Consider the following 57,671-nt stretch of genomic DNA (forward strand, 5'->3'; position numbering starts at 1 on the left):
CAGTCATGAGGGGTTAATCTGGTAAGTATGGGTGTTGTTGTCAGTTCGAGCGTAGTCGAGAACCGAGCGTAGTCGAGAACCGGATAGACTTCGTACTACTTTGTCTACTGGTGTCCCGGCTGGTACTTTTCGCTGTCATATCAAGCATAGTCGAGATGAGCATATCGCCCGGTTCTCGACTACGCTCGAACTGACAGAGGACACCATACTGGCCAAATTAAATCTCAATCTGATCCCCAAATTAATATCCCGTAGTCTGCGGGAAATTCTCCGGGCCCATCGCATCGATCTGGTCCTGCGGAATAGGCCAGTTCACATGGAAGGGCTTCACGTTGAACCGCACCAGCACGTCGTTATCCGAACCGTTAAAATCGATGTAGTAATCCGGATTCGGGCCAAAGGCCTTGTCCCGGCCGTCGCCCACCCCGTAGCTTCCGGCATTGTACGGTACGGCACTGCCCGGGTACTTGGTGAAGTCGCCGGCGTACCGGGTCATCTGGGTGTACCATATGCCGTTTCTTTTCAGGAAATCCCAGCGCCGGCCTTCAAAGGCCAGCTCGCGGGCATGCTCGTCTCTCACCATTTCAAAGGTTACCGGGGTAGTCACCGCAGGGTTGCCGGCCCGCTGCCAGGTTTTGTTATAAAAGTACTGGGCCTTGGCCTGGTTTCCTGTTTTTACGGCGGCTTCGGCAGCCAGCAGGTAGGATTCGGCCAGACGGAATACCATCACGTCTTTGTAGCTCACCGGGCCGTCGGCATCGATCAGCTTGTCCCATTTGTCATACATCTTGATGGAAGAAGGCAGCAGGTTCCGCCGGTCTATCTTGGTATTGGTGGCGGCGAATATATCTCTGCCGTAGATTACCGAGCCTATGGCCACTTTCACCGGCGCATCAGTGGTGTTAGACGTGGTGCGGTATTCGCGCCCGGTCTGGGCATCTACTTTGGTTTGCGCCATCGGTATGGTGATCAGCTTGTTCGGATTCTGGTAGGTGTAATCTACTTTGTAATAAGCGGTGAGGCGCTTGTCGTTTTTGGGATACAGCGACATCAGGTAACTGTTCGGATACGCCAGGCCCCATTGCCTTCCCAGGTTTTCTTCGTTATATTTGACCAGCACACCGTTCACCATTTTATGCGTATAGTCGGTTTCGGCCATGATGTTGATGTACTGCGAACCCAGGCGGTGCCCCTCGCCGCCGCCCCGTTCCAGCGAGAAGTTAAGCGAGAACAGGGTTTCGCTGAGGTTATAAAAGTCTTTCCGGTCAAAGATGGCTTTGGGGTCGCCAACCAGGCTGTGTGCCTTGTTATTTTCAATGGCCTCCACTTGCCGGATCACCTCTTCCCAGTTGCGTGTCCAGGCAGAAACCAACGCTTTCATGTGGCGGGCGGCATCCTGGGTGAGGCGGCCATCCTGCCGGTCTGCTACTGGCAGACCTTCTATGGCTTTGTCGATATCGGAGATCATGAGCTGGAAAACGGCAGCGCTGTCTGCCGGAGTGTACTTAATGCCGTCCATATTTTCTTTGGTTACCGGCTCTGTGCTTAGGTAAAGGCGGGAGAAGCGCGACCACAGGCCATAGTAGCTGTAGGCTCTCCAGAAGTAGGCCTCTGCTACGGCGCGGGTGGTTTGTTCCCCGAAATTGCTGCCGAAATGGATGATCTCATTGGCCCGTCCGATGATGTAATACCGGTGCGTCCAGAACGGGCTGTAGATCAGGCTCCGGATGTTGGATGTAGGGCCGGGCGACGTAAACCGACACAGGTTAGCGTCATCACCGGTGGTAAAAACGCTGAGATCGGTGTTTCTTTCGCCCCAGATGTGGGTGCCCAGGAAACCGTTGGCATTGCCTTTACGGCTCAGCCCTCTTTCGTAGGAGTACATCGACTCGGCCATTTTTTCTATCCCTTCCGGGGTTTCAAAAAGGGTGGCCGTAGTAAAGGTGGTTTCGGAAACCTCGGTTAGGTAGTCTTTGCATGATGATGTGATCAGTGCAAGCCCCAGGATATAGATAAGATATTGTTTCATTTGTTTCTGTAGTTTGGGTTGTTAAAAGCTCACATTCAGACCCAGTACGAAGGTACGGGGTTCGGGATAGCTGCCCGGCTCTTTTTCAGGACTGTACGATTTGTAATCGGTGATCGTGAAAATGTTGGTGGCCGTGGCATAGATCCGCGCCCTTGTAGCCTTTATCCCTGATAATACCTTGTTCGAAAAGGAATAGCCCAGGGTAGCCGTCCGTAAACGGAAGTAGGAGGCATCCTGCAGCGCTAACAGTCCCATATAAGGCACGGAGGCCGTGAACTGGGGCCGCGGAGCCGTGTTAGACGGGTTTTGCTCTGTCCAGTAATCTACCTTGATACCGTTCTTTTTACCATTCAGACTACCGCCTTCGTTGAAGCCGTAGAGATACGGATTGCTCTTGGTCACGCCCTGTACGGTATAGAACTCGGCCTGCGCATCAAAATTTTTATACCTTACCGAAGTATTGAAAGTGGCGTACCAGTCAGGCATGAGGTTATACACCTTGCGGTCGTCTACCGTGATCTGGCCGTCGCCGTTGTAATCCAGGATCTTGATGTCGCCCGGTTTTGGCTGGGCATCGCCCGGCAGGTACTGGTGCGGTTCGGCGGTTTCACCTTTCTGCCAGATACCGGCAAACACATAGTTGTAGGTTACGTTGATCGGCTGGCCGATGAACCAGTTGTTCGTCAGATCGTTGATCGGGGTACCGTTTTCATCGGTACGGCCGTCGATCCGTACAATCTCGCTTTTCTGCGTAGAGAAGGTAGCGCCCAGGTTCCAGTCCACGTTTTTGTTCCGGACCACGTCGCCGTTCAGGGTCAGCTCAAAGCCGGAGCTTTTGGTTTCTCCCAGGTTATCCCACATGGTGTTATAGCCGGTAATGGAGGGCACGGTACGCTGGATGAGCAGGTCTTTGGTCCGGGTATTGTAGTATTCCAGGGTACCGCGTATCCGGCTCCGGAGCACGGCAAAATCAAGTCCGTAATTCAGCGAGCCGGTGGTTTCCCACTTCAGATCCTGGTTGATCAGCTGGCTGGAGGGCAGGTAGCCGATGCTCAGCTGGTCGCCGAACAGATATTCATACGATGAAGAGAGTCCGAGGGTCCGGTAGGCCGGAATGGCCCAGTTACCTACCACCCCGTAGCTTACCCGGGCTTTGAGCTCGTTCAGCCAGTGCACATCTTTCAGGAAGCTTTCTTCGTTGATCCGCCAGGCCAGGGCCATGGAGGGGAAGTTTGCCCACTTGTTGTCGCTGCCGAATACCGATGCCCCGTCGCGGCGCACTGAAGCGGTCAGGAGGTAACGGTCCAGCAGGCTGTACTGTACCCGGCCTGCCCATGACATAGAGCGCGTTCTGTTGATGGAACGGATGGCCCCGGATATCTCTGCATCACCGGCCACATTCCAGTCGAAAATGTCGGTGGTGGAGTTGATAAAGTTCATGCCCGTGGTTTTCTGCAGGTCTTCCTCAAAAGCGTGAATGAGGGTGGCCGTCAGCCGGTGATGGGTACTGACAAAAGGTACGGTATAATTCACCACATTTTCTATCAGGAACGAGTTCCGGTTAAAAGAGGTTACCTGGCCGGTACCGGTAGAAGAGGGGTACAGCTTGGTACGGTAATTACCGGTTTCGCGGCTGTTGGTTCTCAGGTTGGCATTGATGCGGTACGAAAAGTTTTTGAACGGCTTGAAGGTGATGTTAGACGCCAGGGTGAGGTAGTCGTCCAGCTGCGAGCTCTTGTACTCGCGCACGCGCCAGAGCGGGTTGATGTCGCCCGAGGTAGTAGATTCTCTCAGCAGGTTTCCGTCTGCGTCATAGGCCTGGGCCAGCTGCGGCATGGTCAGGATCCCGTTAAAGTTGGCATCCACGCTGTTGATCTCGGCTTTGCTAAACGACATATTGACGCCCAGATCCACCCATTTGGCCGGTGAATAGTCTACATTAGACCGGAAATTTCCCCGGCGGAATCCCGAGCCCTGAACGATACCGTTCTGGTCGAAATAGCCCGCTGCCAGGGCATATTTTACATTTTTAGCCCCGCCGCGAAGGCTCACATCGTATTTCTGCTGAGGGGCATTGGTCAGCATCAGGTCTTCCCAGTTGACGTATTTTCCATTCTGGTAGGCGTCATACATGATGGCGTCATCGATAACAGCCTGGTAGTTGATGTTATCCGGTGTACCCACTCCGCTGGTGCCTTCGGTGTATTTGGCCCAGAACCGGAGCTTCGCAAATTCTTCGGGAGAATACAGGTCGAAATTCCGTTTGTAATCCTGGAAGCCGGTATAGGCCGAAACATCCACGGTGGCCTTTCCTTCTTTTCCTCTTTTGGTAGTGACCAATATTACGCCGTTAGAGGCCCGTGAACCGTAAATGGCCTGGGAGGATGCATCTTTCAGCACTTCTATGGAAGCCACATCGTTCGGGTTCAGGTCATTGATATGCGGTACGATCATGCCGTCAACGATAAAAAGCGGCGTCTGGCCGCCGCTGAGCGAACGCACGCCCCGCACCAGGATGCGTGAGGCCCCGCCCGGAGCCGAGTTATCCAGCGTAACGTTCAGACCGGCCGCCTGCCCGCGGAGCATCTCGGTGACATTGGCCGCGGGGAATTTCTCCAGGTTTTCCGATTTGATGGAAGCTACCGAACCGGTGAGATCGCTTTTCCGGGTGACGCCGTAGCCGATCACCACTATTTCATCCAGCACCTCGGTGTTTTCGTTCATGATAATGGTAAGAGCCGTCCGGCCGTTCAAAGCTTCGGTTACTGCCTCGTAGCCTACATACGTAAACCGCAGGGATGCATTGGGCGACGAAACCTGCAGGGTAAACCGGCCGTTGACATCGGTCAGGGTAGCTTTCCCGCCAGCCACTTCGGTGACGGAAACGCCGATGAGAGGTTCTCCTCCTTCCGACTGAACGGTCCCTGAAACCGCCGGGTTCTGAGCGGAAAGGGTAAAGGGGAAGAACAGAAGCAGTACATACAGTATGTACAGGTGTTTTGTAAGGTTGTTCATGTTTGATAGATTAAGGTTGACCTTTTACAAAATTGAGAAATGTAAAAAGGAAAGGATAGGCCGATAAATCATATTTACAAAAGAATAGTCTTTGAATAAATATATTTATTGATTGGATAATAATAGGATAGATTTGGACGATATTCCCATGTCCGGCCCCTGGTTTGATTAATTTTGAATTATTTAAGTACTTTCCGGTACTATTCTGTTATTTTTCCTTCGTATGAAAGTTCGTGTTACCTTATTTCTTTTAGGCCTGCTTCTTTTTAACCGGGCAGCGGGACAGAGCCTTTTCTTTGAGCACCTCGGTGTCAGAGACGGACTTTCACAGTTTACCGTTCATGACTTCTACCAGGACGAGTTCGGGCAGATGTGGATTGCCACAAGTGACGGCCTGAACCGTTACGACGGCAGCAAGACGGAGGCCTTCAAACCTGTGGTGGGAGATACCACCGGCCTCTTCGGAAACAATATTCAAAGAGTGATCGGCAACGGGAAGGGTAAGCTCTACCTCCAGTGCCAGTCGGGCCTGCTGGAGTACGACCTGCGTACCCAGAAGTTCAAAACGCTGATGCGTTACGGGATAAATAATATTGCCTATGCGAACGGCAAAGTGTGGATAGCCAGCGGCAGCACCCTGAAATATTACGATGAAGCCACCGGTACCGTGAAAAACTACAAAAGCTTCCCGGCCTCGGTGCAGATCAGAACCCTCCTGGAAACTACAGACGGCACACTGCACGTGGGCACCAACACCGGGCTGCTGGCCCTGGACCGGAACGGACGGGAGTTTAAGCTCATGGATGAGGTATTTGTGGTCTGCCTCTACGAAGACCGGAATAAAAGTGTGTGGATGGGTACCCTGGAAGACGGGCTTTTCCGGATCAACTCCCGGAACGAGATCGTCAGCTACCGGCACGACACCCGTAACCCGGCTTCGGTGTCGGATAATTTCATCCGGGCCATCTGCCAGGATGATCTGGGCGGCTACTGGATCGGAACTTTCAAAGGACTGGATTACTTTAACCCGGAGACTAAAACCTTCCGGAATTTCCGGCATTCGATCGTGGAAAGTAATTCTTTAAGCGACCTTTCGGTATGGTGTATCCGGAAAGACAGCCAGGGCTCGCTCTGGATCGGTACGTTTTTCGGCGGCGTCAATATTTTTAACCCGGAGTTTTCGTTTAACCGCTTTTACCGGCCTACGGGTACCGATGCGGGGCCGAACAGCGCCATTATCGGGAAGGTGGCGGAAGACAGTAAGGGAAACCTCTGGATCTGCTCAGATTATGGCGGACTGAATTATTATGATGTTTCCAAAAACACGTTCCGTCATTTCAGGAGCGAGCCCGGAAACCCGAATACTCCTTCTTCCAACACGCTGAAAGACCTGCTGCTGGATGAAGCCCGCCAGACGCTGTGGATCGGCTCTCACTTGGGCGGTCTGGACAGGCTGGATCTGCGTACCCACCGGATCCAGAGGGTAGCGCTGAACTCCGGGAACCGGAATATTGATAAATATGTACGAACAATCAGCCGCTACGGTAACCTGCTGCTTCTGGGTACGCACGACGGCATCCAGCTGTATAACCCGGAAACCGGTGAGCTGAAGCCCCTGCTGGAGCCCGGCCATGAGCTGGGGAAGGGCCAGGTGTGGGATATGATGATTGACAGCCAGGAGGTGCTCTGGTTTTCGGTGCGCAGCGCAATAGGCCGGTATGACCTGAAGAGCCGGAAGCTCCTGCCCGTACCCGGAAACCTGGTGCTGAATTCTGCCGTGTTTTTTGAAGACCATGAAAACCAGGTGTGGATCGGCAGCGCAGGCAAGGGCCTTTTTCGCTGGAACCGGAAAAGCAGCACACCGGAGCATTTTCATACGGGAAACTCAGACCTTGCCGATAACTATATCCTGGATATAGCAGAATCTGCCACGGGGTATATCCTGATCAGCACCAACAGTGGCCTGTCGCGGTTTGAATCTTCCAAAAGAGCCTTTTACAATTACCGGAACCACCAGTTTTTCCCTTTTGAAGCCTTAAATGAAAAAAGCCTGTATGTCAATAAGAACGGGGAGATTATCCTGAGCAGCCTCTCGGGCATGATGATCATTTCTGAAAAAGACCTGCTGTACCACCCCAAGCCTTACCAGATTCTTCTGACCTCGCTGAGCGTAAATAATAAGCCGGTCAGGCCCGGTGACAACGACGGCATCCTGAAAAGCTCCATCACCACCACGGATACGCTGGTGCTGAGCGAAAGCCATTCGGTGATTTCTTTTGATTTTGCCATTACCAATTATATCAAGGCGCTGAAATCGGAGATCCAGTATAAGCTGGAGGGCTTTGATGATAACTGGATAGAAGCGCAGGCGTTTAACAATATCACCTACACTAACCTGGGGCCGGGCACGTATCACCTGAAAATACGCAGCATTTATTCAGCCACGGGTGCCGAAATGGCTGCAGCTGGCCTTACGCTGATCGTAAAACCCCGGTTTTACAAGGCCTGGTATGCCTGGCTGTTTTATGCGCTGGTGCTGGCGGGTGTATTGTACCTGTTTTATTCGCAGGTGAGGCTGAAAGACTCGCTGCGGAATGCCGACATCCAGTCGCGGCACGCCGAAGAAGTCAACCAGTCGAAGCTGCGTTTCTTCATGAACGTTTCGCACGAGATCCGCACGCCGGTGACCCTCATCATGGCCCAGCTGGATATGCTGCTCAACTCGGCCGGCAGTATTCCGCCCACGGTGCAGGGCAAACTGCAGAACGTTCGCAGAAACGCCGCCAACCTCAAAAAGCTGATCAACGAGCTGTTGGATTTCAAGAAGCAGGAGGAAGGGCTGGTGCGCTTAAAGGTGACCCGCCAGGATATTGTGAAATACCTGCACCACATTTTTGTTTCTTTCCAGGATTACGGCAATTCATTGAATATTAATACCTCTTTTTTAAGTACGGAAGAGAAGATAGAGGCCTGGTTTGACACCGCCCAGATGGATAAGGTCTTTTATAACCTGTTGTCGAATGCCTTTAAGTTTACGCCTCCATCGGGCTCCATCTCACTGATTATCAAAAGGAGTGTCGATGCCGTGGAAATTACGGTGGAAGATACGGGTGTGGGGATCAAAGAAGAGAGCATCACGCGCATTTTTAACCGGTTTTACCAGGTGCGCGATACGGATTCCTCCATTCAGCCGCTGGATCCCGGAACGGGGATCGGGCTGGCGCTGGTAAAAGACATTGTGGAGCAGCATCACGGCACCATCAGTGTGCTGAGCAACTTCGGAAAAGGCACGGCTTTCAAAATTACCCTGCCCCTGGGGAAAGCGCATTTTAACCCGGAAGACTTCCCGGAAAATGCCCTGCAGGAAATCCGGACCGAAAGTGACGCCGAAGTAGCCGGGCATGAGGAGAAAAAGAATACCATCCTGATTGTGGAAGACAATGCCGAGCTGAAGAATGTGCTGGTAGAGCTTTTCCTGCCCATGTATAATGTGGTGACAGTTTCTGACGGGGCAGAGGTGATGCAGAAGGTGAAAACCGTTATGCCTGACCTGGTGCTGCTGGATATCATGCTCCCGAACGTTTCAGGAATAGAGATCTGCAAGAAGATCAAATCCGACCTGGCCACGCGGAACATTCCCGTGGTGCTGTTGACAGCGGCTGCAGCACCCGAAAAGAAGCTGGAAGGCCTGCAGATCGGTGCGGATGATTATATTACGAAGCCGTTTGAGTCGCGCGAGCTGATCATCCGCTGCAACAGCCTGATTAATAACCGGATCCTGCTCAAAGATGTGCTGGCCCCGGTATCCGACAAGGTGTATTCCAGCAATAAGCAGCACCAGCAGATCATTCACGACGCTACCCAGGTGGTTTTAAAGCACCTCGATAACCCCGAATTCAGCATAGATCAGTTTGCGGCGGAGCTGAATATCAGCCGGAGCTCCCTTTTTACCAAGATCAAAGAGATCACCGGCCAGACACCCAATGACTTTGTGACGGAGATCCGCCTTCGCCGCAGCCTGGTTTTATTGAAAGAGGATAAAGACGAAGCAGTGGGGAATATTGCGTTTTCAGTAGGCTTCAATGACCCCTCGTATTTTATCAAGCAGTTTAAGAAGTTTTACGGGGTTACGCCGGGGCAGTACAGGGTGAGGGGATAGGAAATTTATATGTAATGGGGGAACTAATTATAGGAGAAGTGGTGTTTTGCAGGAAAGTACACAATTTTACCCGAAGGTAATCGCCTGAAGATCATGAATATTAAAAGAATAAATAAGGAAACTGTTATCAACTCGTTGGCTAAGCTTGTAGCCAATAAGAGGTTGGTGCGCTCTTATTTGAAGGGAGAGATTTCTGCTCAAACTTTAACTGAGAATGGTATCCGACTTGCAAAACCGTTATAATTACGTTTTTGACAGCACATACGGGCTAGTTGTTTCAATTTAACCCAACTATCAACACTTTCACATGACGCTGTACCACACTCAGGAAAAACGAAAAAATATTTTGGCGTTTCCACTGCTTTGTATAAGGGATGACGCCTGGTTGGGAGAGGCCTTTTATTTTTGGAAAGAAGAATCCGATGCTCATGACTGGGGCCATAATTCAAAAAGGGCAACCGGCTATTTTGAAGTTTACGCTTGTGACATCCATTCAAATAGTTTTTTAGATACTGTATTTAATGAGACTCATTACAATTTCTGGATTAAACAGCTCGAGAAGATTGCTAAGAAAATACTGGTAAAAACGCACGAAAAGCCTACATTAAAAGAATTGAATGATTATATAAAAGACAGGCATGTCTGGCCACAAATTGATTATATACAATTTCAAGACTTACCTGCAAACCAGGAAAAATCATTTGTTAAGCCTATTACATACAGGCATGGTAAAAAGAGAAAAGTAAGAACTGTGGCATTCAGAAAACGAATCCAGATAGCTGTATATAATCACGAAATTATTTCTAATTTTGTACTCAAAGCATCTGAAAGAGTGATATAAATCGGTTAAGCTTATGTTAGATTTAGAATTATTAGAGAGACAGTTGGATGAAGCCCTATTCAGGGAAACCACAGAATCTATGACTTCATGGCTTCTTAACAGAAGACTTAAGAAGTACGTCTCCGGTTTGCAGGAAGGTATTTTTAAAAATATTCCTTCAAATAAAACAGCAATTACACAATCAAAAGAACACATCGTCAGGAATAGTAATACTCAAAACTTCACGCAGGATTATTATTCTGATGATGACTATATGCTTGCTGCATAAACCCATATAAAATGAGTACCGAAACACAAGTCAAACTGAGATTTTTGAGTGTTGATTTTCCGGTTGTAAATTTTCATTCCGAAAAGAAAATAGTTGATAATCAGGATATTAATATAAAGATAGAGCCGAAGGTTTTTTTCTCGAAAGGCTCCAAGGATCACTTTAAGATAATTCAGGAAGTGAATGTTTCGGCCCATGAGGCATTCAACCTGTTTATTGTAGCAATAGGTAACTTCGAATTAAATGATGTTATTGATGAAAAAATGCGTGATAATTTCATTAACATGAATGCACCTGCCATTATGTTTCCGTATATACGGGCATTCATTTCTACGCTGACATCTAATTTGGGTAATGTGACAGGTACTCTTAATATACCCCCGCAATTCTTTAAAGGAAATTTAGAACAAATATCAGAAGAAGATTTAGAGATAAAGTAACCTTGCATGATTTCTTCATGAGCTTGAAGAAATAAACGGTCTGGAAATCTGTTATTGCTTTAATTCTGTTACTTGCTTTCTTCATAATCCTCACCCCATAATCACCTGGATCCCCATCTCCTCCAGTGCCGTAACGCTCTCCCGTGGAGCCAGTGAATCCGTAATTACGTAACGTACCGTTTCCAGGTCGCAGATCTTGGCAATGCCCCTGCGGCCGAATTTGGTGTGGTCGGCCAGGATGGCTATCGACTGGGCGGTGCTGATCATTTTCTGGTTCAGACCGGCTTCCGTGAGGTTACTGATGGTGAAGCCGTAATCCAGATCGATGCCGTCTACTCCGAGGAACAAAATACCGCACGACACACTTTCCAGCATATATTCCGCAAAATTACCCGCTACCGATGAGGAGTTCTGGCGGATCAGTCCGCCCAGCTGAAGCACCTCGATATTGGGTTTGTCGGATAGTTCGATCCCTACTTTTAATGCAGGGGTAATTACTGTTACAGGATGGGCCGGGTTCAGCTGCCGCGCAAATTCAAAAATGGTGGTGCCGGAACCCAGCATCAGGCAGTCGTTCCCACCGATGATCGAGAGGGCCGCCCGTCCGATCCGCTGCTTTTCATGGCTGTTGATATGCTGCTTCTCGTGGATGGGCCTTTCTATGGCATAGGGGTTATTCAGGGCGGCGCCGCCGTGGGTTCTGAAAAGCAGGTTTTTCTCTTCCAGTATTTTCAGGTCTTTCCGTAGCGTTACGCCTGAAACCTCCAGGTGGTCGCAAAGATCCTGTATGTTGATATTTCCTTTACTCTGTAGTTCTGCCAGTATATACTGATGCCTTTCGGTGATCGTCATGCTGTCTAATTGAAATAAAATGAAAGCAATTATAAGTTAAAAAATCGACTTTTTCGTCGCTTTACAAGATTAAATCATTAATTATTTCATTTGAATATTATTAAATGATTAAAAAAGATTAAAAAATGTTTCATTTTGTTTTGTTTTCTTTTGTTTTGTGCTTTCATTTGTAGTGGAAATAAAATAGATCATCTTTTGTGTTGGAATATTTCTATTTTCTGAGCAGTTCGCCCGGCCTTTGAAACGGCAGCTCTACAGAGAAAGAACAGGACATCCGGAGGTGACGTTCACACAAATGGAGAATGTTATCAATTAACCTTAATTTTTTTATTTTATGATGAACTCTTTATTAAAACGAAAAAGCTTTCACCCGCCGAAAGTAATTCTGGTTTTGATATGCATCTTATCCTGTTTTTCAGGCGCATTCGCACAGAACCGGATCTCCGGCGTGGTTACGGATGAAAAAAATGAGCCCGTGATCGGGGCAAACGTGGTGGTGAAGGGGACCAACACCGCTGCCATGACCGATGTCAACGGTAAGTTCCAGCTGGCCGCGAAAGAAGGAGATGTGCTGCTGGTTTCCTTTATCGGCTATATCAGCCGGGAAGTAGCCATCACCAACCAGAGTAACCTCACCATTATTCTCGAAGAAGATACCCAGTCGCTGGAAGAAGTGGTGGTAGTAGGGTACGGTACTCAAAAGAAAGTAAACCTGACAGGGGCCGTGTCGGCTATAGGGGGTGAGCAACTGGAAAGACGGCCCATTATTTCCACTTCCAATGCTCTGCAAGGAGTAGCGCCCGGGGTTACGGTAACCTCGCAAACGGGTTCTCCCGGTGCAGACGGCGGCCAGATCCGGATACGGGGGATCAACTCGTTCGGCGGGTCCGACAGTAACCCTCTGGTACTGATTGACGGCGTGCCCGGACTGATCAACCAGATCGATATTAACCTCATTGAATCCATCTCTGTGCTGAAAGATGCCGCATCTGCCGCTATTTACGGTTCACGGGCGGCTAACGGGGTGATCCTGATCACGACCAAAAGAGCCGCTGCCGGTAAGATGGAAGTGAATTACCGCGATTACGTGGGCTGGCAGTCAGCCACCAATATACCGAAAGTGACCGACGGGCTGACCTACATGCGGGTTTTTAACGAAGCCAACATGAATGATAACGGCTATGCGCTTTACAGCGACCAGGCCATTGAAGATTTCAGGCAGAAATTTGCGGCAGATCCGGATAATTTCGACTGGCAGAAGGCCATTCTGAACGGTTCCGGCTTTACCCAGAATCATTTTGTGTCGCTGTCGGCCCATACCGATAAAATCCGGATCATGCCTTCTTTCAGCTACATTAACCAGGACGGTATCATCAAAAATACCGGGTACGAACGCTATATCCTGCGGAACAATATGGATATCAAGGTGAACGACAAGCTGTCGCTGAAAATGGATATGTCGTATACCAAAGGGGATCGCCTGCAGATCGCCAGTGAAGGAACTATCTGGAACTACCTGGGCCGGATGCCTACCAATATTCCCATCCGCAGAAACGGCCTGTGGTCAGAAGGATGGGTGAACATTAACCCGGTAGCCATGATCAATGAGGGCGGTAACCGGAAAGCCAACACCATGGAGCTGCAGGCCAACTTCAGCGCTACCTGGAAGCCTTTGAGCTGGCTTAACCTTACCGGGGTAGTGGCGCCGCGGTACCGGACCACCAATACGCATAATTTTGTTAAGAGCATCATGACCTATAACGATGACGGCAGCCAGTCCGGTGCGGCTAATACATTTACCGAATTAACGGAAACGGCCTACCGGTATAACTTCGGCAACTACCAGTTCCTGGCTTCTGCCTTTAAGAACTGGGGCAAGCATAACTTCAGTATCCTGGGGGGCGCCTCGCGTGAGACCTACGATGAAAAATACCTGATGGGCTACCGGAGAGATTTTACGTACGATACCTATGAGGTGCTGACGGCCGGAGCCGATAACGAGACCCGTAATAACGACGGAACCCAGGCACAATGGCTCCTGGTGTCTACCTTCGGCAGGCTGAATTATGATTTTGACAACCGCTATCTTTTCGAGGCCAATATCCGTTACGACGGAACCTCCCGCTTCATTAAAGCCAATCGCTGGGCGTCTTTCCCTTCGTTTTCAGCCGGCTGGCGGATCTCCGAAGAATCGTTCATGCAGGACCTCCGTCCTATTTTTAACCAGTTGAAACTCCGGGCTTCGTGGGGTAAGCTGGGTAACCAGAACATCGGCAGCTCGTATTATCCTTTTGCTGAAACCCTGGCCATCGGTAGTATCTCTATGGCTGAAAAAATATACCAGCTGGTGACCCTGAATACGATGTCTAACCCGGATCTGAAGTGGGAAGAAACCACCATGAAGGGCATCGGGCTGGACGCTACCCTGTTCAATAAGTTCTCTATTACCGCCGACTGGTACGATAAAATGACTGACGGCATCCTGCTTACGCTGTACACGTCGCAGCTGACCGGCTTAAATGCGCCTTACCAGAACGCCGCAAAAGTAAGTAACAAAGGATGGGAACTGGGACTGAATTATGATGACAGCTGGGGCGACTTCAAGCTGGGCGTGGGCTTCAATATCTCGGATGTTAAAAACAAAATTGTGGATATGAAAGGCCAGACTTCAGGAACGCTGCTAAGACAGGAAGAAGGCTACGCCGTGAACTCTATTTTTGGCCTTGTGGCCGACGGATTGTACCAGAACCAGGCGGAAATCGATGCCGGCCCTACGCAGTTCGGTACCCTGAAACCGGGCGATATCCGGTATAAGGACATCGCCGGGGCTTTTGATGCGGCGGGTAACCCGATTCCTGACGGTAAAATCACCGATGACGACAAGGTGGTGATCGGAAGTACCATTCCGCGGTATACCTATGGGACAAACCTGGACCTGGGCTGGAAAGGGCTGAGCCTGAATCTCTTCCTGCAAGGCGTAGGAAAGGCGAACGGCTACCTGAACTCGCATTACGTTATTCCTACCATCAATTCCAGCTCTATCAAACCCTGGCAGCTGGATTACTGGACACCGGAAAACCCCGATGCTTCACTGCCCCGTCTGTCCACCACCTCGGCAAACAACCAGCAGAATTCTACTTTCTGGATGAAAGATGCCTCCTACTTGCGGCTTAAGAATATACAATTAGGCTATTCTTTACCGAAAAATGTGATCAGCAAATTGAAATTAAATAAGGCGCTCATTTATGTGAACGGGCAGAATATCCTCACCTTTACCAAGTTCTGGCAGGGATATGATCCGGAGGTGGCCTATAATGCCGATGCTGCTGACGGGGTGTCACTGGGGGGCGGAAATTTCTATCCGCAGGTAAAAGTTTATTCAATAGGACTTGATATTAAATTCTAAACAGAACATGAAAAAGATAATCATACTTACGCTGGCTTTATTTGCTTTCACGTCCTGTGAACTGGATCGGTTTCCGCTAAACGGGCCTACTACGGGTACTTTCCCTGCCACGCAGCAGGAGGCGGAAATGGGCCTGCTGGGAGCCTACAAGGGACTTACCCTGCTGGATGCGGCCTCTACGCCTATCTGGCACGTGATGGATAACATTACGGATATCGGTTATGCGCGTCCGGGTGAAAACTATACTTCGCCGATCACCAGCTCGCTGACCACCACCAATGCACTGGCTATCAAGCCCTGGCAGGTTCATTACAAGACCATTGCCCGGTGTCACTCGGTACTGGATAACCTGGAGAGCATTAAATCTACCATGCAGGAGGCCGCTTATAACCAGCTGAACGCCGAGCTGCGGGTGATCCGGGCGTATGCCTATTCTCAGCTGATCGAGCTGTACGGCGATGTGCCCCTGGTAACCCATGGGCTTAAGCTCGGAGAAACTGACGTGCCCCGCACGCCTAAAAGTGAAATTCAGAAATGGATCATTGATGAAATGACCGCCGTGGCTGATAAGCTGCCGGCATCGCAGTCGGCTTACGGGAACGTACGGGCCGGAAGCGTGGTGGCCTATATGCTCAAAGCGCGTGTGGCTCTGTACAGCAAGCAGTATACCGTGGCGGCAGAAGCCGCGGCAAAAGCCATCCAGCTGTCGAAAGGGGTCTATGAACTGACCCCGTTCAATGCGACTAAGAGCTTTGCCAACAAAACCTATGATGTGGGTGAGCCGGCAAGCTCCAATATCTTCGGATACGAAGGCTATAAATCCAGCAAGGAATGGATATGGGTGGCCGAATACAATAAATCCATCAGCGGGAATACCCATAACCAGGGCTACTTTATGGGGTCCCGGTTGGGCAAAGGAGTATGCTACTGGGGACCCACCCAGAACCTGATCGATTCGTTCCAGGCCATTGACGGGCTGCCCATAGACCAGTCGCCCTTGTACGATGCCGAGAATCCTTTTGTGAACCGCGACCCCCGGCTGGACCTCTACTGCGTACGCCCGCATTCCCGGCTGCTGGGCATCCAGTTTGAGCCACATTCCAGCTTTACACGGGTGAATAACTACTGGCCGGTAATTAACGGGCAAAGCAGCAGCCCTTCCCAGGTAGCCAATACCGACGCTACCAATGCCTACCGTTCTTTCAGCGGGTATTTGTGGAGAAAGCATTCGGATATAGCTGATTATGCCCTGAACTCTGTTTCCGGGGTATCGGATATGAACTGCGGGATATTCCGTTTTGCCGAGCTATTATTGATCTATGCGGAAGCCAAGATAGAAGCCAATGCTATTGACGCCTCCGTATACGATGCCATTAACCAGATCCGGAAACGGGCCGGGATGCCCGACCTGAAAAGCGGCCTCAACCAGGCGGAGATGAGAACGGCGCTGCGCTACGAAAGAAAAGTAGAGCTAGCTGACGACGGCCTGCGGTGGTACGATATCCGGAGATGGGGCATTGCCCAGGATGTTATGAACGGGGTATTGTACCTGAACCGGGCGGCCACTCCCTGGAAGAAAGCGGTGCTGGTAAAAATTGACGAAAATTATACGCCGGTCTACAATTCAACCGAGGCGTTAAAATATTTCAATACCCAGCAGGTGGTTTACAAAACCAACAAAGACGAATACTGGCCGATTCCGCTGGCAGAAATAAATGCCAATAAGAATCTGACACAGAATCCGGGATATTGATCGTTTTCTAAGCGGGTTTGTCCGATGTACGGACAAACCCGTTATTTAACCTGATTGACTATGAAAAAGATTGCCGTTTTCGTTTTGTTTCTCCTCCTGGCCGGCAGAGGATACGCCCAGGAGACCTATGTAAAACCCCGGCTGGAGAACAAAGACTCCTGGTCGATGATCATGATTCCTGATCCGCAGAACTATGTAAAATGGACCCGTAATCAACCGGTTTTTGACCTGATGATGGCCTGGATAGAGGAAAATCTCGACAGTCTGAACGTCAGGATGGTGGTTTGTACGGGTGACCTGGTGGAGCTGGATGATATTGTGGTGCCCGGTATTGACGGAAATACATCGGCGCCGCGCCAGTGGGAGTATATCTCTAATTCCTTCAAGAGGCTGGACGGGAAGGTACCTTACCTGGCGGCATCTGGTAATCACGACTATTCCATCAATAAAGACGGTTTAAGAACCACCCGTTATCCCGAATATTTTCCGGCCGATAAAAACTTCCTGAATACCAAACACCTGGTGCAGAATACCCGGAACGTGCAGGATATTCATACGTTGGAAAACTCGGCTCTTGAGCTGAAGTCGCTGAACGGCAAAGACTACCTGTTCATGACCGTGGAATATGCACCCCGCGATACCGTAATCAGCTGGGCAAAGCGGGTGGCCGGTATGGAACAGTACAAAAATCACCGGATCGTGCTGGTGACCCATGCCTACCTGAATACGAAAAATGAGCGTACCACGGGTGAAAATAAATGGTTTATGTACCAACCCTATTACGTGGATAAAGTGGTGGAGAAATCGGACCGGATCACGCTGCCGGAGTCGAATAACGGGCAGCAGATCTGGGAGAAACTGGTTTATCCGTCTGTGAATTTCTCCATGGTTCTGTGCGGCCATATTTCAGGGGAAGGATACAGAACCGATAAGAACAAAGCCGGGAAGAATGTTCACCAGATGCTTTTTGATGCCCAAAGCTATGGCGGCGGACACCGGGACGGAAACGGCGGTGACGGCTGGCTGAGAATCATGGAATTTTTGCCGGATAACAAGACAGTGAAAGTAAAGACTTTCTCTCCGCTTTTTGCCATCTCGCCGGTTACGCAGCAGCATGCGTGGAAGAGAGATGCCAAAAATGAATTTGTGATGACGCTGGATTAATAGATTTCCAACTACGGAGGGCCGGTTTTTACACTCGGAACTAAGTACGCGGAACTCAGAACTTTTGACCTATGAAGATAAATAACGCATACACAGGCATCCGCCCTGATACCCGCCGGTGGCTCATCATCGCCGTGGTTTTCGTGGCCATCGTATTTAATTACATGGACCGTCAGCTGGTGTCTATTCTGAAACCCATGTTGAAAACCGAGTTTTCACTGAACGACGAAGGGTATGCGGTGATTGTCAACATTTTTACCATTTGTTATGCAGCCATGTATCCGGTAACGGGATGGATGGTTGATAAATTCGGTGAGAAGATGGTGATGTTTTACGGCATCATTGTATGGTCGCTGGCCTGTCTGGGCGGCGGCCTTTCTTCCACCGTAAAGCAGTTTGGCTTTTTCAGGGGCATGCTGGGCATGGCCGAGCCTACTAATTTCCCGGCCCAGATCAAAGTGGTGACCGTCTGGTTTCCGGGTAAGCTTCGGGCCACGGCCAACAGTTTCTGCGTGGCCGGCAGCAGTATCGGTGCTATCATTGCTCCGCCACTGATTGCCTGGCTGGCCATTACCTACAGCTGGAAAATGGCCTTTGTGGCCATGGGTATAACCGGGCTTTTCATTGCCCTGCTCTGGAAGCTGGTTTACCGGGAACCGCCGGCCGGCATAACCGGTGCGGAGGAAAGCCAGGAAGACAGCACGGTGAAATTCCGCTGGGCAGAACTATGGAAGACCCGCAGCCTCTGGGGCGTTATCCTGATCCGTTTTGTGAGCGATCCCGTCTGGTATTTCTGCCTGTTCTGGCTGCCCGGCTACCTGCAGGAAGAATCGGGCCTTACCCTGGCGCAGGTGGGCATGTTCGGCTGGATTCCCTTCCTGGCCGCGGATTTAGGCGCTATAGGTACCTCAGCCTGGTCAGACCGGCTGGTGAGAAAAGGCATGGAACCGCTGCGCGCCCGGAAGATCATGCTGACCACGGTGGCGGTGCTTGCTCCTCTTTGCGCGGTAACGCCGTATTTGTCGGGGCCATGGGTGACCATCCTGCTCTTCAGCCTGGTGGCGGTGGCCTGCCTGAGCTGGCTGTTCTCGCTGAGCGTGGTGATCGCTGAGGCGTTTCCGGTGGCGAATGTGGCCAGTGTGCTGGGCATTGCCGGGGGCTTTGGCGCGGTAGGTGCGGTGTTGTTCAACTACTTTGTGGGACAAATGATGGGTACCATGGGTGCCGAAAAGATATTCCTGGCCATGGCAGTGATGCATCCGCTGGCGGTGCTGCTGCTGTGGGTGATGGTGCGGAAGGAAAGACCCGGCATAGCAAGAAAAACAGAATAAAAGATAAAAATTTAGATAAAACATAACCAATGTCAAACCTACAAAAGACAATCACAGAGCCCGCACGGGAGATACAGGTAAGAAAAGAAGTAGATGTGCTGGTAGTGGGCGGTGGCCCGTCCGGCATCACCGCGGCCCTGGCAGCGGTAGAAGACGGCCTGAACGTTTTGCTGCTGGAAAGCCGGAGCTTCCTCGGCGGTAACATGACCATCGGCCTGCCTATCCTGGGTTTCCTGGGCCAGAAAGGCAACCAGATCATCAAAGGCATTCCCCAGAAATTTATTGACCGCCTGAAAGCAGTGGATGCTTCCAGCGAGCACCGGCCGTGCCCGCTGCACATGAGCCTGACCCTCGTAGAGCCGGAAGCCGTGAAGACCGTAGCCCTGGAGATGCTGCAGGAAGCCGGTGTGGAGGTCATGTTCTATACCTTCTGCTCGGATGCGATCATGGAAGGCGATGATCTGAAAGGCATCATCATTGAAAGCAAGGCGGGTCGAGAGGCCATCCTGGCGAAAACCATTATCGACTGTACCGGGGATGCCGACGTGGCCTACCGTTCAGGCGTGCCCTGTGAATACGGCAACGAAACCGGCGGCGTACAACCGCCCACCCTAATGTTCTGCCTGGGCGGGGTAGATACGGAAAAGCTAAGGCTGAGCATTGCCGAAGAGCCCCGTACCTACCTGACCGACTTTATCCCGGCGGAATATTTCGGGCAAAACAACCAGTTCATCGTGGTGGGCCTCCGCAGCCTGATCCAGAAAGCCGCCGAAGAAGGCCTTCACCTGCCCGTAGAGCGCACCATCATCATCACCGGACTCCGGAAGGGTGAAGCCTGGATCAACATGACCCGCATTAACGGCGTAAACGGTACCGATCCGGAGAGCCTCAGCCACGGTGAAACCGAGGGCCGCCGCCAGATTCACAATATCCAGAAATACCTGATTGAGTACGTTCCGGGCTTTGAAAATGCCTACTTCCTGAAAACGGCGCCCTTTGTGGGTATCCGGGAAACCCGCCGGATCAACGGGCAGTACACCATGACCCAGGAAGATATCCTGAGCTGCCGGCATTTTGAAGACGCCATTGCGGTGGCCAGCTACCCGCTGGATATCCACCATCCGCAGGGTGGCGGCTGTACGCTGGTATGGTGCGGAGACTGCTACGATATTCCCTTCCGCTCATTGATTCCTCAAAAGGTGAAAAACCTGATTGTGGCCGGCCGGAGCATATCTACCACGCATGAGGCCATGTCGGCTATCCGGGTGATGGCGCCGTGTATGGCCATGGGCGAGGCAGCCGGAAGGGCCGCAAAACTGGCCATACGGACAGGCGTGCCGGTAGGAGAGGTTTCGGTAGAGCAATTGCAGGCAGAACTGGTAGAATCCGGGGCTTTCCTGCGTGATTTTGAAGAAGTAAACGAATAAACGATGGAACGGAGAAATTTTTTGAAATTTTCACTTTCGGCCTTTCCCCTTGTAGCAATGGCCGGTACAGAAACTTTTGCAGCGACCGCTGTCACGCACCGCGTGCTCTGCTGTAACATTCGTGTAGCACTGGACGAAGACGAGGAGAAAGGAGTGGGCTGGTCGTCGCGACGCGATATCTGCCTGAAGATCATCCGTAATCGCAAGCCGGACATCATCTGTCTCCAGGAAGTTTTAAAGAGCCAGTCAGACGATTTTAAGAAATACTTTAAAGACTTTCAGCTGATCGGGTTTGATGGCCCGGAAATGGACGCTCATCCCACCGGCTATCACGGCATTGCGAAGAATCCTATTCTCTTTTCAAAGAAAAAATACGAACTGCTGACCGCCGGTACCTACTGGCTGTCGGAAACGCCCCTGGTGGCAGGAAGCAAATCGTGGGATACCGCCCGGGCACGCCATGCCAACTGGGTGCGGCTGAAAGAAATAGCCACCGGGAAAGAATTCCGGGTGATCAATCTCCACCTCGACCACGTATCGGCAGAGGCCAAGCTACAGCAATTGAAGATGGTGATAGAAGAAAGCAAGCAATACCTGCCTGAATTTAACCAGATCCTGACCGGCGACTTTAACTCGCGTTTTGAGAGTCCTGTTTTTACAAAAGCACGGGAAGAAGGCTGGAAAGATGCGCTGGAAACCCTGTATGGTCAGAAAGAGATCGGCTTTACCGGGCACGCCTTCAAAGGAATGAAATACGAAAAGGCAGCGTCAGGCGGACGGATCGATTTTATCTGGTACCGGGGGAAAGTTAAACCGGTGGCAGCAGAAATCATCCGGGACGATATCGGTGGCGTGTACCCGAGTGACCACTTCTTTGTACAGTCTGACCTGGAAATTTCCTGATCGATGATTCTTATACCCTAACTATTGAATGATGAGCTTGCTGCGGATAGGTTTGGTACTTTTAATGCTGTGGAATAACGATAGTCGCTTTAGGGTGGCTACCTATAATATCCGGTATGCTACCCAGGCTGACGAACAGTCGGGAAACGGGTGGGACCTGCGAAAAGACGCTTTGGTGAAAGTGATTACTACACACGGTTTTGATATCGTAGGAACGCAGGAAGGAGGCGAAAGACAACTGGCCGATATGAAGCAACGCCTGGCAGGGTTTGACTACCTGGCCCATTCGTATGGAGTGGTTTCTGCCAATCAGCATAACTGTGCAATATTTTATCGTACGGCGCTCTTTGAAGTGCTGGACAGTGGTGTTTTCTGGCTCAGCCAGACACCCGATGTGCAAAGTGTGGGCTGGGATGCTTCTGACCATCGCATTGGGCAATGGATCAGGTTCAGGGTTAAAGAAACAGGCAGGGAGTTTTATTTTTTCAATACGCATTTTTACTGGCGGCTTAAAGAAGCCCGGGCCGAATCAGGCCCGCTTCTGGCCCGAAAGATCAGGGAGATAGCCGGCGACACCCCCGTGATCTGTACGGGAGATTTTAATTCGGCTCCAGGCTCTCCCCAGGTCACTGCGGTGAAGGAGGTGCTTAACGATGCCCGTGACATTACCCAAAAGCCGGTAGAAGGGGTAGAAGAGACCGCATTTTCAGGAGGGGTGTTCCAGGGTGCTCCCAAATACAGGATCGACTTTATATTTCTGAGCCGCCATTTTAAGGTGGGAGATTACAAAGTATTATCGGATATGTATAACGGTGACCGCTATCCGTCAGACCATTTACCCGTTACCTCCACGATAGTCTTTTAAGCCGGAGTTTTTATGAAGATAAACTGTACTAAAGAATGAATAATCTTGCCAATAAAATAGGCCTTCCGGCCAACCTGCTGTGGGGTTACCTGGGCATCCTCATCTTTATGATGGGCGATGGCATGGAACAGGGCTGGCTCAGTCCTTACCTGATAGACCGCGGCCTGACCATCCAGCAAACGGCTACTCTTTTTACGCTGTATGGGGTGACCATTGCCATTTCTTCCTGGTTTTCAGGCGTGCTGACCGAGACGCTGAACCCACGGCGCACCATGCTGCTGGGGCTGGTGATATACCTGATCGGTACGGTGCTGTTTATTTCCCGCGGACTGGGTTCACTGGATATTACAACGCTCTATATCACATATGCGCTGCGGGGCTTTGGTTACCCGCTGTTTGCCTACTCTTTCCTGGTTTGGATCTCCTATGTAGTTCCCCAGGAATCGCTTGGGCGGGCAGTAGGCTGGTTCTGGTTTGTGTTCACCGGCGGACTGAATGTATTCGGTGCCTTTTATTCCAGCTGGGCCATTGAAAAGCTGGGCCATATCAGCGCTTTGTGGAGCGCGGTACTGTGGGTGCTCATCGGGGCTTTGCTGGCTTTGGTATTTAATAAAGCCCGTTTTCCGGCCAATACAGCTTCGGCCAACAGCAAGTGGCAGGAGCTGCTCAAAGGACTGACCATTATGAAAGAAGAGCCCAAGGTGGCTTTGGGGGGAATCGTGCGGGTGATCAATACCACCGCCCAGTTTGCTTTCCCGGTATTTCTTCCGGTATACATGGAGTCGCACGGGTTTAATACCACCCAGTGGCTGTACATCTGGGGAACGATTTTTACCAGCAATATCGCCTTTAACCTCATTTTCGGGTTTGTGGGCGACAGGATGGGCTGGCAGAAGACCATTATTTGGTTCGGCGGGGTAGGGTGCGGGCTTACCACGCTGCTGTTGTATTATTCGCCGCAGATAGGCGGAGGCAGCTACGCACTGGTATTGGCTGCCGGTATTTTGTGGGGCGCCTGCCTGGCGGGTTATGTGCCGCTGTCGGCCCTGGTGCCCTCACTGGTGCAGAAAGATAAGGGCGCGGCCATGTCGGTGTTAAACCTGGGCGCGGGACTGGCCGTTTTTGCCGGCCCAGCCATTGTAAGAATATTTATAGGAAGTACCGGAGCCGAAGGGGTCGTGTGGATACTGGCAGGACTTTATTTCCTGAGCGCCGTGCTAACCCGTTTTATTACGATTCCGGGAGCCAAAGAATTGAAAATTGACAATGGATAATTGACAACTATCCACCCGGAACTAAGTACCCGGAACTAATTTTTAAGCTGAAAGCTAAATAAACATTATTTACCAATAGATTATGAAAGTACTAGTAACTTCGCCATATAACGAAGGAGGATTAAGAGAATTAAACCGGATTTTGGGAGAAACGGTGTACCGGCCGTGGAAAGTGAATGGCAGGGCCTTTAACGAAGAGGAGCTGCTGGCGCTTCTGCACGAGTCGGGCGCGGAAGCCCTCATTACAGAGCATGACCACGTAACAGAAAAGGTGATTAATGCTTTCCCGCACCTGAAATTTATAGGCGTTTGCCGGGGTACGCCTTCCAATGTATCGCTGGAAACCGCCAGCCTGCACCATATCCCCGTGTTTTATACCCCGGCGCGGAACGCCCAGGCAGTGGCCGAGCTGTTCATTGCCAATGTGATCACTTTTCTGAGGGATACGGTCTTTGCTACCGAATGGCTGAAATCAGGCAAATGGGACGAAGGCGCGCATACATCCTACCTCATCTTTAAAGGAAATGAGCTGGCAGGGAAAAAGGTGGGCTTTGTGGGCTTTGGGGCCATCGGGCAACTGATTGCAGCCCGGATAGAAGACTTCCCCTGCGAGATCGCCTATTACGACCCTTACGTGGATCCAGCCGTTTTCCCGGGCTATAAAAACAGCAGCCTGGAGGAAGTGTTTGCGGAAAACGACATTGTGTCGGTACATTTACCCGTAACAGACGAAACCAAAGGGCTGATCAATGCACACCTGTTTCGTTTAATGAAGCCCGGGGCTATCTTTGTCAATACGGCCCGGGCCGTGGTGGTGGACCGGAATGCGCTGTACGAGGTGCTGGAACAGAAAAAGATCCGCGGCGCTATCCTGGATGTGTTTGACCAAGAGCCGCCCGATGAGCTGGATTACAAGATCATCCGTTCCGGAAATGTGCTGGCCACGCCGCATATCGCCGGCGCTACGCACGAGGTAGAAGACCATCACGTACGGATCATGAATGAAGCGCTGTCGGAATGGTTTGAGAAGGGAGAGGTGAATCCGAAACGCATTGCGAACCGTCAGATATTAGAGAGAATTTGAAAGAGCTAAGAGCAGTGAGCTATGAGCTATGAGAGATTGACTGGCTGCTAGCAGCATACGACCTGGTGGAATATCAGGAGAAGATCATCCTCCCGGCTCACAGCTCATAGCTCAAAGCTAAAAAATACAAACATGAAACAAGCTTATTTAGTACTCGATATAGGAACCGGAAATGTACGCTCGGCCGTGGTGACGCCGTCGGGCGAAATCCTGAGCGTGGAGCGGGCGGATATCATTTATCACCGTGATACGCTTTTCCCCGATTCCATCTTTTTTAAGCCGGATGAACTGCTGGATACACTGAAGGCATTGACCCGAAAGGCGCTTTCCCAAGCCGGCGAGGTAAAGCTGCTGGCGGTGACGTCTACCAGCCAGCGGGAGGGCATTGTGCTGATCAGCAAAACCGGCAAGGCCCTGATCGGTATGCCGAACATTGATCACCGCGGACGCGAATGGGAAGATGCCTTCGGCGATAAAGGCCGGGTATATGCCCTGAGCGGCCGATATCCTACCTCTCTTTTTTCGGTATTTAAGCTGATCGGGATACGCGAAAAACGGTCGGAGCTGTGGCAGGAAGCGGAAACGTTTCTGAGCATCAGCGACTGGGCGCTTTGGGCGCTTTCCGGGGTGGCGGTGTACGAGCACTCGCAGGCCTCCGAAACCCTGCTGTACGATGTGGCGGCAGGAAGCTGGAGCCCGGAGCTGTGCAGCCGGTACGGTATTGCGGAAGAGCTTCTGTCGCCGCTGCGCTCGTCAGGCGAAGTGGTAGGAGAGGTGAAGGCCGACGTAGCCGCCGACTGGGGACTGGGTGAACACGTGAAGGCTGTAGTAGGTGGCGGCGATACCCAGATGGCCATTAAAAGCACCCGGCCGCATACCGGCGACGTGATCCTGGTATCGGGAACCACCACACCGGTGGTGAAACTGGAAGGGGGCTTTCTGACCGATGACGAGCAACGTACCTGGACCAGCCGCGACATTGAGGTGGGGCGCTTCGTTTTCGAAGCCAACGCCGGAGTGACTGGTCTGAATTACCAGCGGTTGAAGGAAGTTTTTTATCCGAATGAGTCGTATGACGTCATCGAAAAAGAGCTGAGTGAGAATTTATATGATAACTGCGTGGGCAGTCTGGGATCGCTGATCGCATCGGAGAAATCGCCTGTAACTACCGGCGGATTTGTTTTCCATGTACCGGTCACCCACGAGCTGAAACGCAGCAGCTTTGTCTGGGCCAGCCTGGTGGATATTGCCTTTTCCATTGTAGAAAATTACAAAGTACTGGCTGAATGCGCCGGGCACCGCGAAACCTATCTATGGGCCTGCGGCGGCGGACTTCAGAGCGCTACCCTTCGGCAACTGATCGCCGATATGACCGGAAAGGAAGTGCGGGTACGCTCCGGTTTTGAGCAGGCTACGGTAATCGGCTCGGCGTTGCACTGTAATGATGCGCTGGGGCTACCGTCAGCGGCGATACCTACGGATTACCTGAGTGCAAAACCGCAGACGGATAAGGAGGAATATTATAAGGGGCTGTATAGTAACTGGGCAGGTGTGCGTACACTTTTCAGGAAACAGGGGGAGGTGAAGTTGTGAAATATCAACTTTGTTGTCAAGTTTCGGGTTTCCGTTATTAATGCGCCTCTCGACTACGCTCGAGGTGACAAGTGGCAGCCGCTCCTGTCAGTTCGAGCGTAGTCGAGAACCAAGCCTGCGCGGCCCAGCTTGTGGAAAACCAGGTAACTCGAAAACCAGCCAAAAAATTACGTAGAGACACCAATGTCCCTACACCCAGAACTAATAAAAATGAACAAGACATATTTTATAGGGGTAGACATAGGCACCCAGGGCGCCCGGGTAGCGCTTCTTGACGAAGCTGGTAAGCTTATCTCTGCCCACGATCAGGCCTTTGCCCTCACCGAAAACTCCCGGGAAGAGCAATCGCCGCAAGAATGGTGGGAGATAACCTCCCTCTTGATGGAAGCCGTTTTAAACGAAGCCCGCCCATCCATTGACCTATCACTCGTAAAAGCCATAGCCGTAACCTCCACCTCCGGCACCATCATCCCAATAGACAAAGACGGCCACCCGCTCCATGCTGCCCTCATGTACAGCGATCAGCGGTCGGGAGAAGAAGCTGCCCGGTGCAAAGCCGCCGCAGAAGAAAACCGGATTCCCGGCTACCGGGCATTCAATACCTCCAGCGGACTGCCCAAAATGCTTTGGTTCCTGGATCATTTCCCGGAGCAGGCGGAGAAGCTGTCCAAATTTATCCATGCGTCCGATTTTATCACCGGCCGTTTGTGCGGTGAGTATGCCGTAACCGACTATACTAATGCCCTCAAATCTGGCTTCGACCTGCATCATCTGACCTGGCCGGAATATCTTTCCGGGCTGGGCATTCGCAAGGAATGGCTGCAGGAGGTAAAGCCTTCCGGCACACCGATAGCGCCGCTCCGAAAAGACCTCGCTGAAAAATGGGGATTGCCGGCCAATGTCACCGTCACCACCGGCATGACCGACGGCTGTGTTTCCCAGGTGGCCTCCGGCGCGGTGCAGCCCGGGCAGTGGAATACCACCATCGGCACCACGCTGGTGATCAAAGGGGTGACCCGGAACGAAATTCGCGACGAAACCGGCGCTATTTATAACCACCGCCACCCGGAAGGCTACTGGATGCCCGGCGGAGCCAGCAATACCGGTGCCGACTGGGTAACAAAACTCTTCGGAAACCGTGATCTGGCCGCACTGAATGCTAAAGCTGCGGAGCTCATTCCTACCGGGCTCACGGCCTGGCCGCTGCTCCAAAAAGGCGAGCGCTTCCCTTTCTTCGCCCCGCAAGCTGCAGGTTTCTGGAATGAGGATTGGAAAGAGGAAGAACTATTTGCCGCCTGCATGGAAGGCGTGGCCTATGTGGAACGATATGCCTATGAGCGCATCCGCGAGCTTTCGGGCGAAAGGGTAGACCGTGTATTTTCTGCCGGGGGCGGTAGCAACAGCGACGTCTGGCTGAGCATCCGAAGCACGGTATTGCAGGTGCCGGTACAAAAAATGAAAAATACTTCCGGTGCAGCAGGGGCTGCGGTTCTGGCGGCATCGGGTACCTATTATGCCTCGCTTTCGGAAGCTGCAGAGGCCATGATCAGGCCCGAAAAAGTGGTGGAACCTGTGCCGTCTATGATCAGTAACTACGAGTGGGGCTACTGTAATTTTATTGTTGAACTCAAAAAAAGAAACATCCTTTAACCCTCAGCCCGGCTGGCAATTAAGAACTAAAAGCTGATTGCTGACGGCGAAGCGTCGCCCGGCTGATAACTAATAGCTAAAAATATGCTGACCATCTACCTCTTAAGACACGGAGAAACCGATTTTAATGCGCAAAATAACCGCTACTGCGGCCGTACCGATATCCCCGTGAATGCCAAAGGGCGGGCTCAGGCCGAGGCCGTACGCCGGCAGCTGGAGGGCGTAACTTTTATGGGCGTTTACTCTTCACCGCTGCTGCGGGCCTATGAGACCGCGCAGATTGTATCGGGCAGGAAGGTCACCAAAGATGACCGCCTCATTGAAGTTGATTTCGGACTGTGGGAGGGCAAAACCCGTGAGCAGTTTACGAAAGAACACCCCGACTCGTGGGAAAAGTGGAGTGCGGACCCCTCGACTAATAGAGCCGGGGTAAACGGAGAAACCGGGCAGGAAGTAGTGACCCGGGTAGACGCCTTTTTTGAAGAGTTGCTGGGTACGCACCGGGAGGGTACTTTCCTGGTGGTAGCCCATAACGGGGTAAACCGCCTGTTTATGGCGCACAAGCTGGGCATGCCTCTGGCCAACTACCGGCGCATCGTGCAGCAGAACTCCTCCGTTACACGGTTTACGTTAAGTCATGATGAAGGATTCACGCTGGAATTGCTGAATTCTAAATTGTAGTTCATTTTTGTACCAGCCCTTCCGGAATACCCCTCGAAACTAAGTACTCGGAACTCGAAACTTTTTTTATACTATGAACAAGATTTTTTTATCACTCCTGACCCTCCTTTGCGTAACCTTTTCCTCCGAAGCGCAAAAGCACCGCTTGAAATTCAAAAACTTCAAAGCCATCAGCGCCTGGTTCGGCCACCCCGATGACGGCCGGAAGATCATCAGCGGGCACCGCGGCACGCACATCGCCGGCTACCCGGAAAACGCTATCGAAGGCTTCGAATATGTCCTGAATCATACCCCGGCCTTTTTCGAGATCGACCCCCGCCTGACCAAAGACAGCGTGATCGTTCTCCTGCATGACGCCACACTGGACCGCACCACTGACGGCACCGGCAAGCTGGCCGACTACACCTGGGAAGAAATAAAAAAACTCCGCCTGAAAGACGCCGAAGGAAACCTCACTCCCTACAGGATTCCCACCCTGCAAGAGGCCATGGACTGGGCCAAAGGCAAAACCGTCCTGAATCTCGACAAGAAAGATGTACCCATGCAGATGATCACCGAAATCATCCGTAAAAACAAGGCCGACACCTACATGATGGTAACGGTACACACCGCCGAACAGGCCCTGTTTTATTACCGCGATAACCCCAAACGCATGATGAGCGCCTTCGTAAAAACCGAAGAAGCCCTGAAAGAATACGAAGCCGCCGGCATCCCCTGGAAAAACATGATCGCCTACATCGGCTCCGAAAACAAGCCCGAAAACAAAAAGATGTATGACCTCCTCCATGCCCGCGGCGTAAGATGTATGATCTCCGCCGCCCCGGTCTACGACAAGCTGAAAGACCCTCAGGCACGCGCTGAAGCTTATCGCAGTATATTCTCTGCGGGCGCTGATATACTGGAATCGGATTTGCCGGTGGAAGTGGCTGAAGCGATGCGGAGGTAGGAGTACTTTGAATATTTAAGATAGCTTTCTACTCACGTGGTTCTCGACTACGCTCGAACTGACAGAAACGACTGCTACTTGTCAGTTCGAGCACAAACGAGAACGATAGTGCGAAGTTTGCGAGCGAAGCTCTAGAGAACCGAGCCTGTACAACCTACCTCAAACGAGTATCATAGTACAAAATTTTCTAATCAAGCTGTTAAGAACCAGAACTATCAGTTTAAAACCCTTCCCCAAAAATACCTCACACCCCCGCCCTTGATAAACGCTTGCGTTCTGCCACCCTGTCTTCCTTCGACCATTTCTTAAGTAATTCTCCTTTAAGAAGGGTCATATAATCTTTCTCCGGTCCGCTGTCAGGTATCAGGGTAATGGTCAGCTTATTCTTTCGGGTAGCTATTTCTACATGATGGCCGATTTTGAACCCGCAGGCTTCCAGCCATTTACCGGTTAGCCGGATTTCAGGGTCTTTCCCTCGGATGGTATACTTGTCATAAATCTTGATGGTGCGAACTCGTTTCATAATTACTTCCGTTTTGTCTCTGCAAAGTTTGACTGACGCCGGCAGGTATCCCACTCCGTGAATTTGTATTTTACCGTAGCTGGTGAGCGATTTATATGTTTTTTACATATCTTTATACCGTTCTTTTTCTGAAAGAAACACTACTTTTGTTTCTACGCAATTTTACTGACCTGTAATCACCCCATTATGGCGAAGTACTTGCCCATAGTAATGATAACCAAAAACTATTTTAAACGATGACACATGCCGCTAAAAACCCAAAAATTCACGAAGGCCGCAACGTAAAACGCTTCCGCGAAATGCTCGGCATCAAGCAAGACGCCCTGGCCTTCGAACTGGGCGAAGACTGGAACCAGCAAAAGATTTCTTTGTTAGAGCAAAAGGAGACTATTGATACTGCTCTGTTACAGCAAATTTCCGAGGCCTTGAAAATACCTGTGGAGGCCATTAAGAATTTTGATGAGGAAGCGGCTATAAATGTAATTTCGAACACCTTTAATAATCACGATCATTCTAGCCCGCAGTTTGCCAGCATCATTAATAACTCTCCTAGTTTTAATCCTCTTGATAAAATGGTTGAGTTGTATGAGCGTATGCTGCAACAGCAAAAGGAAATGATTGAGAAGTTGGAAAGGTTGATTGAGGGAAAGTGATTTAAGATATAATGCTTAATTGTACTGATTATGTTGACCACTACTGAATGGCAAAAAATTAAAACGGAATTAAAGAAAAATATTGAACCTCTTTTCCTTAGTGAGAATTTAAACATCAATGGCTCTTTTGAAAGAGTATTAGATATTTTTCAACTCATTATTGAAAAAGAAATTGGGAATAAGGATATTGATGATCGGGAACAAATTGGCAATGTGTTAAAAATTCGATACATTCTAAAAGATGGCAATCATTACCCCAATGTATTATCAACCTTGGCTATTAAGTTTGAAACTTATTTAAAAAGGATATATAAACTTGCGAACGAGACGATATGGACTGGAGAAAATGATAAAATGAAAGGTCTAATTGTGACTTTTGTTAAAAAACATAAATACACATATAATGACCCTGATTTTTTAGCTGCAAACGATGGAGAAGTGTTTGACGCACCTCATAAAAAATTTTTCAAAACTGATTCAAACACTAAGCCTATATATACTCCTAGAGATATCGCTGGGAAATTCCCATTTAGTGAAAGGTTTAAATGGACTTATGATATCGCTAATTCACAAAGACATACGGACCCAACTATTTCAGAAGATGAACTACCAAAGTTAATCACAAATGTTATTGCCTGCTATATATATGTAGCTTCCAAATACAGTGAAAAGTTAAAAAAAGAACTTATTCACAATCAAGATATATCAGCAATATCAGAATGGAATATTTTCAAACAACATTGTGGAAATTTTTCAAAAAATCAGGCGTATTTTTTGATTGTTGATAATCTTTCATTACCTACTGATCAATTAGGCCATTTTGCAAATATTAAATGGGACTTTGTTTTTGATTTTGATACGGCTTCAGATGTTAAAGGATTATACCATACCTTAAGCTCTCTTAATAAGTTTCCGCAAGTTATTAACCAAATCGTTCATACGTCGGATGACAGGGGAAAGATAACTGCAATTTTTCCAGATAATACTACATTCTGGTTCTATGCTCAAGGTATACAAACAAGGCAAAAAAGCCTTGTGGCGACAAATAGATTTGCTGACTGGCGAGGAATGTATGGTCGTTACGTACAAGATTTAATGAGGGAATATTATGCAAAAAAATATTCGTTCAATTTAAAGACAATTAAAATTGTAGTCCTTTCGAAAAATGTAGAAAAAGTTAGAGAGCTTCTTTATGCTATAAAGGATATGGATACTAATCTTCCTCCAGTGGAGATAATTTTTGCAAATGATGATAATTCAAAGTTCCTTGATCTAATAAGTGAAATTCCTGACGGTAAAAACTGCTCATTATCTCTCAGTAATCTCGTCGAAGGGCTTAGAGAAATGGAAGATGTAATGCACTCTGTACGATCTTCTGATTCTATATTGTTACCTTGTCATTCGTCGAAAGGGAAAAATATAAAGCTGCCTATTGAAACTGTAAACTCTGTAAAACAATATTTTCATATTATTCACTTAAATATTCTAAGTGAGCAGGAAGATGTGAATAGTGATAAAACTTTTTACCAAGGCAGAGTCATTAACTGGAAAGAATTAGACAATCACCAAGATGTAGATAGAGCCATAACTAAGGATATTATAAAGAAAATCCGCACCTCATTTGAAAATCGGGAAGAAGCAACCTTAATTTACCTTACTCACTATGCCGGTTCAGGAGGAAGTACTATCGCAAAAAGACTTGCGTATGAAATTTACCAAGACTTCCCTGTATTGTTCTTAAATGAAACAATTAGCAGTTACAATGAGACTCAGTTATCGGAAAAATTGTTGCAGATATACAAACATACGGAAATTCCCAGCCTTGTTATAATAGATAATTCAAATGTAACAAGACAGCAGATAGAGATTTTGGAGAAAGTTGCGGCGAATAAGCTTGCTAAGACAATTTTTCTACTAACAGAAAGTACCTTTGTTACCCCTCTAAGTAATACAAACAGATTTTATGTACCTGCAGCATTGGATAACAATGAAGCAAATCGCTTTGTTGAGAAGTTTTCTAGAGAGTACAGTGGTAAGGCTGCTGATTTTCAGAATATCTTAAAAGAAGATAGTAATTTATGGAATCCTTTTTATTTTGGTTTAATCGCAAACGAGGAAGAATACGTTACTATTGATCAATATGTAGCTAAAAGGCTAGAAGGACTAAAAGAAAATGAGAAAGATTTATTGAAATTGTTGGCTTTTTGTCAATTCTATGCAAATGGAAAATTACGGGAAGTTCCTCATTTTGTGATTAGTAATTTTCTTGATATCAATGAAGATTATATTAGATTAAAAAAACACACCCAAAATCAAAAAATTTACGATCTAATTGTTGAAACAGACGACTTAAGTTGGAGAACATCGCACCACTTAATTGCTAATAGTATTCTTAGGCAGCTATTAGGTACAAATGATTCAGGGAAAGTATTAGATCCATTTTCTCTGAAAGATTTTGCCATTAAGTTGATTGGTTCATTACGTAACATTTCTGAAAATAGAAATGAGCAAGTGTTAGAGCTCCTTCATAACATTTTTATACTGCGAGATATCGAAAGTATAAATAATGATAGTGAAGAAGCAGAGATTGATTTTTCAAATAAACTTTATGACAAAAAATTGTTCTCAAAGTTTATTAATGATTTAGATAATAATAACCGCCTTGAAGTGTTTGAAGTATTGACTATAGAGTTTCCTGATGAAAATCCTCACTTTTGGGGACATTTTTCACGCCTCCATAGTATAAATTTAGACTTACCGAAGGCCTTAGAAACAATTGAAAAAGCTGTCGAAATTGATGAAGAGGAGTACATTTTCTATCACATAAAAGGTATGTGTTATAGAATGGAGTTATACCGACTATTAGATAGATGTAAAAATAACAAAGGTGAGTATTCAACATATTCTTTGCAAATTGCTTCATATTTTGAAAACGCAAGTGAGGCATTTCAAACAACAAGAGAACTCGCTCCAAAGAAAGAACACGGGTATATTTCTTTTATCCAGATGGCAATACAAATGATTGAATGTGAATATTCAATCTCGAATCTTAAAACCCCAGAAAAAGACTATACTAAATTTATTACAGCAAACAATAAATGCAGGAATATTTTAACTCAAGCCAATGAGGTAATAAGTGATTATAGGGATTATAATCAGGAATTTGAAAATCCCAAAATAAAAGAAAAAGAAAATCAATTGTTACGATTTTTCGGTTCTCAAGATGATATTATCAATGCTTGGAAATCATTATTGGATAAACAAGGTTCCGATAAAAATCTTGCCCGAAGACAAATAGCATATGCTTATATGGCAAAAAATGAATTTGATTGGGAAAAAGCAAAAGGAAAAGATCTCAAGAAAATTTTAGAATTATATGAAGAAAATCTAAGAAATAAAGTAGAAACAAGAGATTTAAGGTTATGGTTTGAGGCAGCCAGACGATTGGGGGTTAATACTACTGAATTGATTCCGAAAGCCCAAGAGTGGGAATTTAAGAAAGAATCCCTTGAAACATCTTATATTTTAATGTGTCTGTTTGGAGTAGAAGCAACAAATGATATCAAGAGTAATTTAAGTAATTATGAAAAATATCAAAGGATTATCAGAGAAAGAAGCTCCAATATAATTTTTAGTAAAGTATTTTGTTTCGAGTGGATTGGAGAAAATTCAGGAAATTCAATATTATTAAATCACAGACAAATAGGTGAATGGTCAAGAGAAAAATCTTTTTTTTCTGAACAACCTATAAACTTAAGGAGATTAAAAGGAACTGTAGTCAGATATATAAGCAGAACTCAAGGCTATTTGGAAATTGAAAACTGTGGTATTCAGGTTATGTATCAGCCAGCATCTTGTAATCACTATAGTGATGATGAGCAAAAAGGTACTAAAGTTAGTTTTTATGTGGGGTTTAATTACGATGGTGCAAGAGCTTTTGAAGTAAAAAATGAATGATTTTGAAGAAAAGCAGAAATGAATAAGAAAATTGAAAACAACCCCTCATTCCGGCAGCTTAACAAAAACATAAAAGGTGCAAAAGCAATAAAACAAATAGCATCTTTTCTTTCTCCAATCAGCAAAACAGCTAAGGATATATCACAATCATTAGATGGGCTTACAGATTTAGAAAACAAATTTTTAAAGTTTTCAAAAAGTTCTGATGAATTCAATGCTTTTTTTAGTGAATCAGGTTGGATTGCTCATGAGTCGATGAGTTTCAATTTAATGCAGGATTGCATAATATTGGCTAAAAATAAGGATGTGAAAGCTGCTGAGGATAAACTTGCAGATTATTATATATCTGAAAATTTGAAATCGTATATCAGGCCACTAAAAAATACAGCAGCATTTCTCAAACGATATAAACTGATTCAACTTGCTTATGAAGATACTATTGATCAACGATTTCATTCCGTTGTACCAGTTCTATTAATGATAATAGACGGTAGTGTTAATGATATTGATAAAAATAAAGGTTTTTTTACTGAAACTACTGAGCTGACTGCATGGGACTCGATTGCAGCTCATAGTTCAGGACTATCCAAGCTAAGGGACATCCTGAATATGGGAAGAAATCGCACCAATACAGAAGAAATTTTTCTTCCATATAGAAATGGTATTTTGCACGGCAGAGATATTGAATATGCTAATAAATACGTAGTAGCAAAATGTTGGTTGACCTTAATTGCAATCAGTGATTGGGCAAATGCATTAAAGAAAAATAAGGAAAATCCCCCGGAAGAAGTAAAAGAGTCGTCATTGAAAGAATCCTGGAAGGAGCTAAAAAAGACAGTAGCAGATTACGGAGAGCATCAACAAAGGATGAAAGAGATTGATGATTACATTGATGCCTGGAAGCCGAGAGTATTAGAAATTGGGAAAGATATTCCTTTAAATGGAAATATAGATGCATATCAGGAGTTTAGCCCGGAGCGGGACGCTGTTAAGTTTCTTGTCAATTGGAAAAATAAAAATTACGGAGCAATTGCCAAACAGATCAAACATTTCTCCAAGGATGTAAATTTAGGCAAAGAAGCAGGTAGGGTGAGAGCTATTTTCGAGAATAAGTTTTTGAGAGAGTATAGAATTATTTCTGTTATTGATTGTAATCCGGCTATCTCGGAAGTTTTAGTTAATGTTATAGTTGAGTTTGAGGGAAGAAACTATGAGGTAGAGATAAGGCTTAGGATGATTTGTCAAAATGAAAAAGTAGACGGTGTAATCTTAGGGCAAAAAAACGGAGAGTGGAAGTTTATAAGTTCTTTTTTCTTTCATAAGATTGAACTTTTAATGTGAATCATATAGATTTCAGGTAAGTATTATCTCTATGAAATATAATCTCTATGCCATTCATAAACCCATTGAGCGAACAGTTGTATATCCAGAAAAGGAAAGATACTGTGAGTCATTTTCCTTTTTTAGAAGATAAACCATATGTACTATCTTGTGAAAGATATTTTGACAGTATCCCACAAAAATTTTATGATAAAGAAGCATTTTCAGACTTCCTGAATTTTCTTAACAAAGTGAAGGCTAAACACCCTTTGATTTTAGCAAATATCCTGACAGAAAAAGAGGATAGACTTAGTTTGGCGATTGCGAATCTGGAAATGATAAATGAGCGGCCCATTCATGATCTCAAACTTCCCAAAGATTATTATTTGTCTTTATTTCTAAATGAACATATTCTCTTTGATTTATTAAAGCTATGGGAAGGTCCTTTTTTTGAGTTGTTATATTTGGTCGCAGTCGTCTCAAGAGAGGAGAGAGGGAAGCCACACAATCTGGAATTATATGATGTAATCGAAGAATTGAGATTTCTACCAACATCATTTGGCGATTTTTTAAAATATAAGGATTTGTTTGAAAATACTATTAGAAATGGAATAGGTCATGGGAAAATTGACTTTATGGAGAGAAGAACAAAGTTTACAGATAAGAAAAATAATTCTGTAGATAAAAGTAATGATGTGATTGTTTCTCTTTTTGATGATTTATTAGACACTTTAAATGGTTTCTGTTTTGCACTCAAAGTATTCTATTTTGTTAATAAAGAGTTTTTGAACTCAAAGAAAGTAAATATCCCAATTTCCATTATGCTACAAGAATTAACAAGTGGGGCGTCAACTTTCAAGTGGGAAATTAAAAGTTGTCTGGAAAGTACAGTTCAGGGTAGAAACCAACTTAATATTTTTATCGACACTAAGCTTAGAGATATAACCATCCTAAGATCAAATATTTTTCATTCAGGTATCTTAGCAAGTGAGCTAACAAATAAATATGATGTCATTTGTTTACAAATAAGGAATGGTTTAGGCGGATTAGCAATGTTTGATGCAAATAAAGTAAGACAGATCAACTTAAGTCATACTAATCCTAAATTAGAGGATTATGTTCGGGAGGCTTACTATAAGAAATCGGAATTACTTTTCTTTGCAAAATCCAATTCTTTAAATATACTTAGAAAGATTATTACGATGCTATATATAGGTCAAATTCTATTGCCTATATATTTTAGGCCATTTTATAGAAAATATAGAAGAAAATTTGAGGTGATTTCAACATACATTCATTCTAAAAAATGGTACAATGTAGTTGAGGCGTCCATAGTTTTAGACCTCACAAAAGTTGGAGATGCTAGAATGTTTGTAAAGAAAAACTACAATTACATAATAAAGAAAGTAATAAATGAATCGAAATCAGACAAGAGTTTATTTTCGAGTATAAAGTTACTTCCCGCCAGATTTGTAACGGTACAGATCTATATTAACAATGTAAGAGTTAGAGAGAGTAGAATTTCTAAAACGAAAGGGAAGAAAATTTGCTCCTTAAGATTGAATAATACAAGTAGCATTAAAATTGCAAACCCTTTTCCGGAACATACTGATACAATAGGTAATTATACAATTTTATGGAGTAGCTATTTGGATGAAGTAGCTTTTAAAGAAGGTTAATTTGTTGATTTTTAATATAATAAACCTATAATTCTATAATAAACTAATCAGGTTTATTGTTATTTTTAAGTTTACTAACGTAAGCCAATTGGAGGTGTTTTACAAAATAAATGAGTCATGAACGTAAGACCCATAAACGAGAATGACGCCCCCGTCATTGCCGACTTACTGAAACAGTTAGGCTATGACGGTGCAGCAGATTTTCTGCGCGATAAAATCCATTCACTTATTACCGACCCTGACGAGTATTGCCTGGTGGCCGAAAAAACAGATGGGCAGGTTATCGGCTTTATATCTATTCATATTATTCCGCAGATAGCGCTAAAGGGAGATTTTGCCCGTATCAGCTACTTTTCTATCGATGAACATTTCCGGAGCCGTGGGGTGGGCAAGCTTCTGGAGGAACATTGTGAAAGAATTGCCAGGGAACGGAACTGCGACAGGATAGAGCTGCATTGCCATAGCCGGCGGGTAGAGGCGCACCGGTTTTATTACCGACAGGGATATGTGGAGTCTCCGAAATATTTTGTGAAGAAATTGTCTTGATTTTTTTTATTTTAAAGTTTAATTTTTGAATATATCTTTTCAAATTTTTAATTTTAAAGTTTTATGCGTACCTTTGTTTCAGATTCACACAAAAACTGTTTAATGAACGCATTAATAGTAACACAATTTCTGGAAGACTTTAAAGTGAAGATGAGAATCCGGGATATCATCTTTATGGATGACAGGGCGAAAAATACGAAGGCCCTTTTATTGTTAGAGATAAGTCCTGGTGAAAGAAAGAAGATAATTGAAGGCCTTTTACTTGAAGATTATTCTGAGGGGCCATTAGCGGATAAACAGTTTTTGGGGAATGACCTATGGGTATTTGGGAAAGTAGTGAAGCTGCACGAGGTATATATAAAGATCTCTCTCGGGTTTCCGAACAAAAGAACCATTTGTGTTTCCTTTCATGTGGCCGAGTATCCTATGAATTATCCGTTTAAAAGTAAATCCTGAAAGTAATGAGAACGATAGAAAGTCCGTTTAGTGATAATGTCCTGCAAGTGAAGATGCGGAAAGAAACGATGCCTTTCCGTAAGGAGGAGTATGAGGTGATATATCATTATTATGAAGACTGCGGGCAGCAGTTTACTACCGATGAGCTGGATGAGATTAATCTCCGCCAGGTGCATAATCAGTATCGTGAAAAGTATAATCTGCCTTTCCCTGAAGAGATTAAGGAGGTGAGGGAGAAATACGGGCTTTCGGCCTCCAAGATGGCTGAGGTATTGGGGTTTGGTGTCCATATTTACCGTCAGTATGAGGCTGGAGAGGTGCCGAGCCTGTCTAATGCCCGGCTGATTCAGTTAGCAGATGACCCGGAGGAATTCAGAAAGCTGGTTTTGCTCGGAGGGGCGCTGGAAGGCAGAGAGAAGGAGAGGGTTCTTAAGACGGTGGAGCGGTTGATCGAAATGAAGAATAAGCAGACCCATGATGAGCTCATTGCCCGATATGTTTTGGGGGTGGAAGACAAACCTACACGCTATAACGGTTATAAACGGGCTGTCATTGGGAAGACTTTTCGGGTGATTCAGTATCTCATTGTGCAGTTGAATCCTACCAAAACGGCATTGAATAAGCTGCTTTTCTATGTTGATTTTATGCATTTCCGTAAGTATAGTGTGTCATTTCTGGGGCTGGAATATCGTGCCATAGAATATGGTACGGTGCCCAGCCGGTATGAGAGCCTGTTAGAGTACGGCGCTGAAGCCGGGTACATTGTTCGTTACAGAGAGCTTATGGATAACGGAAGGTACAAAGAAACTTACAGCATGGGTGACCGGTCTGTGGATGCCGGTTTTACAAGCGAAGAGGCGGATACCTTAAAGCAGGTGACGGATAGGTTCAAGAATTGCAACGTGGCTGATCTGGTAGCCGTAAACCATAAGGAGGAAGCGTGGATAGATAATACGCAGGAAAAGCGGAAGGTAGACTATGCGTACGCCTATAAACTGAAAGCGGTTTAAATATAATATCTGCTGTCCTCTTAAAACCTCAAGCAGCGCTATCTGCTTAATACTAGGCTCGGTTCGGGATGTAAAATCAAACGATTATCGCAAACATCGCTGTTCTATGCGTTTTGCTCACAAAAAGGAGTGCCGCACTCCGAAACCATTGGGATTTCTTATCTGTAGATAATTAATTCATTGCTTTACAGTCTTTTATTGGATGGAGGAGGTGGGAGTGAGTATATTTACTACAATCCATAATCAAATACGCATAATTTTCACTCAACTAAAACATGATAAAGGCGAAGAAAATAACCGTACAACAGATAGACATCGGGCTTTACGAAGACAACCGGCAGGATTATATCTCTCTCACTGATATTGCACGGTATAAGAATCCCAATGAGCCTAAAGATGTGGTTAAAAACTGGATGCGATCTCGTACTACCATTGAATTTTTAGGTCTTTGGGAGCAGTTGAATAACCCCGGTTTTAAAGGGGTCGATTTCGACCCCTTTTTATTTGAGGCGGGAAGTAATTCTTTTACTCTTTCTCCCTCCAGGTGGATCGAAGCTACCCATGCTACGGGGATTGTTTCAAAGTCGGGTAAAAACGGCGGGACTTTTGCGCATAAAGACATTGCTTTTGAATTTGCCTCCTGGATTTCAGCAGGATTTAAATTGTACCTTATCAAGGAGTTTCAAAGACTGAAAGAGGAGGAGAGCCGTCGCCATCAATCCGCATGGAATCTGCAGCGTACCCTGGCCAAAATTAATTACCAGATTCATGCGGATGCTATCAGAGATAATTTAATTCCAAAAGAGGTGACACAGCAGCAGGCCGGCCGGGTGTATGCCAGCGAGGCCGATCTCTTGAATGTGGCATTATTTGGAATGACGGCTAAAGCATGGCGGGATAATCGTACGGATAAACCGGATAATCTTAGGGATAACGCAACCCTCGAACAATTAGTGGTCTTGAGTAACATGGAGAGCATAAATGCTTTACTGATTCAGCAAGGATTATCACAAAGTGAGCGCCTGATCCAGCTTAACCGGGTAGCTATTTCACAAATGAAGTCATTGATTGAAAGTAGAGCGGCAAAGAAGCTGAGGTCGTAATTTTCAGAGTTTCACAGCTATTTTATCCATCTGTAGATAGTCAATGCCAATATAAGCACTGATATAACGGTATAGATGGTTTTTGTATGTTTGGCCAGCCAGTTGGGTAGGTAGATATCAAAATTATCTTTTGTGGAAGAGGTGTGCCGCCGGGCTAATAGCGTAAGCGGACATGTCCATCTGAAAAAGGCGAGGATCAGTCCTTCCAGCAAAACCAGCCCCCAGCACACCCAATACAGCGTGTTCATCTTGTCGGTAATCACCGCATAAAGCATGTAAAAAATGACGATATTATAAAACACCCAAATGAGTGTATGAATGACTTTGATGCTGGTGAGTTGGGATGATGAGGACAAAATCTTGCTATTAACTTGAGGAACAAACTTACTAAAGAATCTCAAGTAAACAGGAATAGGATATGGCTCAATTTTTCAATGTTCTACCCGGTTGCCCGCCCTCTCAAAACCTCCCCCAACGCCACCCTTTTAATACTCGCCTCCACCCAGGCCGTAAAATCAAAAGACTTCAATAACTGATTCTCAAAAACATCACTGCGGAGCTCTTCCAAAACAGGCTGGTATTTCTTCCATAGCTTCTCCCTTTCCCGCGGCAGACGAATTTTCTTTTCTTTCCCGAGGAATGACAACATCAGGTGCTCTACGCGGTAGGCTTTTTCTACTTTGGAGATCTCGCGTTTGATGGAGCGGCTTTCGAAGTGGACGATGTCGGTGTTGTCAAGCTCGTAGTGGATGATCAGGTTGACCAGCCGGATGGTGCGGTAGGAGGGGAGGATGTAGATGTTGTTTCCCCGCACGATCTCGCTCAGCAGCGTTTTCTGGGCCAGCTTAAAGTTCCGGAAGCCGATGTGGATCAGCGAAAGGTAAAGCGATATTTCGGCGCGCATCACCAGGCTGAGGTTTTCTTTCCGGGCCAGTACGGTGTCTTTGTATTTTTCGGTGAGGGCTTTGGAGGCTTCGAAGTCGCCGCGGTCCAGCAGCGGGAAGAGCTCGTAGAGAAAGGTCAGGGCGTTGATCTGGTTCTGAAGTCCTTCGGTGTTGACCCGGATGTTTCTCAACTGGCCGATGAAATAGGGCATTTCGTTATAGCTTTTCATGCTTCGCAGGTTATCCAGGATGCCTTCCAGTACGGATACGTAGTAAAACGGCTGGCTCGACCAGAACAGCGGGTGGCTCTCAAAGAGGCGGTTCAGCTCACGGAAGGAGTGGAGGGCCGACTTGTAGTCGCCCGTACCGATAAGGTAGTTCGACTGGAAGAGCAGGTGGTTTTTCCGGATCTCGAAGCTGTCTTTGTGCGAGGAGTTGATGCTCATTTCGCTGATCACGAGGTCGTTCAGCATATCTTTCTGCTTCTGCGACCGGATGTTTCCCTTGTAGATGATCCGGTGGCGGAGCAGCTCGTAGAGGGAGGAATGCTCGTTGATCTTGCGGATGTCTTTCAGGGTTTCGTTGATCTGGAAGTGCTTGTTGAGCAGGTCGCGTTCCGACAGGTCGGGCAGGTTCAGGAAAAGCAGGTATTCCAGCTCCAGCCGGGAGGCGAACAGCAGGGCAATGGGGTTTTCGTGGTGCCGGGCTTTCTTCTTGACCTGTTCCAGCAGGCTAATGGCTTCTTCAAAGAGCGATTTCTCGAAGAGGATCCGCGATTTCAGGATCTGGTTAAAGAGGGCGTAATGACTGTCCTGGTTTTCTCGGAGGGCCAGGAGGCTGTCGAGCAGGGTCTTGTACAGATACGTCACTGTAGCGCTGAAGCTGCCCCCTTTTTTCTTTTTGAATTCGGTTTTGATTTCATCGGATGATGCCGTGCCCGATGCTTCTATGATGTCGTAAAGCAGGGTGTAGTCGGCTTTCTTTCGGCCGGTTCTGAACTTTTTCTTTTCGGAAGCCGAGAGGGAATGGATGAGCAGGATGAGAGCGTCAGCTTGTAACATAAGGTCGGGTAAGTAGGTCCGGAATAAGTCTACCGGATATTTTTTAATGCAATTTCCTTTTTACAAACTTACTAAAATAGTTTAAAAATATTCTTTTTACATAATATTTTATTTGTAATATATTGATAATAAGTTATATAATATATATGTGTATAATTTGTATTTATTTAAAATTGATTTTTTTTGTGTTTTTGATAACTCCTTACTGTTTAAGTTTACTGAAAATTTTAATAGATAATATCAAAATAGTAATACAGTGGTGCTGGAAAACAAAAAGAAAATAGTGGTAGTGGGGAGTTCAAATACGGATATGGTGATCAAGGCCGGGCGGCTTCCTGTGCCGGGCGAAACGGTGATCGGCGGGCAGTTTATGATGAACCCCGGAGGGAAGGGAGCTAACCAGGCTGTGGCCATTGCCCGTATGGGTGGCCAGGTGACCTTTGTGACCAAAACCGGCAATGACCTTTTCGGCCGCCAATCCATGGAACTCTATAATTCCGAGAATATTAATACAGAGTATGTCTTTTCTGATCCGGATCATCCCTCGGGTGTGGCGTTGATTTCAGTAGATGCCTACGGCGAGAATTGTATCCTGGTGGCGCCCGGTGCCAATAGCGCTCTGACCGTACAGGATATTGAAAAAGCCAGGCCCGAGCTGGAGAGCGCGGGCATCGTGCTGATGCAGCTGGAGATCCCGATGGAAACGGTGGAGTATGCGGCGGAGATAGCCGCGGAGAAAGGGGTGAAAGTGGCGCTGAACCCGGCACCGGCACAAACTCTTTCTAACGAGCTGCTGAACCGGCTTTATATCATCACCCCTAATAAGAATGAGGCGGAGATCCTTTCCGGGGTGAAGGTAACCGACTGGGAGTCGGCCCGGCGGGCGGCAGACCGCATCAGTGAGAAAGGGGTGGAAATTGTGGTGATTACCCTCGGCGGACTGGGAGCGCTGGTGAAGGAAGGGAGCCATTATCACCGTGTGGAAGCAGAGAAAGTGGATGCTGTGGATACCACTGCGGCTGGAGATACATTTTGTGGGACGCTTTGTGTGGGACTTTCGGAGGGGAGAAGCATTGTAGAGGCTGTGCAGCTAGCCTGTAAAGCGGCCGCTATTACGGTGACGCGGATGGGTGCGCAGGCAGCACTACCCTATAGACATGAATTGCATTGATTGCGAACATGAAACGAGATCAAGTAGAACTATCAACCTGATTTATATGAAAAAGCTATTAATTTTTACTTTCCTGGCGGCATTACCCTTTGCAGGATGCACCAAGCAGGAGTCTGCCTCGGACACGCCCCTGAACCTCATCTTTGAAACCGATATAGGCAATGACGTGGATGATGCCCTGGCCCTCGACATGATCTATAAATACCTGGATGCCGGGAAGATAAATCTGCTGGCTGTTTCCTCCAATAAGGAGAGCCGGTATTCTACGGAATACATTGACCTGATGAACCGCTGGTACGGTTATCCGGAAATTCCGATAGCCAAGGTGACAAACGGCATAGACAGTGAGAACGATGCCCGCAAATACGCGGAATTTGTGTGTCTGCAGAAAGACAGCACGGGCCAGCCGCTTTTTCCCCGGCCCGCGTTCGACTACGAAGCCGTGCCCGAAGCGGTAGCCCTGTACAGGAAACTGCTGGCCGAACAGCCGGATCATTCGGTGACCATCGTATCGGTCGGTTTTTCTACCAATATTTTCCGCCTGCTGCAGTCGGGTGCAGATGAATACTCCCCGCTTTCCGGCAGAGAGCTGATTGCTAAAAAAGTGAAGCTGCTGTCTATGATGGCCGGGAGCTTTGGCGAAAACAGGCTGGCGGAATACAACGTGGTGAAAGACATACCGGCTGCGCAGATCATTGCTGATAGCTGGCCCGGTCCCGTGGTTTTCACACCGTTTGAGGCGGGGATAGCCGTGAAATACCTGGCTACCAGTATTGAAAATGATTTCAAATGGGCAGCCCGTCACCCGGTGGTGGAAGCCTACAAGCATTACCTGGATATGCCCTACGACCGGCCCACCTGGGACCTCATCGCCCTGCTGTACGTGGTGGAGAACTCGCCGGAATACTTTACCGAAAGTGCTGCCGGGAAGATCTCGGTAGACGACAAAGGCTATACCTCATTTTCTGCGGAGTCTGACGGCCCTCACCGCTATCTGACGCTCGACAGCACGCAGGCGGAACGGACCCGGCAGCACTTTGTGGAGCTGATCACTGCGCAACCCAAAAACCGAAATTAACCTTAAATACTTACAGATATGTTTATCGTAGATAACTATGCATTGGCCGTCATTTTCTGCGTGATCACCATGATCTGCTGGGGATCGTGGGGAAATACCCAGAAGCTGGCGGGGAAATCGTGGCGGTTTGAGCTTTTCTACTGGGACTACGTGACCGGCATCCTGCTGTTCTCCCTCATTTCGGCTTTTACGCTGGGGAGCTTCGGTGAGGCGGGCCGCAGCTTTCTCCCGGATCTGCAGCAGGCGGAGTGGGCCAATATCCGGAGCGCGTTTATTGGCGGAGTGGTGTTTAATGCGGCCAACATCCTGCTGTCGGCCGCTATATCCATCGCCGGGCTGTCGGTGGCTTTCCCGGTGGGGATAGGCCTGGCCCTGGTGCTGGGGGTGGTGGTGAATTATATGGGTTCGTCCAAGGGTGATCCCGTGCTTCTTTTTACGGGCGTGGCCCTGGTAACGGTGGCCATTGTCTTTAATGCCATTGCGTATGGTAAGCAGGCAAGGCAGGCACAGAAGGTGTCGTCAAAAGGCCTTATCCTGTCGCTGGTAGCCGGCCTGCTAATGTCGTTTTTCTACCGTTTTGTGGCGGCCTCCATGGACCTGGAAGATTTTGTGAACCCGGCTGCAGGCAAGATGACCCCCTATACGGCCATGTTCATCTTTGCGCTGGGCATCTTTGTGAGCAACTTCCTGTTCAATACCCTGGTGATGCGCCGGCCGTTTGAGGGGGCGCCTGTAAGCTACGGCGAATATTTCAAAGGGAGCTTCGGCATCCACCTGGTGGGTATCCTGGGCGGACTGATCTGGGGCCTGGGCAATGCCTTTAACCTGATTGCGGCCGGGAAAGCCGGTGCGGCGGTGTCGTACGGCCTGGGCCAGGGCGCCACGCTGGTGTCGGCACTTTGGGGCGTGTTTATATGGAAAGAGTTCAGAAATGCGCCGAAAGACGCTAATAAGTACCTGTATCTTATGTTTCTCCTGTTTTTGGCGGGCCTGGCCCTGATCATTGTGGCGGGATTGAATTAAACGGAATTAACCTTAAATAATTTATAGTATGAAGAAGACTTTGTTTTTCTTACAAGGAAAAGCATGGCAGAGACTCTTTTGCTCTTTGCTGTGTGTTTTAAGCTGCAGCATCCTGTCTTACGGTCAGCAAAAGGTCAACGGCCGGGTGACCGATGAGGCCGGTGAGCCGGTGATCGGGGCCAGTGTCAAAGAGCGGGGTACTACCCATGCCGTGGCCACCGATACCGACGGTAGATTTTCACTTTCAGTACAGGCAGGAGCCGTTCTGGAGGTCACATTTGTAGGCTATTTAACGGAAGTAGTGGCAGTAGATAACCGTACCGAGCTTGCTATCATGCTCCGGCAAGACAGCCAGGCGCTGGAAGAGCTGGTGGTGATCGGGTACGGTACGGTAAAGAAAAAAGACCTGACCGGTGCGGTGTCGGTGATCAATACCGATGCCCTGAGAGATCGGAACTCGCAGGATATTGTGGGCTCATTGCAGGGGCTTGCTTCCGGCGTGCGGGTAACTTCGAGCGGTTTGCCGGGTCAGCAGGCCATTGTCCGGATCCGCGGGCTGGGCAGTTTAACCAATAATAATCCGCTGTTTATTGTAGACGGTATGATCGGGGGCGAGGCGCATCTGAACCCGGCCGACGTGGAGTCTATCCAGGTACTGAAAGATGCATCTGCCGCTGCTATTTACGGTTCAAGGGCGGCAAACGGGGTGATTATCATTACGACCAAACGGGGAGCCGAAGGCCCGATGAAAATACAGCTGGATGCCAATCTGACTACCACTAACCTGCCCCGATACGACCTGATGGATGCCACCACCTGGAAAAAATACGACGACATGGCCTACGATGAAGCCATCCGCGCAGGCGTGGCCGGTGTGGTGAGAAGGCAGAATCACTTTGACGGAAATACCGACTGGCAGGACGAAATGCTGGGCACCGGCGTGCTTCAGAACTATAACCTGTCTCTTTCGGGAGGGTCAAAATCAGGCCGGTATTTTGTGGCCTTTAACCGGATGGTGGATGAAGGAGCGCTGTACTCTACCGGCTATGACCGTTACGGATTCCGGGTGAACACGAGTGGGCAAAAAGGTATCTTTTCCTTCGGAGAAAACATAGCCTTCACGAAAACCACCCGGCAGAACCTGAACGGTAACCCCTGGGCCAACTTCATCGGGATTTCGCCTACCATTCCGGTAAAAGACCCCAATAATCCCGGCGGATATGGATACGGTAACCCGGACCGGGCCAATAACTACGGTCTGAACATGGTGGCTATGCAGGATCTGAGGCCCCAGGATAATCCTGAAAATATCCTGAAAGCCAATGTTTTCGGTCAGGTTTCCCTCTTTAAAGATCTTCATGCCAAGCTGAACCTGGCCTACACGTTGTATTCGGGAATCACCAATACGCTGAGAAAGTCAGGAAACTGGACCATGGGCCAGGGCAATGATGCTTCCAGCCTGGGCTTTGAAAATTACCGGAGTGACGATATCCTGGTAGAGCAGACGTTTAACTACAAGAAGCTGATCGGAAAGCATGATATTGATGCCGTGGCCGGTGCTACGTATAACAGCTTCCTGGGCAAGTCGAACTGGATCACCAAGCTGAATCCGCTGATGGTGGGCGATGAATACATAACCTCATTGGATGCCGCTACAGGAATTACCACTGCAGGAGGCAGCTACCAGGAAGCCCGCATCATGTCTTACCTGGGCAGGGTAAATTATGCCTATGACGATAAATACCTGCTGCAGCTCACCCTGCGGCGCGACGGCACCTCCCGCCTGCCCGAAACCACGCGCTGGGGTAATTTTGCCTCCTATTCGGCGGCATGGCGTATCAGCAGTGAGTCGTTTTTTGATGTGCCGTTCATTGATGACCTGAAGCTGAGAGCCAGCCACGGTACGCTGGGGAACAGCAGCATCGGCTACTGGGATTACCAGGCGGTGATCAATACGGCTCCACGGGCGGTTTTCGGTTCTCCTGAGCACGTGATCATGGGAATGACCCAGTCGCGCCTGACCAACACCGACCTCGTGTGGGAAAGAAAAACCACCACCAATATCGGCTTTGATGCCGCCATGCTGAAAAACAGGCTTACCCTGACGGCAGAGTATTTCAAATCCAGCAGTAAAGACCTGCTGGTGTACCTGCCTATCCTGATGTCTTCAGGCAATGAAGGCGGTAACCCGGCGGTGAATGCCGGTAGCCTGACCAATAACGGTGTGGAAATAGACCTGGGCTGGAAAGATAACCTGACCAAAGACTTTTCGTATTCGGCTTCCGTGAATGTCTCACGTATAAGAAACAAAATAGTGGATCTGGGATACGGCAGAACGGAATACTACGAGACGCTTTCCAAGGCAGAGATCGGCCAGCCGCTCGGCGCTTTCTACCTCTACAAAATGCTGGGGATATTCCAGTCGGCCGAAGATGTATTGAACCACAAGAATGCTGAAGGGAAGGTGATCCAGCCGAATGCACTACCGGGTGATATCAAGTACGATGATTACAACGGCGACGGTATTATTTCTTCAGAAGACCGCCAGCTGGTGGGCAGTCCCTGGCCGAAGTTTGAGCTGGGCCTGAACCTGGGTGCCGCCTATAAATCGTTTGACCTGAGCATTAACGGGTACGGCCGGTTTGGCCAGGATGTATGGAATGGCGCGGCGGCTGCGGCAGCCGACTTTGCCAATAACCAGAATAACTTTAACGGTATTGTACCGTGGACGTCCGAAAACCCGGTAAACGACCGCCCGAGAATTGTTTTCGGAGATACCCGCAACAGCCGGGGCGACCAGGATCGCTGGCTGGAAAAAGGTTCTTTTTTCCGGTTGAGCCAGATTGCGCTGGGGTACACGGTTCCGTCGGCCTGGTCGGGCGCTATAGGCCTGGAAAGGGCACGTGCGGGAGTGACGCTTCAGAATATGGTCACTTTTACGAAATATTCCGGGCTGGATCCGGAGTTCAGAGACGGCGGGATATTTACCATCGGAGCCGACAATATGTCGTTCCCGAACCCGCGTTCCGTGATGTTTTCTTTATCCTTAACCTTTTAATCGTCATGAAGAAATATATTATTAGCTTAACCTGCCTGCTTTCCCTTGGGGTAACTTCATGTGACGACAGCAAGCTGGATCTGATCAATGAAAACACGATCTCCACCGGTAATTTCTGGAAAACCGAGCAGGACGCCGAGCGGGGAGTGGTGGCGGTGTATGGTATGTTTTACCGCCAGGGAACCTGGACCCGCAACATCTACACCCAGATGCAGGGCATGGCCGATGACGGCGTGAGCCTGGCCGGGTGGACCGAACTGAACGAGTATGCCAAATTCATCTTTACCAACTATAATTTCGGTGAGGTGAATACCAAACTGTGGCGGGAACATTATGTGGCGATCTTCCGGGCTAACCAGGTGCTGGACAAGATCAACGATATCTCCTTTGCCAACGAGCAGCACAAGCAGGACCTGATAGGCCAGGTGAAATTCCTGCGTTCGTTCTATTATTTCTATATCACCACCTTGTGGGATAACATACCGTTCCCGCTGAAAACCTCTTCGGCCTCGGATATGCCCGAGCAAAAGACACCGCAGGAAGTGTTTGCCCAATTGGAAACCGACCTCAAAGATGCCATCGAAAAACTACCGGCTACCCGGTCGGCGTCTGATGTGGGAAGGCCTACCAAAGGCGCGGCGTACGGACTGCTGGCCAAAGTGTACATGCAGGGCCACAAATACAGCGATGCCGTCAAATGCTTTGAGTGGCTGGTAGACGGCGAAGGTAAGAATTACTACGACCTGGTGCCGAATTACGGGGATAACTTCAGCAATAAGACGGAAAACAACAGGGAGTCGCTATACGAAATCCAGTTTTCGCTGATCAACCGGGTGGGCTTTGACCAGACCGATAACTACCTGGATCCGAATGCCCAGCTCGGCACCCAGATAGAAATGAACCAGGCGCCTGTGGGAATAGGGTGGAACAACGTGGAAGCCAGAAGGTGGCTGGTGGATTACTACAAGCGGGAAAAAACGGTAGACGGCAAGAACGACATCCGCCTGTTTCACAGCGTATGGTATAACAATGCCGGTAAAGACTTTCCGGAAAGAGCAGATACCCTGGTGTATGGAAATAAATGGCGGAACGATTGGGGAAACAGGGTATTTATCAAAAAGTATAGCACCGATGCCAGTCCGCTATATTACTGGAACGACAATAATTTCAGGTCGTTACGCTACGCCGACATGCTGCTGCTGTATGCCGAAGCACTAAACGAAGTGAACGGCCCCAATGCCAAGGCGATAGAATGTGTGAACCGGGTGAGGCAACGGGTGAAGCTTCCCACCCTTCAAAACAGCACCTACTATAACGGGGCCACCATCACCGGTAGCAAGGAGGCATTCCGTGAGCACCTGAAAATAGAAAGAGGACTGGAGCTTAGCCTGGAGTGTGTGCGGTGGATCGACCTGAAAAGGTGGGGGCTGGATAATCAGTCTGCCATTGATCAGCTGAAAACCCGGGATGCGGACTTCAATAACTTCATTGTAGGGAAATCATCGCGGATGCCGATTCCCCAGAGTGAAGTGGATAATAATCCTAATCTGAGTCAGAATCCTAATTATTAAAGGGATCAGGACAGGTTCAAGGGTGATAGCAGGTGGTTAGAATAACGTAGCTACTGTCACCCTGAGCTTAGCCTGTACTGAGCCTGACGAAGTATCGAAGGGCAAGGGGTGTGTATGCTTATCAACTTCACTTGCATGTTGATTTTGCTCGGTTCTCGACTACGCTCGGTTCTCGACTACGCTCGAACTGACAGTAGCCGTTGCCACTTGTCACATCGAGCGCAGTCGAGATGCGAATACGCTCGAAAACAGGTAAAAACTTTGCCCCCCTCATCCATCAAAAATGAAAACTTATGAAAAAACAGATTCTGCAAATTATATTCCTCTTAGGCGCTACTCTTTCCGGGAGTTATGCCCAGAAAGAGATCACGCCCGAAGTGAACTATGAATTCAGCGGCGGCGCCGGGCACTATAACTACGCCCCCAGCGTTATCCAAGACGAGTACGGGATCCGTTACGCCTTTGTCTGCCAGAACCTGGAGCCTTTCAAAATAGTAGATTACGTGTACCTGTACAAGGGCATTCCCACAAAGAACGGCTACACCTGGCAGCCCGGCACCCGGATACTGGATCCTTCTGACCTGGGTTGGGACATCAATCATATTTGCGATCCGGACGTACGCAGGTTCCGGACTACCTATAACGGCGAAACCTACGAGTACATTATGACCTACCTGGGTACCGACCAGTGGGATAATTTTCATAACCAGATTGGTCTGGCCATTTCCAAAAACATCGAAGGGCCTTACATCAAATTTGATAAAAATCCGATTATCGGGTCGTCGAGCCGGACTACCTGGGGAGTGGGGCAGAGCACGTCTATCGTACTCAATGACTCCACCCTGCGGATATTCTATTCCAATTCAAACGGCGGATTCACCTATCGCGATGCGGTTATGAATAACCTCAACAACATCCGGATGGGACCTGAAAAGTACATTAAGAATATGCCGGGGAACAATTACCCCGCATTCTCCGGGAAGAACGTGTACATGGTATCGGAAAGAAGGGTAGACATGGATAAGCTGATCCCCACCTGGGTAGGAAATGTGGCGCAATTGTCGTACATTCCATTGGGCCAGGATCTGAGTACGGACGGAAGTAAATGGACAAAAATAGGGGCGGTTACCCCTCGCGAATCCGGATTTCCCCGAAATCACAATCCTGGCATTCTGACCGATGAAAAAGGCTATATGCTCAATGACGATGAGCTGATCATGTATTTTACACCGGCCGTGACCGGCGCGAACTGGCTCTGGTCGTACGATATGTATTCGGCCCGGTTTGACCTGAAAAAGTATTTTACGAATGGTAAATAAATTGATCTGGAAAATAGCGGTGTTGGTGTGCGGGGTTTCCCTGTCGCTTTGTGCACAAAAGGCAGGGAAGCCCATCGTGGTCATTACCGATTGCTACCACCCCTACCAGGATCCGGGCGATAACCTGGACCTCATTCAGGCCTTTGCCCTGGAAGATGTACGTACGCTGGGCATTATCCTCGATATCACCGACTCTTTCCGGAAAGACACGGCCGATCATCCTACACTCTGGAAAGATCCCCGAGGGCCACGGGAGGCGGGAGTGATTCCCGTGATGCAGTTGCAATATATTTTTAACCGGGAGATCCCGTTTGCCGTAGGCCCCATGGGGCTGATGAAGAGCGAGACCGACCGGATGGAAGACCTGCCGGCTTTTCAGAATGCCGGCGTGACCCTGCTGATGGATATTCTCTCCCGTTCAGAGGAGCCGGTGGAGGTGCTATCCTTCGGCAGTGCACGAGTGCTGGCCGTGGCCTTTAACCGCAACCCGGAGCTGCTCCGGAAGAAGATCTCCCGCATCCATCTCAGCGCCGGAACAGCCAGTAAAGGGCACACGCTGGGAAAAGATGCCGGTGCCAACAGCATCCCCGGAGGAGAATGGAACGTGGCACTGGATGTCTTTGCATTCACCCGCCTGTTGAAATCGGGCCTGAACATTGCCCTTTACCCCTGTGCGGGCAAAGACGGTGGTTTTGTGAAAGATGTGAATAATACGTACTATACCCTGAAGGATATGGGTTTTCTCGGCCGGATGCATCCGCAGTTGCAGGCCTATATTAGCTATGCCTTTGAACCCGAGCTGAAGTATGATTTCCTGCGCGATATGGATCGCGGAGCCGTATACACGCAGGGGAAGAAGCCGCAGTTTGAACAATTTCACGTCTGGGAATCTTCGATATGGTTAATTGTACGAAACGTGGAAATGGTGAAGGAGGGCTCTGATCGCTACCGGCTGGAGCATAAAGACCGGCTGAAAGCTACGGATAGGGTAGTGGAAAACCGGCTGAGACCTTGCTTGCTGACTGAAATACGGGACGACGGGCGTTTTCAGTTTGAATATACCGAAAGCTCCCCTGTTTCGATATTTTACCGTGCGGATCTGGAAGAGAGTGAACGGGCCTTAAATTACCTGGTGCCAAGGATATTTGAGTCTTTTAAGCCGTGACTCTTATTTTTTAAAGGATTATAAGCTATGAACAGAGAAGATTAATTGACATGACCTTCGATACTTCGTCAGGCTCAGCTCAGGGTAACGGTGGCCATACTCGGAACTAAGTACTCGAAACTAATTTACACCTATGAAAAAGATAATTGTCATATTAGCAGCGGCCTTCCTGGCCTGTGAAGAAAAGAAACCTGGTGTGGAGATACCCGAGCCGGAACCGGAGGGGCGGTATGAGCTGGTTAATATGGAGCGGGTTTTCGGGTTCTACGGGCAGAGCCGGTATTCCTATTGTCCGAGTGTGGTTAAGGAGCCGAACGGCGCCACCCACCTGTTTTTTTGCGGGAATCCCGAACAACAGATCATGGTAGATAACATTTATCATATCAGGATCAATCCCGACGGCAGCCAGACAGAAGCCAAAAGCGTGCTGCAGCCCGGAATTTCCGGCAGCTGGGACGATCACCACATTTGTGACCCGTCGGTCATTGAAGGCAAATTTCGTATGAACGGGAAAGAATACCGCTATGCCATGTTCTACCTGACTAATGCGTATAACGTTTATTATAACGAGGTAGGAGTAGCCTTCAGCAATGAGCTGGAGGCCGATAGCTGGGAAAAGTATCCGCAGCAACTGGTGAAGAAAACCTGGGGCCATGATGGCGATGAGCCGCTTCCCGGCGGCGGGAAATCCTGGGGAACCGGCCAGCCTTCGGCCGTTTCGCTCGATAAAAACGGGAAAGTGCTGCTGACCTATACCATAGGAGACATCAGCGGAACGCGCATAGAATGGGTAGAGCTTGACCTCTCGGATATGGATAAATATATGGCCCGGCCCTCTGCACGAATGGTAGACGAAGGCCTGATAAACATAGGCTATACGGGTAAGGATTACACCTGCAATTCCGACTTCGCCATCGATCAGCAGAATGACGTGATCGTAATGGTCAGGCCGGTGCAGCCGCATCCTGCCACTTACCCGGCTTATCTCAATGAAAGCCTGGAAGTGAATTACATGCCTTTAAGCGGCTTCCTGAACCGCACCGGCAAATGGGAGTCGATAATCCGGATAGCGCCCTACATGACCGGGTTTCCGCGTAATCACAATGCCGGGCTGGAGCGGAACAGCTATGGAGAAATAGCCGACTGGAAGAAACCGGTGGTCTACTACACGGTGAGCAAAGCGGCGCCGGATGTATCACCGGGTGGAACCACCCATGCGGAGTGGACATACCATATATACAGAGGAGAGGTGGTGAAGAAATAAATCACCGGTGCAATTATGGGCTGTAGAATCCGAAAGTGTATTGTCATTCTGTTAAGAGCTTGAATGATAAGCAGCCGGTTCAAATAAAGTGCTTACATTTAAAACCTTTTGTAGTTAGAAAATTTAATGAGTTATGCTAAAAAATACAATCGCCGTAATCCTGCTTTTTGCCGCGCTCACCGGCCACAGCCAATCCTTTACCCTTTCCAATGAAAAGCTGGTGGAAAGAATCTCGTACAAACCCCAGAAGGCAAAAGTGGTTATTGACACCGACACCTATAATGAGATCGATGACCAGTTTGCGTTGGTTTATGCCATACTTTCACCGGCACAAATGAACATTGAAGCCATATACGCGGCCCCCTTTCTCAATAAAAGGGCAAGCAGCGTGGCCGATGGCATGGAAAAAAGCTACGCCGAGATTCATAATGTGCTGGACAAAACAGGCATGAAAGACAAGTTCCCCGTATACAAGGGTTCTACCCATTTTTTGAAAGACAAAACCACTCCTGTGGTCAGTGATGCCGCAAAAGACCTGGTAGACCGGGCCATGAAAGCTACCGAGCCGTTGTTTGTATTGACTCTTGGGGCTCCTACCAATGTAGCCTCGGCATTGATCATGAAACCGGAGATCAAAGATAAGATCATCGTGGTATGGTTGGGCGGGAAAGGCCTCAACTGGAGAACGGCACGGGAGTTTAACCTCCTCCAGGATGTGGCCTCATCGCAAATCCTGTTTGATTCGGGAGTGCCTTTGATCCAGGTTCCTACAGAGCCGGTTACCTCGCATTTAAGCACTACGGTTCCTGAGCTTAAAGCGCATATTGGCGGGGCGAACAAAATTTCAGATTACCTGGTCTCCATTGTGGAAGGGTACAGTAAGGATCATTTCGGCTGGTCTAAGGTGATCTGGGATATCTCGGTAATTGCTTATATCGTGAATCCGGATTGGATGCAATATGAGCTGCGACCCGCCCCCATCCTTACTAACGAGCTGACCTATAGCTCAGACGGAACCCGGCACCTGTATAAGGTGGTAACTTTTATTGACCGGAATAAGGTTTTTAAAGATATGTTCCTGAAATTTAAGAATTTTAAGGACTAAGCCAGTATCTCCAACGCCGTAATCCCGGCTGAAAAGAGAATAGGGGCTGTAAAATTCTTTCAGATGAGCCGATATTCTAAAAAGAAGAAAGTGTTTTTCGCTTTTCTTCTTTTTCCATTTATCTACTTCATGGTCACAGCGATTAGCATTTCAAATTACGCCGGTAAAGATGAAACTCAACAGGCGGATGTGGCCATTGTGCTGGGCACGGCCATTTGGGGAGATCAGCCGTCGCCTGTTTTCAGGGAAAGGATTAATCAGGGTATCCGCTTATATAAAAGCGGGTATGTAAAGAAAATCATCTTCACGGGCGGCAAAGTGAATGGAAACGTGCTTTCCGAATCCTATGTAGCCAAAAAGTACGCTGAAAAGCAAGGAGTAGACAGTACAGACATCCTGATCGAAGAACGCTCCCGGATAACACTTGAAAACATGAAGTTTGCCAGAGAGTTGATGACGGAGAACCATTTCCATAAGGCTTTGATAGTAAGTGACCCTCTACACATGAAAAGAGCAATGCGCATGGCAAAAGACATGCATATTTCGGCATATCCTTCTCCCACATCCACCAGTAGATTCAAATCCCGGAAAGCTAAATTTGGGTTCCTGATGGGAGAGACTGTCTTTTATACGGTTTATCGGATATACCGGGTTTTTCAGTAAACCGGCCTCATTATCATTCGTGCTTGCTATTCAGAATTAGTTTCTCAATATTTTCCTTTACCAGTTGTTGCAGTTGATAGTAGTAATACCTTTGTCAGCAGGCTTATGTGATTATACCACGAGATTAGTGCAAGCGGCACTTGCACGATTGAAAATTAGGGATAAGCCTCTACAGTTTACCTGGCTTTAACTTCTGAAAGCTTTTTCACTGCCATACTTTCAATTAATGACTTCATCTGGCTAATGGCCACCTTGTTGAGCTGGATAAGCCGCTCACTTTGTGGCAAGCCCTGCTGTATCAATAAAGCATTGATGCTCTCCATATTGCTCAATACCACCAACTGTTCTAAAGTAGCAGAATCACGGATATTGCCGTTTTTATCGTCCCGATGGTTATCGGGATTATCTCTCCACATTTTTGCGGTAATACCAAACAAGGCTACGTTCAACAGATCGGCTTCATTGGCATACACCAAACCAGCCTGTTGCCTGGTAACTTCTTTCGGGATTAAATTTTCTTTGATGGCGTCGGTATGGATTTGGTGATTTACTTTGGCTAAAGTCCGCTGTAAATTCCACTCAAGCTGTAAACTGTTATTTTCGTCTTGTTTTAACCGCTTGAACTCTGTAATCAGATACAATTTGAATTCGGAAGAAATCCAGGATGCAAACTCAAAGGCAATATCTATGTGAGCAAAAGTGCCTCCATATCGTCCTGATTTTGATGTAATTCCTGCTGCGTTGGTGCTTTCAATCCATCGTTGAGGAGACAAAACAAAATAATTACTTCCTGCTTCATTTCTAAACCTATCGAATTCGATAGGTTTAAAATCAGGGTTATTCAATTTTTCCCATAGCCCCAGAAATTCAATGGTGCTTCTGCTCCTCATCCAATTGTTGATGATTGAAAATGGCTCTACAGAACTTCTGTATTTAGCAATATCAGTCAATGAGATGTACTCCCCGATTTCCTTATTCATAAAGGAGATTTCGGTTTCTTTAACGATTACTTTCTTCGTGTGTGTCATATTTTGAGTTGAATGAATGTGAAAATTATTACCTTTAAACCTATCGAATTCGAGGGGTTTGGAAACAGTATATCGGTGTTTACGGATGTTGATTTTCCGGTCTAACACCCATTAGTACCTGATGGAATTAAATTGGTAAAAGTAATGACTATAAAGTTATGTAAAAAACATGGAAATTACTTATTATCTGTTGTAAGATATACTTTTACCGGTGATTATGAATGCAGCCAATACATTATTGTTGATTTTTTTCGGCTCCCTGCTATCCGTATACCAAAACTCTTTCCGAAATCTTACTTCTGCAAAATCTTCCTTTTTACTTCATCATTAACTGGAAAACATCGTATATTTAT

General features: G+C 47.8%; 42 protein-coding genes. 35 read left to right on the forward strand and 7 right to left on the reverse strand.

Annotated features, from left to right (window positions below; genetic code table 11):
• Positions 1-241: 241 nt before the first annotated feature.
• Entirely contained in the window at positions 242-2,029 is a 1,788-nt protein-coding gene (locus tag AB2U10_RS11700; RefSeq protein ID WP_367914805.1) for a RagB/SusD family nutrient uptake outer membrane protein, read from the reverse strand.
• Between the two features lie 21 nt (positions 2,030-2,050).
• A complete protein-coding gene (locus AB2U10_RS11705) occupies positions 2,051-5,044 on the reverse strand; it encodes a SusC/RagA family TonB-linked outer membrane protein (RefSeq protein ID WP_367914804.1) in 2,994 nt (997 codons plus the stop codon).
• A 223-nt stretch (positions 5,045-5,267) separates the two neighbouring features.
• On the opposite strand from AB2U10_RS11705, the gene AB2U10_RS11710 reads away from it, so the two are divergent.
• From AB2U10_RS11710 to AB2U10_RS11725, 4 genes are all read left to right on the forward strand, one after another.
• The gene (locus AB2U10_RS11710) at positions 5,268-9,203 is read left to right on the forward strand and encodes a hybrid sensor histidine kinase/response regulator transcription factor (RefSeq protein ID WP_367914803.1); all 3,936 of its coding nucleotides are present in this window, start codon (positions 5,268-5,270) and stop codon (positions 9,201-9,203) included.
• A 307-nt stretch (positions 9,204-9,510) separates the two neighbouring features.
• Positions 9,511-10,044, forward strand: coding sequence for a hypothetical protein (locus AB2U10_RS11715; protein WP_367914802.1), 534 nt, complete (start codon positions 9,511-9,513; stop codon positions 10,042-10,044).
• 13 nt (positions 10,045-10,057) lie between these two features.
• On the forward strand, positions 10,058-10,312 hold the full coding sequence (locus AB2U10_RS11720; protein WP_367914801.1) for a hypothetical protein: 255 nt from the start codon (positions 10,058-10,060) through the stop codon (positions 10,310-10,312).
• 11 nt (positions 10,313-10,323) lie between these two features.
• Positions 10,324-10,752 carry a protein-export chaperone SecB gene (locus AB2U10_RS11725; RefSeq protein ID WP_367914800.1) on the forward strand — a complete coding sequence of 143 codons (429 nt, stop codon included), beginning with the start codon at positions 10,324-10,326 and terminating at the stop codon, positions 10,750-10,752.
• 90 nt (positions 10,753-10,842) lie between these two features.
• Here the strand turns inward: AB2U10_RS11725 and AB2U10_RS11730 are convergent, their stop codons facing one another.
• Positions 10,843-11,604: a DeoR/GlpR family DNA-binding transcription regulator gene (locus AB2U10_RS11730; RefSeq protein ID WP_367914799.1), complete on the reverse strand. Its 762-nt coding sequence runs from the start codon at positions 11,602-11,604 to the stop codon at positions 10,843-10,845.
• A 334-nt stretch (positions 11,605-11,938) separates the two neighbouring features.
• Here AB2U10_RS11730 and AB2U10_RS11735 point away from each other — a divergent pair, with 334 nt between their 5' ends.
• From AB2U10_RS11735 to AB2U10_RS11795, 13 genes are all read left to right on the forward strand, one after another.
• On the forward strand, positions 11,939-15,010 hold the full coding sequence (locus tag AB2U10_RS11735; RefSeq protein ID WP_367914798.1) for a SusC/RagA family TonB-linked outer membrane protein: 3,072 nt from the start codon (positions 11,939-11,941) through the stop codon (positions 15,008-15,010).
• Positions 15,011-15,017: 7 nt separating this feature from the next.
• On the forward strand, positions 15,018-16,763 hold the full coding sequence (locus tag AB2U10_RS11740; RefSeq protein WP_367914797.1) for a RagB/SusD family nutrient uptake outer membrane protein: 1,746 nt from the start codon (positions 15,018-15,020) through the stop codon (positions 16,761-16,763).
• A 60-nt stretch (positions 16,764-16,823) separates the two neighbouring features.
• The gene (locus AB2U10_RS11745; RefSeq protein WP_367914796.1) at positions 16,824-17,927 is read left to right on the forward strand and encodes a metallophosphoesterase; all 1,104 of its coding nucleotides are present in this window, start codon (positions 16,824-16,826) and stop codon (positions 17,925-17,927) included.
• 71 nt (positions 17,928-17,998) lie between these two features.
• Positions 17,999-19,258 (forward strand): MFS transporter, encoded by a 1,260-nt coding sequence (locus tag AB2U10_RS11750; protein ID WP_367914795.1) that lies wholly within the window; start codon positions 17,999-18,001, stop codon positions 19,256-19,258.
• Between the two features lie 29 nt (positions 19,259-19,287).
• Positions 19,288-20,685, forward strand: coding sequence for an FAD-dependent oxidoreductase (locus AB2U10_RS11755; protein ID WP_367914794.1), 1,398 nt, complete (start codon positions 19,288-19,290; stop codon positions 20,683-20,685).
• Between the two features lie 57 nt (positions 20,686-20,742).
• Positions 20,743-21,588 (forward strand): endonuclease/exonuclease/phosphatase family protein, encoded by an 846-nt coding sequence (locus AB2U10_RS11760; protein ID WP_367914793.1) that lies wholly within the window; start codon positions 20,743-20,745, stop codon positions 21,586-21,588.
• Positions 21,589-21,616: 28 nt separating this feature from the next.
• Entirely contained in the window at positions 21,617-22,453 is an 837-nt protein-coding gene (locus tag AB2U10_RS11765) for an endonuclease/exonuclease/phosphatase family protein (RefSeq protein WP_367914792.1), read from the forward strand.
• Positions 22,454-22,488: 35 nt separating this feature from the next.
• On the forward strand, positions 22,489-23,727 hold the full coding sequence (locus AB2U10_RS11770) for an MFS transporter (protein WP_367914791.1): 1,239 nt from the start codon (positions 22,489-22,491) through the stop codon (positions 23,725-23,727).
• Positions 23,728-23,809: 82 nt separating this feature from the next.
• Entirely contained in the window at positions 23,810-24,811 is a 1,002-nt protein-coding gene (locus AB2U10_RS11775; RefSeq protein ID WP_367914790.1) for a 2-hydroxyacid dehydrogenase, read from the forward strand.
• Between the two features lie 132 nt (positions 24,812-24,943).
• Positions 24,944-26,404, forward strand: a complete 1,461-nt coding sequence (locus tag AB2U10_RS11780) for an FGGY-family carbohydrate kinase (protein ID WP_367914789.1) — start codon at positions 24,944-24,946, stop codon at positions 26,402-26,404.
• Positions 26,405-26,614: 210 nt separating this feature from the next.
• A complete protein-coding gene (locus tag AB2U10_RS11785) occupies positions 26,615-28,054 on the forward strand; it encodes an FGGY-family carbohydrate kinase (protein ID WP_367914788.1) in 1,440 nt (479 codons plus the stop codon).
• A gap of 84 nt (positions 28,055-28,138) precedes the next feature.
• Complete coding sequence (locus AB2U10_RS11790; protein ID WP_367914787.1) at positions 28,139-28,735, forward strand: histidine phosphatase family protein; 597 nt, start codon at positions 28,139-28,141, stop codon at positions 28,733-28,735.
• Between the two features lie 73 nt (positions 28,736-28,808).
• On the forward strand, positions 28,809-29,681 hold the full coding sequence (locus AB2U10_RS11795) for a glycerophosphodiester phosphodiesterase family protein (protein ID WP_367914786.1): 873 nt from the start codon (positions 28,809-28,811) through the stop codon (positions 29,679-29,681).
• A gap of 244 nt (positions 29,682-29,925) precedes the next feature.
• On the opposite strand, the gene AB2U10_RS11800 is transcribed toward AB2U10_RS11795, so the two are convergent.
• A complete protein-coding gene (locus AB2U10_RS11800) occupies positions 29,926-30,204 on the reverse strand; it encodes a SymE family type I addiction module toxin (protein WP_367914785.1) in 279 nt (92 codons plus the stop codon).
• A 236-nt stretch (positions 30,205-30,440) separates the two neighbouring features.
• Here AB2U10_RS11800 and AB2U10_RS11805 point away from each other — a divergent pair, with 236 nt between their 5' ends.
• The 8 genes from AB2U10_RS11805 (at position 30,441) to AB2U10_RS11840 (ending at position 40,928) form a co-directional block, all read left to right on the forward strand.
• The gene (locus tag AB2U10_RS11805) at positions 30,441-30,857 is read left to right on the forward strand and encodes a helix-turn-helix domain-containing protein (protein WP_367914784.1); all 417 of its coding nucleotides are present in this window, start codon (positions 30,441-30,443) and stop codon (positions 30,855-30,857) included.
• A 30-nt stretch (positions 30,858-30,887) separates the two neighbouring features.
• Entirely contained in the window at positions 30,888-34,814 is a 3,927-nt protein-coding gene (locus AB2U10_RS11810) for a P-loop NTPase (protein ID WP_367914783.1), read from the forward strand.
• Between the two features lie 18 nt (positions 34,815-34,832).
• Entirely contained in the window at positions 34,833-36,155 is a 1,323-nt protein-coding gene (locus tag AB2U10_RS11815; RefSeq protein WP_367914782.1) for a hypothetical protein, read from the forward strand.
• Positions 36,156-36,202: 47 nt separating this feature from the next.
• On the forward strand, positions 36,203-37,813 hold the full coding sequence (locus tag AB2U10_RS11820) for a hypothetical protein (protein WP_367914781.1): 1,611 nt from the start codon (positions 36,203-36,205) through the stop codon (positions 37,811-37,813).
• A gap of 117 nt (positions 37,814-37,930) precedes the next feature.
• The gene (locus tag AB2U10_RS11825; RefSeq protein WP_367914780.1) at positions 37,931-38,359 is read left to right on the forward strand and encodes a GNAT family N-acetyltransferase; all 429 of its coding nucleotides are present in this window, start codon (positions 37,931-37,933) and stop codon (positions 38,357-38,359) included.
• Between the two features lie 102 nt (positions 38,360-38,461).
• Positions 38,462-38,815, forward strand: a complete 354-nt coding sequence (locus AB2U10_RS11830; protein WP_367914779.1) for a hypothetical protein — start codon at positions 38,462-38,464, stop codon at positions 38,813-38,815.
• A gap of 5 nt (positions 38,816-38,820) precedes the next feature.
• Complete coding sequence (locus tag AB2U10_RS11835) at positions 38,821-39,825, forward strand: type II toxin-antitoxin system antitoxin SocA domain-containing protein (protein WP_367914778.1); 1,005 nt, start codon at positions 38,821-38,823, stop codon at positions 39,823-39,825.
• A 275-nt stretch (positions 39,826-40,100) separates the two neighbouring features.
• Complete coding sequence (locus tag AB2U10_RS11840) at positions 40,101-40,928, forward strand: KilA-N domain-containing protein (RefSeq protein WP_367914777.1); 828 nt, start codon at positions 40,101-40,103, stop codon at positions 40,926-40,928.
• A 17-nt stretch (positions 40,929-40,945) separates the two neighbouring features.
• On the opposite strand, the gene AB2U10_RS11845 is transcribed toward AB2U10_RS11840, so the two are convergent.
• Both AB2U10_RS11845 and AB2U10_RS11850 read right to left on the reverse strand, forming a co-directional pair.
• A complete protein-coding gene (locus AB2U10_RS11845) occupies positions 40,946-41,284 on the reverse strand; it encodes a hypothetical protein (protein WP_367914776.1) in 339 nt (112 codons plus the stop codon).
• Between the two features lie 83 nt (positions 41,285-41,367).
• Entirely contained in the window at positions 41,368-42,873 is a 1,506-nt protein-coding gene (locus AB2U10_RS11850; protein ID WP_367914775.1) for a BT2802 family ribose utilization protein, read from the reverse strand.
• A gap of 256 nt (positions 42,874-43,129) precedes the next feature.
• On the opposite strand from AB2U10_RS11850, the gene rbsK reads away from it, so the two are divergent.
• From rbsK to AB2U10_RS11900, 10 genes are all read left to right on the forward strand, one after another.
• A complete protein-coding gene (gene rbsK / locus AB2U10_RS11855) occupies positions 43,130-44,044 on the forward strand; it encodes a ribokinase (protein WP_367914774.1) in 915 nt (304 codons plus the stop codon).
• 46 nt (positions 44,045-44,090) lie between these two features.
• Entirely contained in the window at positions 44,091-45,122 is a 1,032-nt protein-coding gene (locus tag AB2U10_RS11860; RefSeq protein WP_367914773.1) for a nucleoside hydrolase, read from the forward strand.
• An 18-nt stretch (positions 45,123-45,140) separates the two neighbouring features.
• Positions 45,141-46,145: a GRP family sugar transporter gene (locus AB2U10_RS11865; RefSeq protein ID WP_367914772.1), complete on the forward strand. Its 1,005-nt coding sequence runs from the start codon at positions 45,141-45,143 to the stop codon at positions 46,143-46,145.
• 28 nt (positions 46,146-46,173) lie between these two features.
• Complete coding sequence (locus AB2U10_RS11870; protein ID WP_367914771.1) at positions 46,174-49,203, forward strand: SusC/RagA family TonB-linked outer membrane protein; 3,030 nt, start codon at positions 46,174-46,176, stop codon at positions 49,201-49,203.
• Positions 49,204-49,208: 5 nt separating this feature from the next.
• Positions 49,209-50,774, forward strand: a complete 1,566-nt coding sequence (locus AB2U10_RS11875; RefSeq protein ID WP_367914770.1) for a RagB/SusD family nutrient uptake outer membrane protein — start codon at positions 49,209-49,211, stop codon at positions 50,772-50,774.
• Between the two features lie 293 nt (positions 50,775-51,067).
• Positions 51,068-52,093, forward strand: a complete 1,026-nt coding sequence (locus AB2U10_RS11880; protein ID WP_367914769.1) for a glycoside hydrolase family protein — start codon at positions 51,068-51,070, stop codon at positions 52,091-52,093.
• Complete coding sequence (locus AB2U10_RS11885; protein ID WP_367914768.1) at positions 52,083-53,258, forward strand: nucleoside hydrolase; 1,176 nt, start codon at positions 52,083-52,085, stop codon at positions 53,256-53,258. Before AB2U10_RS11880 ends, AB2U10_RS11885 begins: the two co-directional genes overlap by 11 nt.
• Before the next feature lie 133 nt (positions 53,259-53,391).
• Positions 53,392-54,522 carry a glycoside hydrolase family protein gene (locus tag AB2U10_RS11890; protein WP_367914767.1) on the forward strand — a complete coding sequence of 377 codons (1,131 nt, stop codon included), beginning with the start codon at positions 53,392-53,394 and terminating at the stop codon, positions 54,520-54,522.
• Between the two features lie 133 nt (positions 54,523-54,655).
• Complete coding sequence (locus AB2U10_RS11895) at positions 54,656-55,627, forward strand: nucleoside hydrolase (RefSeq protein ID WP_367914766.1); 972 nt, start codon at positions 54,656-54,658, stop codon at positions 55,625-55,627.
• Between the two features lie 90 nt (positions 55,628-55,717).
• On the forward strand, positions 55,718-56,290 hold the full coding sequence (locus AB2U10_RS11900) for a YdcF family protein (RefSeq protein WP_367914765.1): 573 nt from the start codon (positions 55,718-55,720) through the stop codon (positions 56,288-56,290).
• A 176-nt stretch (positions 56,291-56,466) separates the two neighbouring features.
• On the opposite strand, the gene AB2U10_RS11905 is transcribed toward AB2U10_RS11900, so the two are convergent.
• On the reverse strand, positions 56,467-57,318 hold the full coding sequence (locus tag AB2U10_RS11905) for a KilA-N domain-containing protein (RefSeq protein WP_367914764.1): 852 nt from the start codon (positions 57,316-57,318) through the stop codon (positions 56,467-56,469).
• Positions 57,319-57,671: the final 353 nt, after the last annotated feature.

The sequence above is a fragment of the Leadbetterella sp. DM7 genome, assembly GCF_040829825.2.
Classification (GTDB): Bacteria; Bacteroidota; Bacteroidia; order Cytophagales; family Spirosomataceae; genus Leadbetterella.

What these genes read in the sequence shown, in the direction of transcription:
- AB2U10_RS11765 (WP_367914792.1), top strand. Translation starts at nt 21,617, where the DNA reads ATGATGAGCTTGCTGCGGATAGGTTTGGTACTTTTAATGCTGTGGAAT.
- AB2U10_RS11730 (WP_367914799.1), bottom strand. Translation starts at nt 11,604, where the DNA reads ATGACGATCACCGAAAGGCATCAGTATATACTGGCAGAACTACAGAGT.
- AB2U10_RS11905 (WP_367914764.1), bottom strand. Translation starts at nt 57,318, where the DNA reads ATGACACACACGAAGAAAGTAATCGTTAAAGAAACCGAAATCTCCTTT.
- AB2U10_RS11745 (WP_367914796.1), top strand. Translation starts at nt 16,824, where the DNA reads ATGAAAAAGATTGCCGTTTTCGTTTTGTTTCTCCTCCTGGCCGGCAGA.
- AB2U10_RS11865 (WP_367914772.1), top strand. Translation starts at nt 45,141, where the DNA reads ATGTTTATCGTAGATAACTATGCATTGGCCGTCATTTTCTGCGTGATC.
- AB2U10_RS11880 (WP_367914769.1), top strand. Translation starts at nt 51,068, where the DNA reads ATGAAAAAACAGATTCTGCAAATTATATTCCTCTTAGGCGCTACTCTT.
- AB2U10_RS11830 (WP_367914779.1), top strand. Translation starts at nt 38,462, where the DNA reads ATGAACGCATTAATAGTAACACAATTTCTGGAAGACTTTAAAGTGAAG.
- AB2U10_RS11710 (WP_367914803.1), top strand. Translation starts at nt 5,268, where the DNA reads ATGAAAGTTCGTGTTACCTTATTTCTTTTAGGCCTGCTTCTTTTTAAC.
- AB2U10_RS11760 (WP_367914793.1), top strand. Translation starts at nt 20,743, where the DNA reads ATGGCCGGTACAGAAACTTTTGCAGCGACCGCTGTCACGCACCGCGTG.
- AB2U10_RS11795 (WP_367914786.1), top strand. Translation starts at nt 28,809, where the DNA reads ATGAACAAGATTTTTTTATCACTCCTGACCCTCCTTTGCGTAACCTTT.
- AB2U10_RS11850 (WP_367914775.1), bottom strand. Translation starts at nt 42,873, where the DNA reads ATGTTACAAGCTGACGCTCTCATCCTGCTCATCCATTCCCTCTCGGCT.
- AB2U10_RS11785 (WP_367914788.1), top strand. Translation starts at nt 26,615, where the DNA reads ATGAACAAGACATATTTTATAGGGGTAGACATAGGCACCCAGGGCGCC.
- AB2U10_RS11720 (WP_367914801.1), top strand. Translation starts at nt 10,058, where the DNA reads ATGTTAGATTTAGAATTATTAGAGAGACAGTTGGATGAAGCCCTATTC.
- AB2U10_RS11735 (WP_367914798.1), top strand. Translation starts at nt 11,939, where the DNA reads ATGATGAACTCTTTATTAAAACGAAAAAGCTTTCACCCGCCGAAAGTA.
- AB2U10_RS11815 (WP_367914782.1), top strand. Translation starts at nt 34,833, where the DNA reads ATGAATAAGAAAATTGAAAACAACCCCTCATTCCGGCAGCTTAACAAA.
- AB2U10_RS11895 (WP_367914766.1), top strand. Translation starts at nt 54,656, where the DNA reads ATGCTAAAAAATACAATCGCCGTAATCCTGCTTTTTGCCGCGCTCACC.
- AB2U10_RS11810 (WP_367914783.1), top strand. Translation starts at nt 30,888, where the DNA reads ATGTTGACCACTACTGAATGGCAAAAAATTAAAACGGAATTAAAGAAA.
- AB2U10_RS11800 (WP_367914785.1), bottom strand. Translation starts at nt 30,204, where the DNA reads ATGAAACGAGTTCGCACCATCAAGATTTATGACAAGTATACCATCCGA.
- AB2U10_RS11740 (WP_367914797.1), top strand. Translation starts at nt 15,018, where the DNA reads ATGAAAAAGATAATCATACTTACGCTGGCTTTATTTGCTTTCACGTCC.
- AB2U10_RS11825 (WP_367914780.1), top strand. Translation starts at nt 37,931, where the DNA reads ATGAACGTAAGACCCATAAACGAGAATGACGCCCCCGTCATTGCCGAC.
- AB2U10_RS11715 (WP_367914802.1), top strand. Translation starts at nt 9,511, where the DNA reads ATGACGCTGTACCACACTCAGGAAAAACGAAAAAATATTTTGGCGTTT.
- AB2U10_RS11885 (WP_367914768.1), top strand. Translation starts at nt 52,083, where the DNA reads ATGGTAAATAAATTGATCTGGAAAATAGCGGTGTTGGTGTGCGGGGTT.
- AB2U10_RS11705 (WP_367914804.1), bottom strand. Translation starts at nt 5,044, where the DNA reads ATGAACAACCTTACAAAACACCTGTACATACTGTATGTACTGCTTCTG.
- AB2U10_RS11700 (WP_367914805.1), bottom strand. Translation starts at nt 2,029, where the DNA reads ATGAAACAATATCTTATCTATATCCTGGGGCTTGCACTGATCACATCA.
- AB2U10_RS11750 (WP_367914795.1), top strand. Translation starts at nt 17,999, where the DNA reads ATGAAGATAAATAACGCATACACAGGCATCCGCCCTGATACCCGCCGG.
- AB2U10_RS11860 (WP_367914773.1), top strand. Translation starts at nt 44,091, where the DNA reads ATGAAAAAGCTATTAATTTTTACTTTCCTGGCGGCATTACCCTTTGCA.
- AB2U10_RS11835 (WP_367914778.1), top strand. Translation starts at nt 38,821, where the DNA reads ATGAGAACGATAGAAAGTCCGTTTAGTGATAATGTCCTGCAAGTGAAG.
- AB2U10_RS11770 (WP_367914791.1), top strand. Translation starts at nt 22,489, where the DNA reads ATGAATAATCTTGCCAATAAAATAGGCCTTCCGGCCAACCTGCTGTGG.
- AB2U10_RS11840 (WP_367914777.1), top strand. Translation starts at nt 40,101, where the DNA reads ATGATAAAGGCGAAGAAAATAACCGTACAACAGATAGACATCGGGCTT.
- AB2U10_RS11805 (WP_367914784.1), top strand. Translation starts at nt 30,441, where the DNA reads ATGACACATGCCGCTAAAAACCCAAAAATTCACGAAGGCCGCAACGTA.
- AB2U10_RS11780 (WP_367914789.1), top strand. Translation starts at nt 24,944, where the DNA reads ATGAAACAAGCTTATTTAGTACTCGATATAGGAACCGGAAATGTACGC.
- AB2U10_RS11755 (WP_367914794.1), top strand. Translation starts at nt 19,288, where the DNA reads ATGTCAAACCTACAAAAGACAATCACAGAGCCCGCACGGGAGATACAG.
- AB2U10_RS11890 (WP_367914767.1), top strand. Translation starts at nt 53,392, where the DNA reads ATGAAAAAGATAATTGTCATATTAGCAGCGGCCTTCCTGGCCTGTGAA.
- AB2U10_RS11790 (WP_367914787.1), top strand. Translation starts at nt 28,139, where the DNA reads ATGCTGACCATCTACCTCTTAAGACACGGAGAAACCGATTTTAATGCG.
- AB2U10_RS11820 (WP_367914781.1), top strand. Translation starts at nt 36,203, where the DNA reads ATGCCATTCATAAACCCATTGAGCGAACAGTTGTATATCCAGAAAAGG.
- AB2U10_RS11875 (WP_367914770.1), top strand. Translation starts at nt 49,209, where the DNA reads ATGAAGAAATATATTATTAGCTTAACCTGCCTGCTTTCCCTTGGGGTA.
- AB2U10_RS11775 (WP_367914790.1), top strand. Translation starts at nt 23,810, where the DNA reads ATGAAAGTACTAGTAACTTCGCCATATAACGAAGGAGGATTAAGAGAA.
- AB2U10_RS11725 (WP_367914800.1), top strand. Translation starts at nt 10,324, where the DNA reads ATGAGTACCGAAACACAAGTCAAACTGAGATTTTTGAGTGTTGATTTT.
- AB2U10_RS11870 (WP_367914771.1), top strand. Translation starts at nt 46,174, where the DNA reads ATGAAGAAGACTTTGTTTTTCTTACAAGGAAAAGCATGGCAGAGACTC.